Raw genomic sequence first — 57,671 nt, 5'->3', positions numbered from 1 at the left:
ATCGTACCTGTTTCCAAAACGACATCTGTCACTATTGATTGAAGACGGCGATCCAACTCTTTTACAATGTGAGGATTAATAATATCTTCTATATATACTAGGGTTACTTCTTTCTGCGATCGCTTCCCCATAATATAAGATTGGAACCTCAACTTTGGATCACGTAAACTACGTCGGATTAACATTTTATTCACATTAATATCTTCATTTAATCCGATCCTCGGTCCACGTATTAAATCTTCAGTTACTGGTGGTTCTAAACTTCTTTTTTCCCAAGCTCTACTATTAATCACGATAGCCGTTTGAATATTATCAATTAATATAACCGTATCTCCCGCTAAAATCGCATTCATAATGTCTGGAAACTTCGTCTTTACACCCACTTCTGCGATAGAAATAAAACGATCCAATAACGTTTGAACAACGGCTTCCTCACTTGGAATTTCTTCGTATTGCAGCGTACGAACGACATATTTATAAACATTATCCTTGTCTGTTAATCCACATAAAAACACAACCGCACAACGTGTAAAACTCCCAGCAAGAGCAACTTCTCTAATTGTTAAATCATTAGGTGAACCTAACTCATCCCTAATTTCTTTCATAACTTCAAATAAGTTACCTTCAAGCTCTAACAATTTCCCCACCTAACTTCCTTTTCAACAAGTTTTTAGTTAGATTCCGCTAATAGAAGAAAATATATACAAAAAAGAGCTATCTCTTTTCAAAGATAGCTCTAATAAACGAATTACTTTTCTACTATTATGCTGTTTTTCTTTATAGATACACTTTTTGTAAATCCACTAACTACAAACATCACAATCATATTAATTAACAATGCGACTATACCTACATTTAAATCTTTTATAGACTGCGGAAAACTCGGAAACATCGTAGCTATATTAGAGCCCGATAAAGTGATATATGCAACAACTAATAACCCCATTCCCATTCCTGCAATCGCTCCTTGCTTTGTAATAACCTGACGTGGAAACAAGCTACATACAAGTGCAGGGAAAAGTTGTGTAACAATACTGTACCCCATTAATAGAAGGGCTCCTATTGTTTCTCCTCCTTTAAATGTAAATAAAACTGCTACGAGCGTTACTACAGGTACAAATAACTTTGCAGCTTTAGCAACTTGTCTATCTGAAGCAGATGGAACCATCGTTCGATAAATATTTTTCGCTAACAGTGTAGAAGCCGCCATAACAAGCATAGAGCCTGGAACTAACGCCGTTAATACTCCCGCACTACCAATAATTCCAATAAACCAAGGATCAAAAGTTTGTAAAGCAAGACGGAATAACGAAAGATCCACATCCGCTCCCTTTAACCCAGGAACTTGCAATATAGCAGCAAACCCTGCAAAAAATACGAAAAGTAACACTAAAGAATACAATGGCATAATTGCTGCATTTTTACGAAATACTTTTTCATTTTTTGCAGAAAAAGCAGAAGCAAATGTATGAGGCCACATATAAAAACCTAGGGCCGTTAATATAATAGTAGAAACAAACCAAGAAATACTCATTCCTTCTTCAGGTAAAGATAAAAATCCCGGCTTTGCTGCTTCTACAGCCTCAAACATAGGCTGAAATCCTCCATAATAATGATACGGTAAATATATACCTAAAAACATAACGATAAACAGTATCATAATATCCTTCAAAGCAGCCGTCCAAGCCGAACCGTGTATACCTGAAACCATTACATATATAGTTATAACAATAGCACCAATCCATACTGCAACAACAGGTGACACCCTTCCGTAAGAAGCTTCTGAAACGATAATCCCCAGTCCCTTTAACTGTAAAACAAGATATGGGATGATGGAAACAACACCAACAACTGAAACAATAAGTCCAAGCGCTTTACTTCTATATTTCTTCGCAAAAAAATCCGACTGCGAAACAAGGTTATGCTCTTTCGCATACTTCCAAATTGGTGGTAATAAAAAATACGATAAAAGATAAGCTAAAGCACCATATCCCAAAATATAAAAGGTAGGTGCTCCTTTACTATACGCCCAGCCGCTTCCCCCTAAAAATGTAAACGTCGTATAAATCTCACCTGCCATCAGGAGAAAAACAAAAATAGTGCCAAATCCTCTTCCCCCAACTGACCATTGCTCTAAATTCATATCTTTTCCATGTTGTGCCCGAATCCCTAAAAATAGTGCGAGAAACAAAAATAAAATAATGATAAGTAATGCAGTCATTTTACATCCTCCTTATTAGCGGGATCAAACACGTACACAAGCCCCATACAAAGAGATGTAATAAACACTGATAATAATACCCAAAATAATAAAAATGGCATCCCTAATACGTAAGGAGTAACTGAATTCGCAAATATTGGCCCAACTACTAAACAAAGAACTGGAATAAGCGCTAGGATGTATATTTTCTTCATCTCATTCTCCTTTACTTATAAAATTCATAATGGCTGATACAAAGACTTCCACTCCAATCGGTAATGCATCTTCATCAATTGTAAAACGAGGATGATGATGAGGATATATAATACCTTTCTCTTTATTTCCCGCTCCGATAAAAAAGAATGTCCCTGGTACCTTTTGTAAAAACGCCGAAAAATCTTCTCCAGCCATCGTCGGCTGCAAACGAACAACTCTATCTCTTCCATAAAGTTGTAATGCCGTTTGTTCAATAAGCTCTGTAACTTCATAATTATTTACAACTGGTCGATATCCATATTCATAAGAAAACGTATATTTCGCTCCGTAAGATTCCGTAATATGCTTCACAATCCGCTCAATCTTCTTCTCTGTTTCACCTCGTAACTCATGTCTTAAACTTCGCACTGTCCCTTCAATCTCCGCTTGCTCTGGTATTACATTATGAGTTGTCCCCGCATGAAATTGAGTAACGGATATTACGAGAGAATCTAATGGATTCGTGAGGCGAGATACAATTTGCTGAAGTTGCGAAACGACTTGTGTACCGATTGCGATACTATCCACCGTTTCATGAGGGATTCCAGCATGTCCACCTTTTCCCTCTATCCTAATTTTAAAAACATCCGGTGCAGCCATTGCAGGACCATAAATAACGCCTATTTTCCCAACCTCTAACGACGCCCAAAGGTGAGCACCAATGATATAATCCACACCTTCCATTACACCTGCCGCAATCATCTCCTCTGCACCACCAGGAAAATTTTCTTCAGCATGTTGGAATAGAAAACGAATCTCCCCTTTAATCTTCTCTCTTGCTTCTACTAACTTATATACAACCCCAAGTAATATCGCTATATGTCCATCATGACCACACGCATGCATCACACCTTTATATGTAGAAATAAAATCAAACTCATTTTCTTCATGAATAGGAAGAGCATCCATATCGGCTCGAACCGCAACTGTTTTGCCCGGCTGTTTACCTACTAACTTTGCCATCACACTATATTTAGTCGGCCGTGACACTTCTAAATATGGGCATTTCCGAAGTATATCGAACACAAACTGCGATGTTTTTTCTTCTTGAAAAGATAACTCTGGATACTTATGAAAATGCCTTCTCCACTCAACTAACTGATTTTTTGACAAAACAAGTTCCTTTGCAACATCCATACCCCTTCACTCCTTCTTCACCAAGTTAAATGTTATTATAACGCGAATTGTTAACTTTTAAAAGAATCTTCTGAATTTTCAATTATGATAAACCAAAAAGAAAAAGCCATCCAAAAGATGACTTTTTCTTTATTATAAAATAGTAATCGCTTGTTTTCCCATTTGCTCCCAAGCTTTCTCAAATTCTGCTCGTGGAACAGCCAAACGTGGATTATTTTTCAGAGGATCATTTACATATACAAAGTTTTGATCATATCCAATTACTACTGCACTATGCTCATAATATGTAATTTTCACTTCGCCTGAACTCGTATTCCATGTTTCAAAACTACTTTCAGCTAGCGGCTTAAACGTCGTATTAATAATGACCCATACCGGGGAGCCAGAACTAATTACTTTATATATATCTTGCATGTCTCTACCTGTTAAATTAATTACTTTTTCAGGAACATATTTTTCTGCTAAATCAAAGATTGGTTTATTGTATACACCATATCCAGGCTTTGCCTTTGTATAAATATTTCCTACAAACCCCTCGTAAGGATTTCCACGCAAACCATTTTGTTCAAATGGAACACGATAAATTTCGCTAGCAAGTTGCATCTTATCTACTTGTACACCTTTATATTGCAGCAACATAGCTAAACTTGTCACTTCACATCCTCGAGGTAATTCTGGTAATTGTTTAATAAACGGAACATCTTCAATCATAGCTGCTTCTTTCATTTCAGATAGAAACTCTAAGCGTAAAACTTGCGCCTTTTGCATGATTTTATCTTTCCCTATAAAAAATGCAGCAGCAAGTATAATACCAAAAACAAAAAGATATTTTAACTTTTTCATTATAAACAAAACTCCATTAATTATTATTTTACAGACACAACTCTTATCATTGTACCCTTCTTCTTACTAGTTTGCTAGAAAGATCATGTGAATTATCGCTCATAGAATTAATTATAAAAATTCTAATTATTTTTAATAAAAAGAAAAATAAATATACATTTCCAGAATATTTTGCTAAAATCAAAATTGTTAACATGGTGAAGATATCACCATGTTAACAAACATTCTTAGAGTATTTAGTCATAGTTCATTTTTTACATACTCCATTCATTTCATAGCAAATAAACCGAGTGTGTGTTGCATCCCCCACTAATGATTAAAAACTCAGAATAAAATGAAGTTCACACATTCAAGAAAATACGGGGTGAGGGGCATATGAATCAACAAATTGAACAAACAAATTTAAAACGAACAATGAAAAGTAGACACCTATTTATGATTGCACTCGGTGGTGTTATCGGAACCGGGCTATTTATGGGATCTGGTCAAATCGTCCATAATGCCGGACCTGGTGGCGCTATTCTTGCATTTTTAGTCGGTGGATTTGTTATGTATTTAACGATGTTATGTCTTGGTGAATTATCTGTTGCTATGCCAGAAGCAGGTTCATTCCAAAGCTATGCAAGCAAATTCATTTCACCTGGTTTTGGATTTGTTGTCGGTTGGATGTATTGGTTAAATTGGGCTGTTACAGTTGGCGTAGAGTTAACAACTGTAAGTATTTTAATGAAACGCTGGTTTCCAGACGTTTCTTCATGGATTTGGTGCGTTACATTTGCAGCAGCGCTCTTCCTCGTAAACGCTTTATCAGCAAAAGCATATGCAGAAGCAGAGTTTTGGTTCGCAAGTGTAAAAGTTGCAACAATCGTTATTTTCATCGTACTTGGTGGCGCTGTTATGTTCGGTTTACTAGACTTTAATGGAAAGCCAGCTCCGATGCTTCATAATTTCACTGAAAATGGCGGGCTATTTCCAAACGGTGCATTAGCTGTTCTTCTTACGATGATTACAGTAAATTACTCCTTCCAAGGAACAGAATTAATCGGAATCGCTTCAGGAGAAAGTGAAAATCCTGAAAAAACAATTCCAAAAGCGATCAAAAATACAATTTGGCGAACTCTCTTCTTCTTCGTCTTAGCGATATCAGTTGTTGTAGGTTTACTCCCATGGCAAGAGGCTAATCTAGTCGAAAGTCCGTTTGTACTTGTTTTTGATGTAGCCGGGGTCCCATATGCAGCAGACATTATGAACTTTGTTATTATTACAGCTGTATTATCCGTTGCTAACTCTGGTCTATACGCAAATTCTCGTATGCTGTGGGCGATGGCAAAACAAGGAATGGCAAGCCCAGCATTTACGAAATTAACTAAAAAAGGTGTACCGCTAAATGCATTAATTTTCAGTCTGATTTTTGCTAGCCTTTCCTTATTAACAAGTGTATTTGCGGCAGATACTGTCTTTCTAGTTTTAACATCTATTGCAGCAATGGCTGCCGTTGTCGTTTGGATGTCAATTGCCGCTTCACAGTTTTTCTTCCGTAGAAATTTCGTGAAAAATGGTGGCGACATAAATGATTTAAAATATCGTACACCGCTCTATCCGCTAGTTCCAATCGTGGCGTTCTTACTCAATTTCATTACATTTGTTAGTTTGGCTTTCATTCCAGATCAAAGAATTGCTCTTTATTGTGGCATTCCATTTATGATTATTTGTTACATTTTATACCAAGTTAAATATAAAAAAATTGTCACACTTGAACAGCCACGAACTATCACACAAAAAATAAACTAAATATACAAAATATTCAGCTATCTTTCTTATGATAAGATAGCTTTTTTCTATTTCTTGGATATCCTGGTATAACTTTATTTATCTTAAAATTTTCACAATCACGTTTTTCTCTGGAAAATAGTTTACAATGTAATCAAGTTACAAATGATATTCACCTTAAAAAGTGTGCATTTGTGTCTATTTTTTAACAATATATCAAAAACTATTGCCTTCTATAAATTAATAGGTTTATATTGTTTTATTGGCATAGTTTCAATCCAAGGAGAAAGGAGATTTTCAATCGTGCAACTAAAGAAAGCGTTTTGGAAGTTGGCTTCGCTTCTTCCGTTATCATTACTTCTGTTCCTCGGTGGCTGTGATAAAAAACTCGCAGTATTAAATCCGCAAGGACCTGTTGCAAAAGCACAGTATGATTTAATTGTTTGGTCATTCTTGCTTATGTCATTAATTATCGCAATTGTATTCATTCTGTTTACAGTCATCTTGATTCGTTATCGTGAAAAACCAGAGAATATGGACTATGAGCCACCTGAACAACACGGTAACACATTACTAGAAATTATTTGGACGCTTGTTCCTGTTATTATCGTTATCGCATTATCGATTCCAACAGTAAAAGCAACTTATGCTTCGGAAGAGGTTCCGAAAGAGTCCAAACATATTAAACCAGTTGAAATTTATGTTACATCTGCAAACTGGAAATGGTTATTCAGTTACCCAGAGGAAAAAATTGAAACCGTTAACTATTTAAATATCCCAGCTGGTGTACCAATTCAATTCAAACTGACTTCTGTCGGCCCAATGAATGCTTTCTGGGTACCAGAACTTGGTGGTATGAAGTACACAATGGATGGCATGATTATGGATCTTTATTTACAAGCTGATAAGCCAGGTTCTTACCTAGGCCGTAGTGCGAACTTCTCTGGTGAAGGATTCACACACATGGAGTTCGAAGTTGAAGCAAAAACTAAAGAGAAATATGACAAGTGGGTTAAAGAAGTACAAGAAAAGGCTGATAAGTTAACCGAAGAGAAGTACAACGAAATTATTAAACCTGGTGTAGTTGGACGCATGACGTTCTCTAGTCACCACTTAAGTTATGTAGATCCAAAATCACTTGAATATTGTGATTACAACTACTACAAAAACAAAAAATAATAGCTATTATTCCAACAGATTGGAGTGAACACAGTGAAGCTTGATGAATTCTTTGTCACAGGTGACCCGATTATTTACGGTGCAGACGCTTCTATCGTTCTTGTGACATTAGCAATCATTTTCGTACTAACAAAGTATAAAAAATGGAAATGGCTTTGGGACGAATGGTTGACAACTGTTGACCATAAAAAAATCGGAGCCATGTATATTATTTCTGCGGTTATCATGTTATTCCGTGGTGGTATGGATGGTTTAATGATCCGTGCACAGTTAACATTCCCAGAAACAACTTATTTAAACGCTGAACACTATAACGGAATCTTTACAACGCATGGTACAGTAATGATTCTTTTCATGGCAATGCCATTCGTTATGGGATTAATGAACCTTGTAGTACCATTACAAATTGGTGCTCGTGACGTTGCATATCCGTTCTTAAATGCTTTAAGTTTCTGGTTATTCTTTGTCGGAGCAATGTTATTCAACATCGCTTTCGTAATCGGTGGTTCTCCAGACGCTGGGTGGACTTCTTACTTCCCAATGGCAGGTACAGAGTTTACTTCAGGCGTAGGAAATAACTACTACGCAATTGCATTACAGATTTCAGGTCTCGGTACGCTAATGACCGGTATTAACTTCCTTGTTACTATCTTAAAAATGCGTACACCTGGTATGACTTTAATGAGAATGCCAATGTTTACTTGGTCAATCTTAATTACAACAATTATCATTATTTTCGCTTTCCCAGTATTAACAGTTGCTCTTGCATTAATGACATTTGACCGTCTATTCGATGCTCACTTCTTTACGATGGCGAGCGGCGGTATGCCGATGTTATGGGCCAACCTGTTCTGGGTATGGGGTCACCCTGAAGTATATATCGTTATTTTACCGGCATTCGGTATTTTCTCTGAAATCATTAGTACATTCTCACGTAAGCGTCTATTCGGTTACAGTGCGATGGTATACTCAATGGTTGCAATTTCTTTACTAAGTTTCGTCGTATGGCTTCACCACTTCTTCACGATGGGTGCAGGTCCAGCGGTTAACTCATTCTTCTCGATTTCGACAATGGCGATTTCGATTCCAACCGGGGTTAAGATCTTTAACTGGTTGTTTACACTGTATAAAGGACGTATTCGTTTTACAGTTCCAATGCTTTGGTCATTGGCATTTATTCCAAACTTCGTAGTCGGTGGGGTTACAGGGGTTATGCTTGGAATGGCAGCAGCTGATTATCAATACCATAACAGCTACTTCCTAATTGCTCACTTCCACTACGTATTAATCGCAGGTACAGTATTCGCTATGCTTGCTGGATTCACATTCTGGTATCCAAAAATGACTGGTCATATGTTAAATGAACGCCTAGGTAAATGGACATTCTGGATCTTTATGAGCGGATTTAACATCTGTTTCTTCCCAATGTACTTCTTAGGTTTAGACGGTATGACTCGTCGTATGTACACTTACTCTGAAAGTCTTGGATGGGGATGGCTAAACCAAATCGCATCTGTTGGTGCGGTAATGATGGGTATTGGCTTCCTACTTCTTTGCTACAACGTAATTTGGAGTGCACGTCACGGTGAACGTGACACAACTGGAGATCCATGGGATGGTCGTACACTTGAATGGGCAACTCAATCTCCTGTACAACATTACAACTTCGCAAAGCTTCCTGAAATTAAAGAAGCTGATGCTTTCTGGTACATGAAAAAACGCGGAGAAACAGTTACACCAGCAGCAGAAGATATCAAACCAATTCACATGCCAAGTAACTCTGGTGTGCCTATTATTGCGTCTTTATTCTTCGGTCTTGCAGGTTTCGCATTAGTATTTAGCTGGTTCTGGCTTGCAGCAATCGGTGGTATTGGTATTTTAGCTTGCTTAATCTATCGTTCATTCGATTATGACGATGGTTACTACGTAAGTGTTGATGAAATTAAAGAAACAGAACATATAGCATGAGAGGTGAAATGACATGGCGGCTTTAGATAAAAGCTTACCTTTGGAATATCAATCCGAACAAAGCAGATTGAATATCCTAGGATTCTGGATTTTTCTTGGGGCTGAAATTATGCTGTTCGCAACACTTTTCGCCTCTTATCTAGTCCTTGCTGGTCGTACGGCAGATGGCCCAACTCCAGCGCAACTGTTTGAACTTAAAACGCTTTTAATTCAAACATTACTACTTTTAACAAGTAGTTTCACATGTGGTATCGTAATTCACGAAATGCGTAAGCACAACCAAAAAGCGATGCTTGGATGGTTCGTCCTTACATTACTTTTAGGTGCAGGTTTCCTATTCTTCGAGATTGAAGAGTTCATTATGTATATTGGTGAAGGCGCAACAATTCAAACAAGTGCTTTCCTATCTGCATTCTTCGTTCTTCTTGGAACGCATGGAGCCCACGTAACAGGCGGTATCATTTGGGCAATTTGTGTTATTATCCAAATTTTAAAACGAGGTCTAACACCAGTTACAGCTCGTAAAGTATTCATTATCAGCTTATACTGGCATTTCCTTGACCTTGTTTGGGTCTTCATTTACACACTAGTTTACTTGAACGGGATGGTGGCGTAAATGGCTCAAAACAACAATCAAGCAAATGGGCATGCGCATAGCGGATTCCCTTGGTCACACGTTTTCGGATTTATTTTATCGCTTGCATTAACGTTTCTAGCGTTATACGTGGCACTTTACACAACATTGCCACTTTCAACAGTCTTAACAACTATTATCATCATGGCTGTTGCGCAAGCATTGTTACAATTAATTATGTTCATGCATTTAAAAGAAGGAGAAGGAAGAGTTCAAATTCTTACAATGATATACAGTTTCTTCGTTGCAACTGCAACAGTTGGTTTAACTGTATGGATCTTCTTCTCAATGTAATGTACATGAAAAAGACTGCTGAGATTCCTCAGCAGTCTTTTTTTATCCCCTCCCCTATTACATCCACATTACGGAATTAACAACAGAATCATGAAAAATATACTTATTATGACAAATGTTAAGAAAAGTCTTTCTTTATGAAATCGAATCCATATGCGTTGCTTTTCTACCTATTATATGGCTAAATAGGTACTATATTTATTTGAAGGGAGAGAACGCAATGGAACATCATACTTCTGTTCTATCACTTATGGTTATCGTTGCAATCGCGTTTTTCGTTCCCCTTTTGTTACAACGCTTTAAATTAAAAGCACTTCCTGTTGTCGTTGCAGAAATTATTGCAGGAATCTTTGTAGGTAAAAGTGGGTTTAATATTATTGAGCCAGATATATGGCTTCAAGTTTTATCAACATTAGGATTTATCTTCCTCATGTTCTTAAGCGGTTTAGAAATTGATTTTTCTATCTTTAAACAAAAAGGGAAAAAAAATACGACAAACGAGCCAAATACATTTCAAGCAGCAAGCATTATCTTCTTATTTATTTTCATCTTATCTTATGCCCTATCATTACTATTCGTATGGCTAGGATTCGTAGATAATGCAATGTTCATGACTTTAATTATTTCAACTATTTCTTTAGGTGTTGTTGTACCAACATTAAAAGAGAACAACCTAGGAAAAACTGCAATCGGACAAATCATTTTATTAGTTGCTGTTATTGCAGACTTAGTTACAATGATTTTACTCGCTGTTTTCGTCGGATTAAATTCCGAAAGCGGCCAAAGTATGTGGCTCTTACTTCTTCTATTCGGTGCCGGTATTGTCATTTACTTTATTGCAAAACGCTTTAAAAACATTCCATACTTAGATAGTTTAAAAGCTGGTAGTGTACAAATTGATACACGGGCTGTTTTTGCACTCATTTTAATCTTAGTTGGTTTATCAGAATCTGTTGGAGCAGAAAATATTTTAGGTGCCTTCTTAGCAGGCGTACTTGTATCGTTATTATCACCAAATGAAGATATGGTTGAAAAACTTGATTCCATCGGCTATGGTTTCTTCATCCCTATTTTCTTCGTAATGGTTGGTGTAAATCTAGAGGTATGGTCTATTTTCAAAGAACCTTCTAGCATGCTAATGATCCCAATCTTAATTGTAGGACTCTTTATTTCAAAACTCTTACCATCACTCGTCTTACGAAAATGGTATCCACGTAATATCGTACTTGGAAGTGCAATTTTATTAACATCGACACTTTCTTTAGTTATTGCGGCTGCACAAATTGGTGAAAAACTGGGGATTATCAGTCCAAGTTTATCTGCCTCTCTTATTTTAAGCGCAGTTATTACTTGTATTTTTGCACCTATATTATTTAAAAAAATGTTCCCAAAAGTAGAAACACCAAAACCAAAAGTAGCTATTATTGGCGCGAGCAGAATTACCCTTCCGTTATCACTAGATTTAAAACGAGAAGATTATGACGTAACGCTATATATGATGCGTCAAAACAAAATAAATGATGAAGAAGCGAAATCACATGACTTTCCTATCGTGAAATTAGATGACATCACAATTGCATCATTAACTGAACAAACAGCATTTGATGCAGATCGCGTCGTTGTTGCAACAAGCGATGATGAACAAAACTTATTATTGGCAGAACATGCAAAAGAGCTAGGTGTTGAACATGTTATTGCAAGTGTAGAAGATCCACTTCTACAAGAAAAAGCAACGCAAGAACATATCGCTGTATTCTCAACAATTAACTCTACACGTATTTTATTACGTGCACTTATTGATAAACCTAGTCTCGTTCGCTTAATTACAACAGCAAACGAAACAGTACGCGAAGTTGAACTGCGCAGCAATAAATATAACGGCATTGCGCTTCGCCGCCTCCCGTTTTTAGGTGATGTACTTGTCATTCAAATCTACCGCGGTAATAAAGCATTAATACCACATGGTGATACAAGACTACAACACGGTGATACATTACTTGTAACAGGTTCGAAAGAGCATATCGATACACTAAAAAACATATTAGAGTAAAAAAAATGCCCCCCACATAATTGAGGGGCATTTTTTAATTTTCATATGGTAAAATGTTACTATCACATATTATGAGGATGGATTACATTATGTCTATTGTAACTTTAGCTCTCTTATTATTAGCAGAAGTACTCGTCGCCATTATTCTCATCGGTGTTAGCATTGAAATTTGCAGCTATGGTTGGAAAAAATCAAATGGAGTTAAATACTCATGCCTTTTTCTTTCACTCCTTCTAGGAACCGCTAGTATACTCGGCCTTCTCGCTGCACCTGCATACTTCTTTATACAACTTATAGAAAAAGGTTTATAAGAAAGGATGATAATATGATTACTGTGCAGTATATTGATGCATCCGAGACACACTTATTACGCCAAGCGGTGTTGCGTCCCAATCAGTCCCTAGCAGACTGTAAATACTCTTCTGACTACGAAAAAGACACATTCCACTTAGGTGCCTTTATAAACGATGAGTTAATTAGCATCGCTTCCTTCTCAAAAGAAATATATCCTGATTTGCAAAATGGTATCCATTATAGACTACGAGGAATGGCAACATTACCTAACTTTCGGAACAAAAGAGCTGGAAGCTCCTTAATTCAGAAGGCAGAACAAATTTTAAAAGAACGGAAAGCAAACATTCTATGGTGTAATGGCCGTATTACTGTAACTGACTATTACAAGCGATTAGACTTTCAGGAGCATGGTGAAATCTTTGAAATTGAACCGATTGGCCTTCATAAAGTTTTGTATAAAAAGATATAAGAAAAGCTTTCCTCAATACGGGAAAGCTTTTCTTATATTTCAATCTTCACTTTTTATCTTTTTCATATATATGTAGATAAATAAACTAGGAACTAAAAAACAAGCAAACATAATAAGTGCTGTTATACTTATTTCTTTTATCGAGATATCTGGTGTTACAATGATACAAACAACTAATATCCCAATAATAATACCTACTGGAATTAATAATAATTTCATGAAATAGCTACGTGACACTCCGCCTGTGTGCTCATATACCTCTACAGAATGTTTTAAATTTAAGAAGTTAATAACTACGATCCCGCCAATAAATATCATTAATAAATCCGAAACACTTTCATATCCTGCCTCTTGCAAGACATAGCGGTAAAAGATGATAGCTAGTATGACGATATTTTGTAAGATGAAAGCCAATCTAATATGTTTTAACCCTTCAATCATTAAACGTTCATCTTTCACGATTTTCATCCTATCACTCCTTTTCCTCCCAAAACAACTCATTCAACGTTTTATCTACTGCATAACAAATTTTCAAACATAAATCTAAAGATGGATTGTATTTCCCCTTCTCAATTAAACTAATCGTTTGCCTTGTAACGCCTACTTTTTCTGCTAATTGTTGCTGTGTTAAATCTAACTGAACACGCGCGACTTTTATTTTACTTACAGCCATTCATGTTCCTCCTCCACCTTTATTGTAACATATATATTCCTTTAAGTAATTTATATTTTACAAAACCAATTAAGTTTTCACCTTATTCCAATTAGTGCGGGCTAATACACAGTGGGGATCCTCCCTACTGCCTATAGTCTCACTTTATTATACACAAAAAAGGAGCCTCTCATAAGAAGCTCCCTCTCCTATATCTATATTATAAGAATAAATGACATCCAAATAAAATTGTAAATAAGTATAGTAATGGATGTACTTCCTTTCCTTTACCCTTCACAATTTTCAAAACTGGATATACTAAAAATCCAATTGCGATTCCATTTGCAATACTAGATGTTAACGGAATACCTATAAAAATCAAAAATGCTGGTAACGCATCTTCAAATTCATTCCAATTAATATCTCGAATGCTTTGTGCCATTAAACTACCTACTATAATTAATGAAGGAGCTGTAATAGCGGCCACACTTGATAAAGAAGCAATAACAGGACTGAAAAATGCCGTTATAATTGTTAGACCAACAACTACAATCCCTGTTAATCCAGTTTTCCCACCTGCAGCAATACCTGCTGACGATTCAATCGTCGCTGCTGTTGGGCTTGTTCCAAAGATAGAACCTGTAGTCCCTCCAATTGCATCTGCAATAAACGCTTTACCAAAACGCTTCTCTGTATTGTCTGTAATTAAACCTGCTTGTTTAATTAAACCAAGTAATGCACCTGTTGTATCGAATAAAAGTACAAGTAAAAATGAAAATACAACACCATATAATCCGTATTCAATTACATCTGAAAATGCATTGGTTGGGTTTGAAACGATAATACCCTCTGGCAAATGAGGCATCGCCACAATTTTATCAGCAAACTTCAATTGCCCTGTAAAGAAAGCGATAATTCCTGTCACAATCATACTAATAAATAATGCACCACTCACACGTAATGCCATTAATACCGCCGCTAATATTAAACCAATTAAAGTTAAAATAACAGCTGGAGAATGAAAATCACCAATCGTAACTAAATTAGACGGATGATCTACGATAATTCCAGAAAGGCGCAATCCAATAAAAGCAATAAATAGTCCAATTCCACCTGCAATTGCATGCTTTAAACTATCAGGAATTGCTAAAATTAACTTTTGCCTAAACGAAGTAAAAGATAATAAAAGAAAAATAATCCCCGTTACAAATACAGCTGAAAAGGCAACTACATATGTAATCCCTTCTGCCTTCTGTACAACAGAATAAGCAAAATATGCATTCATTCCCATAGCTGGAGCAATAACAATCGGGTAATTCGCGAAAATTGCCATACCTACTGTTCCAACAACGGTGGCAATAATTGTTGCTGTAAACGCTTGGTCAAATGGTACACCTGCATCAGATAATATTTTTGGATTGATGACAAGAATATACGCAAATGTAAAAAAAGTTGTGATGCCAGCTAAAAACTCTTGCTTCACAGAAGTGTTATATTTTTGTAATTGAAACATGCTTATGTACCCTTCCTACACCTGAATTATTATCACACATTCTTTTCTTACTAGTATGTGAGAAAATATAATACTTAATCTTAACAATCAATAAAAAGAAGAGTCAATATATTCCCTAATAGTTCGAATTTTAAGTTTAAGTCTGACAAGTACAGATGTAGTACAGTTCATTATGATTATTTTTGTAGCATAACAGATAGAAATGTTTTATAATTTGAAATAGTTAAATATTTAGCAAACGCATTCAAATATCGTTCACTCTACAAGGGGGATTCTTCTTATGCAGCACACAAACAAATCTGGAACTTTAAATCGTGGTTTAAAAGAACGACATATTACTTTAATGTCACTTGGCTCAGCTATTGGTGTTGGGCTATTTTTAGGATCCGCTTCCGCTATTAAACTAGCCGGTCCTTCTATTTTACTAGGCTATATGATTGCCGGACTCGTTATTTTTTTCATTATGCGAGCTCTCGGGGAAATGGCAATTGAACAACCTGTTGCCGGTTCTTTTAGTAAATATGCATATGATTATATCAGCCCACTCGCTGGTTATATTACTGGTTGGAATTACTGGTTCTTATGGGTTGTTACTTGTATGGCTGAAATTACAGCAGCTGGTATTTACATGCAGTACTGGTTCCCAGATATCCCGCGCTGGACTTGGGCATTACTTGCTCTATTGTTAATGAGCGCTTTTAACTTCTTATCGGTAAAAGTATTTGGAGAACTTGAGTTTTGGTTTGCTCTCATTAAAATTGTCACAATTATCTGTATGATAGTAGTCGGAGCTGGTATTATTTTATTCGGATTCGGAAACGGTGGTATCGCTACTGGTATTTCAAACCTTTGGTCACATGGCGGCTGGTTCCCAAATGGTTTTTCTGGGTTACTACTCTCCATGCAGATGGTACTATTCGCTTATTTAGGCGTTGAATTAATCGGTGTTACAGCTGGTGAAGCTCAAAATCCGAAGAAAACACTCGCAAAAGCAATTGATAACGTGTTTTGGAGAATATTACTGTTCTACGTAGGAGCTCTATTCGTTATGATGGCAATTTATCCATGGAACGAACTTGGTGAGAAAGGAAGCCCATTCGTATTAACATTCCAGCAAATTGGTATCGCAAAAGCAGCAGGTATTATTAATTTTGTCGTATTAACAGCAGCTCTTTCTTCTTGTAACGGTGGTTTATTTAGTACAGGCCGTATGCTATTTACATTAGCTCAGCAGAAAAAAGCTCCTGAAAGATTTGGTCGTTTAAATAAAAACGGCATTCCAAGCCAAGGAATTGTAGCAACTGCTATCGTTTTACTCATTGGTGTTATATTAAACTATCTCGTACCTGCAAAGGTATTTACATGGCTTACTAGCATTTCAACTTTCGGCGCAATTTGGACTTGGGGAATTATATTAGTTGCTCAAATTAAATTCCGTAAAAGCTTACCTACTCAAAATAAACAAAAGTTATCATATAAAATGCCTTTATACCCATTAAGCTCATATTTCTCACTCGTTTTCCTTGTATTAGTACTAGGTATAATGGCGTATTCAGAAGATACACGAATTGCATTGATTGTCGGCCCAATTTGGCTTATCGGCTTAGCAATCGTATATTACATGAAAGGGTTTCATAAGATTGATGAAACACCTAACTCAAAAATTAGTTAAGCAAAACACCCCTTCCTTATTACTTGGAAGGGGTGTTTTTATATCTATATAAATATTTCTCAACAAAATTCACGGTATTTTTACAATCTTTTAATATTTTTTATGTTTTCCGTCTTTATTTTTACAGAAAAATAAATTACATTATTAAAGCACATATATTTATTATTAGGGGGATTCTTCTATGAAGAATAAAAAATGGATTACATTTTCTTTAGCAACAGCAATTACACTAAGTATAGGGACCTCGTTCATACCGTCTACTTATGCCGAAAGCTCTGTAGACCCAGCTCCTGAAATTGCTGCAAAAGTTGTAAATCAAAACAATGGGAAGAAAGTATTATTCGATAATACACACGGTCAAACTGCTGGGACAGCTGACTGGGTTATTGACGGCGGCTTTTCTGACTTCGGAAACGGCATTGCAAAAAACGGATATCACGTAAAAGAACTTCGTAAATCAACACCTATTACGTACGAAGACTTAAATGGTTACAATGTATTTATCGTTCCAGAAGCTAATATTCCTTACAAAAAATCTGAGCAGGACGCTATGTTACAATATGTAAAAAATGGTGGTAGTATCTTCTTTATTGCCGATCATTACAATGCGGATCGTAATAAAAATCGCTGGGACTCTTCTGAAGTATTTAATGGATATAGACGCGGTGCTTGGGATAATCCAGCAAAAGGAATGTCTAATGAAGAAGCAAATTCACAAGCTATGCAAGGAGTAGAAAGCTCTGATTGGCTATCTGACAACTTCGGTATTCGCTTCCGCTACAATGCACTTGGTGATGTTTCAGCGAAAACAATTGTATCGCCTGAACAATCTTTCGGAATTACAAAAGGTGTTTCTTCTGTAGCAATGCATGCTGGTTCTACTCTAGCAATTACAAACCCAAAACTAGCAAAAGGACTTGTTTACCTTCCAGAAAATCCATCAAAATGGAATAACGCTGTTGATAGTGGCGTTTATAATGGCGGTGGTATTGCAGAAGGCCCATATGCTGCAATTGCAAAAATAGGACTTGGAAAAGCTGCCTTTATTGGTGACTCTTCTCCTGTTGAAGATGCAACGCCAAAGTACGTTCGTGAAGATTCTGGCCAAACAAAGAAAACTTACGATGGTTATAAAGAAGAAAACGATGCGATTTTATTAGAAAACATCGTAAATTGGTTATCGAATAAAGAGACATTTACAAGTTTAGATCAAGTAAATGGTTTACAACTTGATTCACCTACAGCTCTACAAACATTTGAACAGCCAAGCTTATCAACAGAACCACAACCTGAACCTTGGAGTGCACCAAATGCAGGTTATCAATGGTTTAATACAAATACTTTTAAACCAGGTTCATACGGTTATAACGGTGCGGTAACAACAAGCGACTACGTCGTTACACACCCTAGCATTCTACCAAACAATGAAATTTTCCAAATGAAGATTCAAGTAAACAACTTACTACCTAATACAACTTATAACAACTATTCTTTAGGTATATTCACTACTGGTGGAACACAAGTAGCAAAAGTTCAAAATACAAACGGCACTTGGCCATCTGCTTTCGGATATAGTAGTGCATTCTCTTTCACAACAAACAGCTTAGGCTCTGCTGAAAAAGTTGTAAATGTACAGATTGATTCAAATACAACTGGACAAGCAACGCTTCGTCTACGTCAAAATACAACAGCGAAATATAATGAAACTGTAACGATTAATAAAAAATAATGAAAAAGGCAATCCATACATGGATTGCCTTCTTTTCACTTCTCTTCTTTTGAGAAAAACATTCTTGAAATAACGATACCTATACTACCGACGATTAGGAATAACACTGCCCTAATCATCATCGAAACCTCCGGTAAGTCAAGTAGGAATAACTTCCCTACCGTTACTACTAATACGATTAATCCAGCATATAATATTTCATTCATCTGTCTATAACGGCCAAACCAAACTGCAAATAACGCATATATCATCCATAATAACGATACAGATACGCTAATTATACTTCCATCTGTAGAAAGAACTTCACCAATTCTAGTAATTGTAATAAATACAATGACCATTAACCAGTAGAGCGCTATAGAGTACACATACTTACCAAAACTCGCTAACACTTCTTTCGCTTGTCTCATGCAATAATAGAATGTTCCTATTAAAATAATATGAGCAACAAAGCCTGCCGAAATAAATTGATCAAACGGACTAAAAATCGTTTGTATCATTCCAATCGCGTAAATCGTTGCACTAACATACAATTTTATCTGTTGTTTTCCTTTAATAGAAGTAACCATTCCAAGGAAACCTTGTAATAATAGTACGATCGCTGCATTTACTAAACTATACTCGTATAAAATCGCTAAACTAAATGCTCCCATTGTGAAACCAAATAAAAGATTTGTAAATGTAGAATGTCTATTCTTCCTATACTCAAGCACAAACATAGCAGCGTGCACAATTGCACTAATAATTAATCCCCATGTTGTAAAATCAGGTATTTTTGAAATAGCTAGTATAAAGAACACTGCATTCGCACTAAATATCGCCAAACGCGGTTCTGGTATAAAACTTCTCTCCGTAAACATATGCCAAAATAATAGTAAATGAATCAAACCATATACAATCGTTAACTGTATTTGCAAGTTCTCTACTAATATTGACATAACAGCAAAGAAGACAAAAAGAACAATGGCCGCAACAGCGTAAGAAATCATATATAAATATTTATAACGATTTTTCAATCCATACCATAATAAACTAAGTGTTAACACTGTCTCATATCCAAAGAAAATATAAGGATTAGGAGTCGTACTATTTAACAAGAATGGCACGAAGAACGCTCCTACCGCTACGAAGATAGTAAGGTATTCCGAGTTATATCTTTTCGCTAAATAAATCCCTAAAATAACCCATGTAATATTAAAGAGAAACGCGATACTTGCCGGAATAAATGCATACAAATAATGTGCCGCAAACGTCGTTAAAACAATCCCCGAAATACTTCCTCCAACCAATACTAATCCTAACGCCTGCCGCTCTCTTTTAATTTGAATATCTCCTATATAATACAAACCGATAGATAATGCGATACCAAACACAATTCGTATTGCTGGTGTTAATAAACCAGCATCTACCCCTGCTTTAAATAACCAGATCACTCCAAGCAACATAATACCGACAAATACACGCGGTAACCACGTTTGACAAAACTTAATAATATTAAATGGCTCTGGTTTAAAAGCAGATATATCTACTTGTTTTACCTCACATTCTTGCAAAGGCTCTTTTATCTTAACTATTTCTTCTTTTGGCTTTTCCTCCATTACCGTTTCAATATATTCTTTCTTATCCTTACTAACATGTTGCTGAGCGTTTTCTACTTCTATTTCCCTTTGCTTCACCTTTAATTCAGCAAGTGCTTCTTGAATCGTTTCAATTGCCGTTTCGAGTGCTTCTATTTTCTTATCCAAATCCTTCTTCATATGCTACCCCCTTATTCGTAACTCTCATTAAACCTATATATTACCAATTACCTTTATCATACTCTTAGTCTATTCATTTTCAATAGTATTTTTCCAAAAAAAGAAAGGTGTCTTCCCAAAATAGGAAAACACCTTTTTACTCATTTATTCTTATTTAAAGCAATGCTAACGATGAAACCAAGACACATGCCTACAATAGCTGGAACAATCCATCCAACACCTTCTGTATAAAACGGAATGTATTTTAATACTGACGTCCACTGATTCATCATTACATTTTTATTTAAAATATCAATTGCACTAAATATTGCTACAATCCAAACAGTTACTGTATATACGTATGCATACTTCCCAATATACTTATGGAATAACCCTAGAATAATAAGCGTTAATGCAATTGGATAAATAAATCCAAGAATTGGTACTGATACTTTTAAAATTTGCGTTAATCCTAAATTAGCTAAGATCATACTAACAACGCTTACTATAAATGCCCACACTTTATAAGATACTTTCGGAAATGCACTCGAAAAAAATTGACTACAAGACGTAACAAGTCCAATTGAAACACATAAACATGAGATAGTAAAAATAAGACCTAATAAAACGACTCCGCCCTGTCCAAATAATGTAGTCATAACTTGTGCTAACACTTTGGCACCGTTATCAAATGTTCCTAATGAGCCACTAATTGCCCCCACATATCCAAGGATGACATAAATAATCGATAATAATAGTCCTGCCCCGATTCCAGCAATACTCATATATTTCGCTAAACCTTTATCATCTTCAATACCCTTTGCACGTAATGCATTTGCAATAACAATTCCAAAGATTAAAGCAGCTAACGCATCCATTGTTAAATATCCATCTAAAAACCCTTGAAACATAGGAGCTTGGCCATAGTTCCCTATTGGTTCTTTCATATCTCCTACTGTTGTAAACATACTCTTTATAAAAATAAGTGCAATCATACATAATAATAACGGCGTCAAGACTTTTCCAAACAACCCCATTAGTTTAGATGGTGATAAACTTAACCAGTAAACAATACTAAAGAAAATAACTGTGTAAAACAATAATACTCCGCTTCCTGCTTCAGGGAATAACTGACCTGGCCCCATTTCAAAGGCTAAACTTCCCGCACGTGGTATACCAAGCCCAGGTCCAATAAATATATACACGATACATGGAAAAATAATTGCAAATGAAGAATGAACTCTACCCGCTAACGTTTGAAAACTTCCTGCTTTTGCAATAGAAATAACACCTAATATAGGAAGACCTGTTGCTGATATAATAAATCCTACTAACGAAATCCACACATGTTCTCCTGCTTCATATCCAAGAAAAGGTGGGAATATAAGATTCCCTGCTCCAAAGAACATCGAGAATAACATAAGACTAATAAGTAAAATTTCTTTTTTCTGTAACAATTTCATTTCTTTCTCCTTCTTTAATTTCATCTTTTATGAAATCAATTCCACATATAAAAAAAGTACAATAACCCGCTTCCTTACAAAGAAAACATAGTCCATAGTCTATCACAAAAGAAACACCCCTTCTATAGCTATTCCCTTTTTCCAATCTCTTCTGAAAAATCAACCTTTATTGACTTATAATAGTTAATAAAGTAAAATATTAAATGTACAAAATTATTAACTTTGTTTTTGTTTGTGTCAGGAGGAAAATAACATGGAATCAGCGATACAACTAGAAAGAGAACAACAAAGAAAAAAGAAACATCCTCCAGGTTTATACTTACTCTTCTTTACAGAAATGTGGGAAAGATTTAGTTACTATGGATTACGAGGATTATTAACATTATATTTAACGACAGCTTTAGTAAGCGGTGGTCTTGGGTTTAGTCCCGCATGGGCACTCTCTATTTACGGATTTTATACTGGAGCCTGTTATTTCACACCAATGATTGGTGGATACTTAACAGACCGTTTTCTAGGTAGACGAAAAGCAATCACAATTGGTGGTATAACAATGGCAATCGGTAACCTTACACTATTTGCCTTGCAAAACCAATTAGGCCTATACCTCGGATTAGCGCTTATTATTATCGGTAACGGATTCTTCAAACCGAACATCTCTACACTGGTTGGAGAATTATACGAAGAGAACGATCCAAAACGTGATAGTGCATTTACCATTTTCTATATGGGTATTAACGTCGGGTCATTTTTAGCTCCACTCGTTTGCGGGTTTTTATCAGAAAATTTATTCAAAACAACAGTTGATGGCGTTGTACATTACGGATTCCGTTACGGTTTCTTAGCCGCTTCAATCGGAATGATTATTGGACAAATTTTATTTACAACATTATCAAATCGCTTCCTTGGTGATATCGGTAAAAAACCAACTCGCGATTTACAAACAACAGATGGACAACCATCAGTAGGAGATACACCGTTAACAAAAAAAGAAAAACAACGTACCGCAGTTATCGTCATTTTAACATGCTTCGTTGTCTTCTTCTGGGCTGGCTTTGAACAAGCTGGTAGCTCGTTAACATTATATACAAACAAATTTGTAGACCGCTCTGTGTTCGGATGGGAAGTTCCAACATCTTGGTTCCAATCGGTCAATCCATTATTTATTATTTTACTTGCTCCAGTCATTTCTGCATTATGGGCAAAACTTGCAACTCGCAAGCGCGGTGATTTAAAAATCCCAACTAAAATGGGACTTGGTATGATCTTGCTTGGTATCGGTTATATCATTCTCGTTATCGCTACATTAAAAACAGGTAGTGATGAACATAACATTACAGAAAAAGCAAACTTACTATTTATCGTCTTTACGTATCTTTTCCATACGTTAGGTGAGCTATTCTTATCACCTGTCGGACTATCAATGGTTAGTGCGCTTGCTCCGGTAAAATTAGCATCTTTACTAATGGGTGTATGGCTAGCAAGTTCAGGTATCGCCAACATTTTAGGCGGACAACTTGCAAGCTTCACAACCTCACTTGGATACGCTGAAGTATTCACGGTTATTGGCGCTGTGGCAATTGTATTAGGTTGTGTTTTATTATTAATTTCTAAGAAATTAGTGAAATGGATGGATTAAAAAAGATGAGGAATTTCTCCTCATCTTTTTTTATGCCGTTTTACCTTTTTCTATTGCTTGTTCGTACAGCTCTTTATGTTCTTTATATTCACTTGGTACGAAACTCTTATAGAAGAATGAGAACCAGCTGTCTCCCTTTTTATACCCTTCTTCTCGAATTTCTGCTGCTTTTTTATTCAATTTAAACCCTTCAGTAAACCATTTCTTTAACAATTCATTTCTTTCATACTTAGCAGGAACTTTTAAATTATAGTTTTCAAATGCATACTTATAGCCAGCCTTTTCTACTGCCTTTTTTGTAGACTTATAGCCTTTTTCATACGCTGTTTCATATGCCTTCACGTATACTTCTTTCTCTCTATTTCCAGGATTCTTTTCAGCTAGTTCTTTCCCTGTCTTTTCTCCTAATTCAGCTTGTTCTTTTTCAATTTTTTCTGTTCTTTCTTTATTCCCTACTTTGAACCCGTCTACAAAGTTTACCTTAAACTCTGGAGCAACTTGACTATCGTCCATCGTCTCTTGTGCTAAACCTTGTTCTTTTCCTTTTTCAAAATGCGTTTTCTTCTGCTCTTCTAAAGACCATGCGGCTGCATAAGTCGCTTTAAACGCTTGTTTATATGCATCAGATTTTCCAGCTACATGCACTTCTGCATCATTTTTTCCTGCTTTAAAATCAGTTTCTCCATTCTTTTGACCTTCAAGTTGACCTTTTTCCATATCAGCTTGGCGCTGCGCTTCCTCTTGCTTACGTGCCTCTTCAGCTTTTCTTTGTTCTTCGGCTACACGTTGTCTCTCTTCTTCAGCTTTACGCTGTGCTTCTGCTTGTCTCTCAGCTTCTACAGCACTATTATTATTCTGGCTAGGAGCTGGGCTCGTTGCACCACTACTAGAAGCTGGTTTATTGTGATAATGATATTCCCCGTACTGTAATCCCCATTTCTCACAATTTGTACGACACGTATGTCCGCCATTAGCATCTGTACGCCCTGGATGCGCATAAGCTGAAATTGGAGCTACCAATAACGCTATACTCGTTGTTAAAAGAAGTTTCTTCACCTGTTGTCTCACTCTTGTTCCTCCCAAAATATAGAATTATAACTTTATTATACATAAATAGAAGAATACTTAAATACAAACCAAAACATTCTATTTTTTCTCAACATTAGTAAAAAAGAAGGTGAACTCTTTAAAGAGTTCACCTTCTTTTTTACTTCTTCGCCTTCGTTCCTACTAAATCACCAGCAACAACATAACGCTTAGAATTATCCTTTACAGATACACATGTAATAAGCGTTATCTCATCTTTCCCATGATCCTCCACAACTTCCCACTTATCAGGAGTTACTTCAGATACACCAGTAACCGCATACTCATATTCATTTTCATTGTCATACAAATAAATTTTATCGCCTTTTTTCAAAGAAGCTATATCACTAAATAAAACACCTTTTTTAGACATGTTATGTCCTGCTAGTGCGTAATTTCCTTTTCCCATAACTTGATTCTCTTTTACTGTCGCTGCACCTGTTAATAAGTTTTTTTCAGTAGAAGCTTTCAAAACAGGCAGTTCTACTGAAACACTTGGAATCGAAATACGACCAATTACTTGTTTCTTATCTAATGATGCATTCGCTACTTCCGCCAAGTCTGGTTGATTAATTTTGGAAGCATCTACAAATTCCGTCTCATGCTTTTCATAATCCATCTTTTGAACAGCCTGCACATTTTCAGTCTGTTTCTTTTCAGCCTGATATCCATCATAAAATGGCTTTCCAATTAACACCCCACCTACAACAAATAGCAGGATTGCTACTATACTATAAATTCTTTGCTTATTCATATACAATTCCTTTCCCTTACAAAATCTTACTCTATATAAAATGATAAAATAATATCGCCATATGTACAAGTATTAGCTGAAAAGAAACCTTCTTGCCGGTGCAAGAAGGTTTCTTTTTAAGCTAATTTATTTCTGTATAATGATACGTGAAATACTGTCATTTGAATAAAGAAAATAGAAAATAGAATATATAATGGGTATCCAGGAAGATATTCATTAATAATAGGCGAAAAAGTTAAAAATCCAACTGCACAAGGTAACACAAACCATAACGATACAAATGTTGTTCGACAAGCTTTATCCGTAATCGCTTTTTCACGTTCATCTTCTAGTGGAAATAATAATGGATACATCCAAAAAGATAAATTCTTATATTTTTTCTTTTGAATTCTATAAAAAATTGTAACTATAATAGCTCCAATAAATAATAAAATAAATGGTACTCCATTAACCGCTACTTCAAACGGGAATTTCTCGTTTTTAAATATGTCTGCTAACTCTGTAATAACACTATAAAATTCAACAAATGTCCAGCATGCTAGTGCAGTATAGAGTACATTTATAATATAAGAAAAACCAATTCTACTCATCCTCTTCCCCCTCCTTATTTAAAACAAACACGTCTTCCATCTTTAACTGGAATACATCACAAATCATCAATGCTAGTAACAATGAAGGAACGTAATCCCCTTTTTCAATTGCAGCAACTGTTTGTCTCGTCACTCCAACCTTTTCTGCTAATACACTTTGTGAAAAATTAAAACGAGCTCTTAATTCTTTTACTCTGTTTAAAATGGTCAAATTTACCACCTCTCACCATTATTGTATGCTATCCTTAACAAAATGTAAACTTAACTTAACATTAATATTGTAAAAAATCCAACTCTACGTATTGTAAAGTTGGATTACGTTTTAGTTTAAAATTGTAACTTTAACGATTTTTCTTCCCCATTGACTAGAAGACCCTTTATCAGGCATTAACACATCAATTCTGTTACCTTTAATCGCTCCACCAGTATCTGCTGCAATTGCGACTCCATAACCTTCAACATTTACAGTTTTGCCTAATGGAATAACACTTGGATCTACAGCAATTAATTTCATTCCTGGGTTTGCAGTTAGATTATAACCTTTACCACCTGGTCCCCATGCAGAAAATACTTGTTGACCTGACGCATAACCATTTTCCGCTGGATCAGCTGTATAAGCTGTAGCTTCTACATAAATTTCTTTCCCACCAGCAGTTGGCTTAGAAGGTTGTGCAGGTTCTACCTTCGAATTATTATTAGCAACTGGTTCTGCCGGTTTACTAGCTTTTTCTTGCTTTTGCTTTTCAGCAATTTCTGCTTGTGCTTTCGCTAAAGCTTCTTGCTCAGCCTTTGCAGCCGCTTCTGCTTTTGCACGCTCTTCCGCTGCGATTCTTGCTGCTTCTTGTTCACGAGCAATTGTTTCTTGTACTGCCTTCATATTTGATTCAATTTTAGCTTTCTCTTCCGCTGCTAAATTAAGCTGACTTGCAACCTCATTATATTTAGCTTGAACTGTTTGTAAGTTATCTTGACGTTTTTTCAAGTTATCTTGCAGTTCAGCTTGCGCTTTTGCTAATTTTTGTTTGTCTACTACTAAAGATGCTTCTTTTTCGTCAATTGTTTTCTTATCTTCTTCAATTTGACGAAGATCTTGTTCTTGTAGACGTAAAATTTCTTTATCAGCTTCTAGAATAGTAGAAACTGCGTTCATACGTTGTAAGAAGTCTGCAAAGTTTTTTGACTCTACTACAACTTCTACTACTAAACTTGTATTTGAACTGTTTTGAACAGAAACCATACGTTTTCTCATAATGTCTTTACGAGCAAGGACTTTATCCTCTAAAACGACAATTTCTTCCTTTTTTTGTTCAATCTGCTTATGTGTTTCATCGATTTTACGTTGAATAGCAGCTTGATCCTCTTTATTTTTTGCAATTGTATTATTTAAATTATGTAGTTCGTTTTCAATACCTTTAATTTCTTTACTAACAGCTTGCTTCTCTTGCTCTTTCTTTTGCATTTCTGCATCGTTTTGTTGCAATTGCTGTTGCATGTTGTTAAGTTTCTCGTCGTTTGACTCTGCTTTAACAGCGACTGTACTAGAAAGACCGATAATTCCTGCTAATACTAGACAGCTGATTCGCTTAAAATAGTTCATAATCCGACTCCCTTCTTATACAGTTATACATGATTTATTTTACAGTTTGTTTACAAAACGATTAAATACAGTTTATTTTTCGTGACAAAAAAAAGAGAATTATGAATAAAATGTAATAGATTCTTAAATATTTAACAATTCCTATATTTAAAAAATACAAAAGATGCTAAAATCCAAATATAGAGAAAATATAACTTTCGAAGGCGGTTGAAATAAATACATGTTTACTCAAAAGAAATCACTCCAACATACAATTGCTCAATTAGAAGAGCGTATACAAGAATTAGAAGCAGAATTGAAACAAAAAGATATTGAAAAACAAGAGACTATTTCGACTATCCACGATCGTGTACAAAGCGTTGTACACGAGCATCAACTTGTAAATAACCAACACAATACACTCCAAAATTTAGTTCAACAATTAAGTTCATGTTTCGAAAATGTTTCAACACGCACGACACATTCCAATGAGTTAAATAATGAAATGTTGCAAAAGGAACAAAGCTTAATTCAGTCTATTGCAGAAATTATTGACTGCTCTAATGAAGGAAAAGAATCCGTTCACCGCTTACTTATTGTAATTAATAAATTAGGTGAACAATCTCAACGCACGTCTAATAGTATGAATCATCTAAGCGAACGCTCAAAGGAAATCGAGCAAATTGTAGAAGTCATTCAAAACATTGCAGCACAAACAAATTTACTTGCCTTAAATGCGAGTATTGAAGCCGCACGTGCTGGAGAGCACGGTAAAGGATTCGCTGTCGTTGCCAATGAAGTAAGAAAACTAGCGGAAAGTACAGCAGAAAGCACAAAAAACATCGGCAACTTAACGAAAAAAATTCAAGAAGAAATTGAAAAAGCATACGATAATACAAAAGATAATTTACATTTAGTCGATGAAGGTGTAGAAATGAGCGCCGATACAAACGCTAGAATTGAAAATATTTTAGTTATGATTCAAACGTTACAAAATGGCGCTACAAATGTTATTAAGGCTATTGAAAACCAAAAGTCTTGTAATGATGACATATTACGAGAATTCGCTAATACACAACAAATGTTCCAAAAATTAAATACTACTATTATGAATCATATTCATGATGCTGAAAAAGTCGATGTTCAATTGTCTAAAAGTCTTCAAGGAACAGTAACTTCTTAATTAAAAATAAAAATCCCTTATACTGCTATAAGGGATTTTTATTTTATTTCGAATATTTATTTCTTTTCAATATTCATCCATATCTTTGTTATAATGGAAAAGTTGTTTCTTTCAACTAATAAACAAGGAGGTTATTATGGAACAATTTTACTACGTTTTAAAATATTTAATTCTCGGTCTGTTCCAAGGACTAACAGAACCAATTCCGATTTCTTCAAGTGGTCACCTCGTTTTAGCACAACATTTGCTAGGACTAAAAATAGAAGGATTTAGCTTCGAACTACTTGTTAATTCAGCTTCATTATTAGCTGTATTACTTATTTATAGAAATGATTTAATTCGTCTGACGAAGAATGGTCTCTCTTATATATTTACAAGAGCAGAAGACGCGAAATCAGATTTCTTCTTTATTATTTATCTTGTTATTGCAACCATTCCAGCAGGTGTTATTGGTGTTTTATTTAAAGATTACATCGATCAGTACTTAAAAGGTGTGAAGATGGTTGGGATTTCCCTTCTTATTACTGCTGTCGGCCTTTGGATTATTAGAAATTTACGCGGTCGTAAAAATGATGGCGACCTTTCTATGAAAGATGCAATCATCGTCGGATTAGCACAAGCTTGCGCACTGATTCCTGGAATAAGCCGATCTGGTGCCACAATCGTAGCAGCAATGTTACTTGGTATGAAGCAAGAAACAGCTCTTCGCTTCTCATTCTTACTATACATTCCTGTTAGCTTAGGTGGCTTATTGTTAAGCATTACAGACATTGCAAATGATCCAAATCTAGACACATTATTCGTACCATATGTCGTTGCATTCATCGCAACATTTATCATGACGTATATTTCACTAAAATGGTTTATGAACATTATGGCAAAAGGAAATTTAAAGTATTTCTCTTTCTATTGTATTATCGTAGGTGTACTTACTCTTATTTTCTTATAAAGTGAAACTTACAAATCGAAAGCGAGTCATTCTATTACACTAGATGACTCGCTTTTTTATACCTTTATTAAGTTAAAACCTATCATTCACTTCGAATTTTCAGAATATTATAATAATTATTAAGTTCACTATTATAGTAAAGCTATCTTTCCTACTATTATCGTAAAAGAGGTGTTTATATACTTATAGTTACTAAACTCATTCACATTAAGTACGGATATGAAAGTGAGCTACTTTGTGAGCTTAAACAATATTATCCTTCCCCTGGAACGAACGGTTTTATTAACATAGAGTTTTCACATGTTCATCGTACAAATGATAAGACAGAATATATGTTTCGTATGTTATGGAAAACACAACAAGATTACCATACATGGCTTTCTCAAAGAAAAGGCCATGAAACTTTGAAGTACAAAATACAAGGCTATATCCTTTCTTCCAAATCAAATGCTACCTATGTGCATTAACTCTTCTCTTTTTATTCCTTGCGAGGAGAAAAATGATAAAGTGAAACTTTAATCCTCACCAATCGTGCTTCCCACAAATAGCGGGATAAAGAGCCCTCTTACTTTTCATACTGTAAGAGGGCTTCTCTTATGCATACACTTTCTTTTCTTGACAATACAAACGAATAACATGTTTATTTTGTTGAAATACATCATGCGTCAGACGAATAATAATAAAGTTTCGTTTTGTTTGATCATCATGAACAAAAATCTGTTCTCCCTCCTGAAAACGCCATGCACTTTCAAAAGTCGTAATATGATCCCCACTTACAGAAAAAAGTTCATATCGCATCTCTTGTACCCTCTCTCAACTTATATAATCATAATATCCTCATATTAAATTTATTATAACTTAATTCCTATAAAATTAGTAATTATTTCTATTTCGAAATATTTTAACTTTGTATTTAAATATTTTTAGCGCTATAATGATAAACGAATTTTTATTGAAAGGAGTTTCACTTTGACTGCATATTTATTTCCAGTAAAAACAGCATTTATTTTATTTCCTTTTTTAGCAATGTTTCTTTTAATCCCTTTTCTAATATTTAATTATCGAAAATACGGTTATTTAAATAAATGGCGCTCATTTATTTTATACTCATTATTACTTTACTTATTAAATGCCTATTTTCTTGTTATTTTGCCGTTGCCACAAACGTTTGATACTTGTAGCCTACAATCGGCTAATACACAACACATGCAACTCTCACCATTTTATTTCATACAAGAGATTAGTAGTCATACATCGGCAGTTTTAACGAAACCGGCTACTTATTTCTACTTATTAAAAGAGTCTGCTTTTTTACAAGTTGCATTTAATGTTCTATTAACTGTTCCATTCGGTATTTACTTACGTTATTATTTCCGACGTAGTTTCCTACAAACAATTTACATTTCCTTTTTCCTTTCACTATTTTTCGAGCTAACACAAGTGACTGGATTATACGGTATATACAATTGTGCATACCGATTATTTGATATCGATGATTTGTTTTTAAATACATTAGGTGGCGTAATTGGTTTTATCATTGCACCAATATTTACGTACTTCCTTCCAAAAACAAACGAGTTAGATAGTCATATTAATTTAGAAACGAAACCAGTCGGATTCATTCGTCGCCTTATCGCGATGCAAATTGATTGGATTTTCTTATCTATCGTTGTACCTGTCATTAAAAACAAAGGAAATTCTTTCTTCGTTTCTAATATGCAATCTTACACCAATATGTATGAACTCATTTTCATTACGTGTTCAATCCTTATTTACTTTATTATTATTCCATACTTTACGAATGGAAAAACAATTGGGAAAGCATTGCTTCGCATTCACCTGAAAGGAAAATCAGATCGTATTACATTAAAAGAACTATTTATTCGATACGGTATATTTTATTTTGCGTTAGGCGGAATCAATTATATTCTTTCTAGTAGTTCTATGTTAAATCATACAGAACCTTTAGTATTACTCGTTACATTGTTATTCCTATTCATCATTAACGGCCTGTTTATTATTCATGTTTTACTGCATGTATTTAGCCGTGATAAACTACTATTTTATGAGCATATTAGTCATACAAGAAATGCAATTACACTAAAAAAAGCTGACAAATAATTATTTGTCAGCTTTTTCATATACATAATGTGAAACTTTAATCAACCCTCCCAAAACGAGCGGTTATCTCCCACCGAATTTTGAGATGGGAGTATTACTGCCCGTTAATGCGGGATAAATAACTTTTCTGCATAAGGATTAAAAAACATTCCAAGTTCATCTAGAGACTTCCTCGCCTGTAAAAACGAATGAAACTCTGGATATATATCTTGTAATTGCTCATACGATAATGTATGCATTTTCCCCCAATGCGGACGCCCTTCATACTTCAGAAAAATTTTTTCCACTTCGCCAAAGTAAGCAGCATATTTCATACCTTTATACATATGAACAGCGATATACGCTGAATCTCTTCCATAGGCTGGACTAAGCCATATATCATCACCTTTCACATAGCGGCATTCGATCGGGAAGTGCACCTTATACTTTTTCTTTTCAATAAGATTTGAGATTTCTTCTACCACAGTCCTCATATACTTTGAAGGAATGCTATACTCCATTTCATAAAATGGTACCGTACGTGATGTAGCAAATACTTCATAGCTCGGGCCAATTATTTTTGTGTTTGGTACAGCCTTAGCTGATAATCGACTCACTCCTTTACTTATAGAAGGAAACCATTTACACCCTTTAGATAGTAAAGAGAACATCCTATTTTCAAGTAACTCCACCTTTAGTTTATGCCATTTCAAATCACTGCCTGTATTCGTTGTTTCGTTCGTAAGTTTTACTTGTACTTCATCAGAATAAGGAAAAACGAAAAATTCAAAGTGACGATGCTTCTTATACTCTTCTAGTTTGTTCATTACAGTAGATAATGACTGTTTTTCACTTTCATAAACGAGTGAATACGCTGGAATAACCTTCAATTTTATCTTTACAATGATACCTAACATTCCAAGTGACAACTGAAACGCTCTCCAATATTCTACGTTCTCAGCTTCCGAACAAACTATACTCTCACCATTAGATAAAACTGCCGTAATCTCTATAACTTGTGTTGATAAGCTCCCAAAGGTAATACCCGTTCCATGAGTCCCCGTACTAATCGCTCCTGCAATAGATTGCGAATCAATATCTCCTAAATTTTCTTGCGCATAACCTTTTTCCTCAAGTAACTTCCCTAAATCATATAACTTTGTTCCTGCCCACACTTCAGCGACCATCTTCTCTTCATCAATATTCACAATGCCCTTCAATTCATCTAAAGAAACTAAAACTTCTTCCGTTTGCACAAGGGGTGTAAACGAGTGTCCTGAACCAACAACACGAATTTTCTGCCCCTTTTTTCGTGCAACCCCCACTACTTCTACTACATCTTGTATACTTTCTGGATACATCGTATAATGCGGCGTCCCTTCTACATTCCCTGTCCAATTCCTCCACCTTTGTCCCTTTATAGAAAGCATTGGCCATCCCCCCGATATGTTGAATACTCCCCAACAATCTCTCCTTGTTTAACACGATACAAAAAAGGAAAGCGTTCACATAATTCACCAGCCTTACTATGACGAAACAAAATGGACTCTCCTATGTCCACTCTTTCCTCGCCGTTATAAAATATTGGCGTTTGTACCTCGCCAGCACCTTCTAAAGCTAATAGTTTTGCACCCTTTGGTCTCCAAACTTCAGGCTCTTTATCTTTTCCAACTGCTCCTGAAGCAATATATCCACCACCTAGGCAAGTGTAAATAAACGGGACTGGTTTACGCACAACTGGTAAGGCAAATCCGACCGCTGGATGAAATTTCACCTCTTTATAATAATCAAACAGCTTCGGAGAATAAAAAGCAGAACCTATTGTAATCTCTGAAACTGAATTATCTTTCTCAGTTGTTTTTATGCTTCCTGTTCCGCCTCCATTTACAAACCTTAGCTCAATACCAAGTTTTTGTATTGCTTTTACAATATATTCTCTTCTTTCTTTAACTTCTAGCACTGATTTCTGCTTTAAATACGAAATCACTTTACTTTTCAGCCATTGATTCGGTATATGGTCTCCCACCCCAGCAATTTGAGCTTCATAACCCATCACACCATCTAACATTAAATATGATGACCTTCTCACCTTTTCTACTACTTTCAACGCATCCTGCACATTTTTTACTGGGGATCTTTGTACACCAAAATGAAATTGAAAGAAACGACTACTCATATCAATATCCAAACAAACACGAAAACATCCTTTAGATTCCTCAGCAATTTTTTCTAAATACACAATATGCTCTTCACAATCCACCATACAAGTTATAATGAAACCTTTCTTTGTTAGCAAACTAATTTCATACAAAGCTCTTTCATCATAAGCAGGATATCCAAGCAATAAATCATTAAATCCTTGTTCTATTAAAAATAAAGTCTCTCTAGGTGAAAAGCACATAATACCTTGAAATCGATCATTTGCAGCTAAAATCTTTTGCATAATCGGAACAGAACGTAACGATTTACTCGCTATACGAATCTTCTTATTTCCACTTAACTCTATAATTGATTGAATATTTCTATCTAAAGCCACTTCATCCAAAAATGCACACGGTAATGGAACTTCTTTAAAAATTCCTCGATCCACATTTTTCTCTCCTCTTCTCAATATGTCTTATACATATTGGAAAGAAAGTGTGATTTTCCTGTTTGCAAATAAAAAAAGTTTCTTCTTTACGAAGAAACTTTTTGAAACTACTTCATAGAAATAGTCGCCTCTACTGGATAATGATCAGAGTAATCATTATACGTATATTTTTGGAACCATGATGTAACAGTCCATTGTGGAGATTTCGGCTGTAACACCTTATTCTCTATATACGATGGGTTCGCATGGTCTTTGCTTGCAATAATATAATCTAAATACTCGGCAGGACTATCAGGGAAATTATATTTTGCAATACTGTTTGTCGTTGCATCCCAAGTCGCTGTATGTCCAGTATAAGATGGTACAGAAGCGTTCAATGTTTTAAACATAGATGTATACTCTGAATCATTCTTGTTCTCTGCATTTATTTTATTTACGTTCATATCACCACCAATTAACACATACTCATTATTTGGTATATTTTTATTTTTAATAAAATCTTGAATTTCTTTTAATTGGTTCGTACGTACAGATGCAGGTGAAGTTTTTCCGCACATACTATCTTCAGCCTGCAAATGCGTCCCAATTACGTGAATGAAACGATCATTTTTCTTAATTTTCGTATATACAAATCCTTTATTCGATAAATTATCTGGCCCGCATCCTTTTGCAAATACATATTGAATCTTTTCAGCGATTGGCCATTTGCTGACAATCGCAACGCCACCATCTTCAGGAGTTGAAGATGAATAGTTCCCTAACGTTTTATCCCATTCGCTTCCACTACTACGACCTAATACTGCTGTTTGATTTGGATATTCTTTCTTCAAATTACCTAATAAACGATCTGATGCGCTATTATCAAACACTTCATTTAATATAACAACATCTTGATTCTTTATATAATCTGCCGCCCCAATTAAATCAGCACGCTCAGTTTGTCCCCAGTTTGGATATAAGTTTGTTGATAGCATATATACATTATGCGTCATCACTTTTAATGTATCATTTTGATTTGTAGATGCTTCTGCTTGAGCTGACGTTCCGCTATATAAAGCTCCTAAACCAACACCTAAGCTAAGTACACCTTTTAGCAATTTACCTTTCACGTTTCATACCTCCATGTATTGTATAGTGATAAAAAGGCCAAATACTCTATTCTGAGATTTGACCTTCTTCAAATACTTAACGATTTCCGTACGTATCAAACCAAAGCTGAATATATCCAGCAGTAACACGTTGTGCATCCATTAAACGCTTACCTGTCATTGGTGTAACTTCAGCGCGCCATTTATCTGCATATTCTTGTGATACAGCTGCTCTTACGAACCAATCTTTCGTATTATCATTTACAATGCCAGCATAATCTTGCTTCGCAACTACTGCCGCTCCATGAATCCAATCTTCTGGATTCGTACCTTTCCAGTTCCAATACCCATTTCCATCCGTTACTTTATAATTATCTTTTATCGTATCTACAAAGTTTTCATATTTAGAATGGAATCCTTGTGGATACGAAAGATTCGTAAAGTTTGCCGCATGCATCGGTTGGTTTACATCACCTAAATAATGAAGAGATAATCCTAAATAGAAGAATGCTTGTTTCATATCTTTATTTTTGTAAGACTCACCAGCTAATTTAAAATATTTAGCTCCAGTTTCCTTTGCCTGCTTTGCATACGGAATATAAGTTTTCCCATTGTCAGGGTCATAGAAATGTGAAGCAAATGTGCTATTATCATAATAAGGATTTTCATAGTCAGCAGCATAAATACCGTTCTCTAACTCAGTACGCCATTCATTTAATAGTGCAACTCGATCTTGTTTTACAAGTGTTGTATTACGAGACATAATATCAATTGCACGATTTACAATCCATAAATGAGAATTCACGCCTTCTTTATGTTTATCTTCAGCAGACCAGCGCGGAATAACTCCAAATCTCTGTCCCCCATCATTTTCATGAGCAAATGCAACACTTTGTAATGGAGCAACTAATGTAATAGCTGCCGCTAAAGCAAGTACTTTCTTTTTCATATAAAATCCTCCATTTTATAATTGAATTATTGTAAACATTTTGTTAGGATCCTATGATGTCATCCGGTTAACCTATGACTAGAATATCCCACCTTTCATGAAAATTCTATCACTAAATCAAAATATGCAAATGTTCATATCATTATAACTTTATACACAGTGAATATAATGAATGAATACACTTTCATTTTAATAAACTATTATTAAGGCTTGTCTAAACTAATGTAAAAAAAGAGTAAAGCACCCACATGCTTTACTCTTTTTTTCTATTCGATAATATACTTGGCAATTGTACATTAACTGCCAACTTATGTATAAATCCAAACACTAATCCGATCCCTATAAATATGTATAATATCGTAAATATCTTTCCGAAGTCAGTTTGGGGACTAAATTGCCCATCACCGACAGTAGTCAGCGTCACAACGCTAAAATATAAAGCATCCAGAGGACGTAACCCCTCCACTGTACTATAAAAGATTGTACCAGATATTAATGTCAAAATTGTTAATACGAATAACACTTGAAATTCTTTATCTTTCCATGCTCGCAAACAAGCTTTTAGCATCCGTTTCAATGTCAATATAAATGAAAGCATTAGACTTCCCCTTCCAAACAAAATACCTTTAGTTACAGGAAAGTCTATCACCTTTCAGTATAGAAAAAAAGTAGCCCTCTTCTATTTCTAGAAAAGGGCTACTCTTTTCGATTCTATCTTATTTAGGTGAAACAAGAATTTTCACTTGTGTTTTATCTTTTACAAGTGCTTCAAATCCTTCTTCAACAACTTGATCCACTGTAATTTTTTTCGTAATTAATTTCTCTGCTTGAATTTGACCAGAGCTAATTAATTTAATAACAGCTGGGAAGATGTGACGGTATCCTAAAATACCAATAACTTCTTTTTCTTTTAATACTAAATTATTCGGAGTAATTGTTGCGTCTTTTTCCCATACACTAACAATTACAGTTTGTCCTTCGAAGCTTGTACTTTCAATCGCTTGGCGTAATACAACTTCAACACCTGTTACTTCAAAGCTAACATTTACACCTAAACCATTTGTTAAGTTACGAATTTCAGCTAGCACATCTTGAGTTGCTGGATTTAATACATAATCTGCACCTGCTAATTTCGCTAACTCTTGACGTTCTTTAGAAAGCTCAACTGCAATAACAGGAGTTGCTCCTGCTGCTTTAGCTGCTTGGATAACAAGAAGTCCAATTGGACCGCAACCAAATACTGCTACAGCTTCCCCTTCTTTTAATTTACTTTGACGTACTGCATGAACTGCTACTGCTGCTGGTTCTACAAGCGCACCTTGTTCATACGTCATTTCATCTGGAATGTGATGAACCATATCTTCTGGTACTACTGTATATTCAGAGAAACCGCCGCCTTCTCCGCCAAGACCGTGGAAAACAAGTTGTTCACAAACATTGTAATGTCCATGTTTACAAGCTTCACATTTACCACAAGAATAAATTGGTTCTACAACAACACGGTCTCCCACTTTATGAGATGTAACTCCTTCACCAATCTCTATTACCTCACCACTAAACTCATGACCTAAAATAACAGGTGCTTTCACATGTGTTAATGGATGTTCTTCTGTTGGAATAAAAATAGGCCCTGCTAAATATTCATGCAAGTCTGTCCCACAAATACCACACCATTTAACTTTGATTTTCACTGTTCCTGGTTTTACTGTTGGTTCTGGTACTTCTTCTACTCGTACATCACGTTGATTATGCCAAAGTAGTGCTTTCATTTTATACATCCCTCTCTATGTATATACTTAACCTGGTGAAGTTTACAAATCTATTATAATACTTCTATCCATATATTTCAAAAAAACAATCACATCCCTACTAATTTTTTACAAATAACGTTCAATATTTTGTCACTTTGTACTTTTTTCCACATCTGTTAATTCAATTTCATTGCAGGTGAAATTAGCATTGTGCCATAATAGCATTGGAGAGGTGAATATCGCTTGAAATATTTTATTTACTTTATCGTTATCGTGGCATTTTTAGATACATTTTCACAATTACCTATTATGAGTACTTTCGCTCAAAGCCTTGGAGGAACTCCTCTTATTATCGGGCTAGTTGTCGGTATGTACTCATTCGCTAATATGATTGGTAATATTATTGCTGGAGCCGCTGTCGATAAATTTGGTGCAAAAAAAATCCTTTATATAAGCATGGGAATTACGAGTTTCATAGTCTTGTTATACACCGTTGTTCAAAGTGGTGAACAACTATTAGTTGTGCGCTTTATGCATGGATTTAGTGATGGCTTTTTAATTCCTGCTGCCTTTACATTTTTATCAAAACAAACAAATGCAAAAAGACAAGGAAAAGCAATGGCTCTATCTGGTGCTGCTGTTGGAACAGCGGCAATCGTAGGACCTGCTTTCAGCGGTATTATGAAAGCAACAGCTGGCGTAGAATGGGTCTTCATTACTATTTCTATTTTAATGGCTCTTGGTACAATCGTATCTCTATTCTTCTTACCAAATAACGTATCAAGAAAAGATACATCAAGAACGCAAATGATGAACAAAGAAGATATGATTGAACTGTTAAAATCAGAACCGTTATTACAAGCATATATTGGTGCTTTCACATTAATGTTTTCACAAGGAATTGTCACTTATATGTTACCAGTAAAAGTTGAGGCATTAGCGCTTAAAGCATCTACAACAGGCATGATGTTAAGTGTATTTGGTATTACTGCTATCCTCTTCTTCTTGCTTCCAACAAATCGTATTTACGATCGATTTAATCGTTCGAAACTAATGCTAATCGGAATTGCAGTTATGGCATTCGCATTATCTTTACTCGGATTATTTGCTACAAAAGGTATGCTCTTTATTGTAATGATGATTTATGGAATTGGATTCGCAATCCTCTTTCCGTCTATTAACGCTTTACTCGTTGAAAATACTACAGACGATAATCGCGGAAAGGCATTCGGATTATTTTATGCCTTCTTCTCATTAGGAGTTGTTGCTGGCTCCTTTACAGTCGGCGCAATCGGAGCATCACCTAGCATCAGCTTCATTATCGGGACAGCATTTTTATTAACATTTGCTGGGATGATTTATGTAAGAAGCAAAGTAAAAAAGACAATGATGGGATAATCCATCGTTGTCTTTTTTAAAATGCATATTGATATAATCCGTAATATAATGGAAGCGTTGGAATAATTCCAATTAATTTAAATATAAAAGGTAATGGCTCATCTCGCTCTTCATATAAACGAAAAACAAAAACTGCAGTTAAAGTCCAAATGACGCTAAACAAGAAGATACATTTCCAAACAATCGAGGTTAATATTTGTATATCAAATACAAAACCAAAGAGCCCTATCCACGTAATAATAGATACTACAAAGTCAAACTTTTGAATTGGTGTTTGAAACATACCCCTTACTAACGAAATAATAGCTAACATTGCTACAATAACTAAATATATTTTCCAAAGCATAATGATAATCTCCTATTCAATTCAACTTTTAACTTTCAGCAAACCATATTTAATAAACAATATAGCATTATATTTTTCATAGAAATAATACAATGGATAACAAAATAAAAAGAAAATAAGTACAGTTGGTACATTGTCTACAATAGAAAAATATTTTACTAGTAATTCCTTAATACTCTCTCCAATAATAATAAACAATGGAATTATACAAATCATCGCTAATATTAAACATGACGTTACCCTTATTTCTTTCAACTTCACCTTACAATGTGGACACCTTAATGAAAAAGGATGTGGGAGATCAATAATATGTTGTACAGTAATATCCCCTTCACACTGTGGACATCCAATAACTTCTTTCATTTATCGCTTACTCCTTTCTATCTATAAAAAGAGCCATATTGAATAGAACTCTTTTTTGCCCAATATATTACTTTTGTGTATAACCAAATAACAATGTAAATAAATTGAGCCGTAAAGGCAATAATACATTACTTCTTTTAAAAAGAAAGTTTATAAATAACGACGATACTTCGACAATTTCCTCGGAAATATTTCCTTTCTCCACATAATTTGATACACTACACATGAATAAACATTTGTATTACATAAACTAAAATAATAACTTACTGTACAAATTAAAAAGCACACTCTTCATATGAAGAATGTGCTTTTATGTTATTAACGTTTAATCCAAACAGCGCCTGCCGATTTATCTTCTGCCTGTCCAACAACTTGGAATTTAAGTCCAAGGTTTGGAACTTTTCTTCCTGCATCTACAATTTGCTTGTTACTATATACTTTTGAATCATCAAAAGTTGTAACACCTTGTAATCCAGAATAGTTAAACTGGCCACGTGTTAATGAATTTACACTCCATGCTGGTGTTTTATCAAATGAAAATGCAGCGTCTGCAATTTGCATGCCCGTATTACCGTACGCTGGTTTCCCGTTCAGATTACCAACAAGTGCTTCTGGATGAGAATCTACAACCCCAAGGAATCCTTCACCTGGATGCACCCCAACCCAGTTATCTTTAAAGCTATCATCTGCATACCAAACGACAAGACCTGTATTATACACTGGACCTTTTCCTGCTTTTAATCCATTATCTGATCCCGCATAGTTTCTCCATTCTAAGTAGTAATAATGAGCTTTCTTCTCTGTCCCATCAGAAACAACAAAACCATTTAAATTCATTTTAGACTGTCCTTCTGCATCATCAGAAAATACAACTTGTCCATCAACAGTTACATTTACATCGTCCATCGCAAAACCTTTATATGTTACAGCCGGATCTGTAATATAGTCGAATTGTAGTTTCACTTTTTTGCCTTTAAATTGACTTAAATCATATGATTTATCAATCCATTTCCCATCTGTTGTATCTTTATCTCCTTGGACTACTTTTTCTCCAAGTCTATCAATTAACGTCTTCGTTCCATCTTCTGTTACTGCATGTACTTCGACGAAATCGCACTCTGCTTCTAACTCATAATTTGCTTTATAATCGAATTTTGCATTTGTTCCTTTTGTTAAATCAAAGAAAGGTGTCTCTAACGTTGTATGCATATCATCGCCTCTTGTACTATAATATGCATGCTTTCCAAACTCCGGTTTAATCGTTTCAACACTTTTACCTGGTAAGTTAACACGTACAACGCCTGGACGATTTGATTTCGTAACACTTTGATCAATATAGGTAGGAACTCCCACACCACTCTTAATTTTATCGTAATCTACTTCTAATATTTTTGCCCAGTTGCCACCCATATTCTTTTGTAAGAAGTCTTTATTTTGTGGTGAAAAACTTGTCGGCTCCGTTCCTGCGATTTTTCCTGTCCAACTACCTCCACTCATTAATGACCAAGCTTCGACAGGTGAACCATTTCCAGTATATTTCGTGTCATATTCATCTGGTAATCCAAGATCATGTCCAAATTCATGCGCAAACACACCTACAGCTCCATCTTCTGGTTCAATTGTGTAATCATGTGCTGCTACTTTTCCACCAAAGTAATCTACCTTTGATTTTGTACCTTCAATCGCTACTGGATCTACTGCTAATTTTGAACGATGTGACCAGATCGCATCATCACCTAATTTACCGCCACCAGCTTCTTGACCAACACCAGCATGGATTACCATTAAATGATCAATTACACCGTCAGGTTCGTTTTCATTCCCATCCCCGTTTGTATCATATCTATCAAACTGATCAAACTGAGATAAATCTAGTCCTTTCTCAGCAGCTGCATGCAAAGCTTCTTTCACTAAATCACGTGCACCTTTCGGACCTTTATTATCGTGACCACTGCTACCATCAGCTCCATAATCAGATGCTTTTCCTGGAACTGTTAGCCACTCCGTTACATATCCGTCTGTCGTATAACTACCACCAGACTGCTCTTCATAGTATTGTTTAAATGTTTTTACTTTTGAACCATCAAATAATGTATAAGGCTCCTTACCAAACAACATCTTTTGATAATGTTCTCTACTGAAGTCTTTCGAATACATATAACCTGGTGTTTGATCAATATTATTATGTTTATAATCACTAAATTCAACGAGTAGCACTAATACTTTATCAGATCGAACAGATCCTTTATATGGAGCTTGCTTTGCTTTTGAAGTTGGAACTTGCCCATTCAATTGCTTTTTATTTGGTTCTGGCTTTTGCTCAAGATTAATATTTTTTTCAGTCTTTTTTACATTTTCCTTTTCTTCCATCTTTTTCTCTTTTACTTTTTTTGTGAAATCAGACGTTTCTTGTGAGTGAGCATCTGGAAGAATTTCTTTGTTCGCCTGATCTCCTTGTTTCTTTTCAATATATTGCTCGACAGCCTTTTTCGTCTCTTCTTTAGAAGATGCTGGATTAATTGTTCCTCTTTCTTTCAAAGCTTCCGCTAAACGATCTTCTTGAATTAAATTGTAATCAATTGGCGTTGTAGACACATTCTCTTTCTCTTTTTCTGGCGTTTCTGCATATGCTAACGGCGCACTCATTACAGATGTGCATCCGATAATTGCTGCAATTGCTAATGATGACAACACTTTAAATGGGGCTTTTCTTCTCATTCCATTTCTCTCCTTTTATAAAACTTAAAATTCAGATAAATCGGTGCATTTTTGTCGAAATCTCTGTTTACTACCCTCCCTATATAAAAAGACATAATTCTATAAACATTAAACTTTCTGTTATAGAATCATGCCCTCCAGTTTTCTGGTCAGACCCTCTATCTGTTTATCCCTTGGTTTAACTAATAATCAGTGTGGTGATGAACAAAGCCCCCACTGATTAAAGTTCCACTTTATATCGAAATATGAAAAATAAAGAGTTATGTGATATATATTAAATATCTTATATAACAAATTTAAAAGACAATATGCAAAATTGCATGAAAATTCTTTTAAATAAAAAAGAATCCTAGTCAATTAAACTAGGATTCTTGATTTTCTATTATTTCTCTTGTGTTTTTTCCCAATCAGCTAAGAATTTCTCAATTCCTTGATCTGTTAATGGGTGCTTCACTAATGAAGCAATTACGTTTGCTGGGATTGTTGCAATATGTGCACCGTTTAATGCTGCGTCAGTTACGTGAACGCTGTGACGTACAGATGCTGCAATGATTTCTGTTTCGATGCCATGAATTGCAAAGATTTCTGCGATTTGACGAATTAAATCCATACCGTTATGACCAATATCATCTAAACGACCTAAGAATGGTGAAACATATGTTGCACCAGCGCGAGCTGCAAGTAATGCTTGAACTGCTGAGAATACTAATGTAACGTTTGTACGAATTCCTAAATCTGAGAATGCTTTTACTGCTTTTAAACCTTCTGTTGTCATTGGAACTTTTACAACAACGTTTGGAGCAATCTTCGCTAATTCTTTTCCTTCTTCAATCATTTTATCAGCTTCTAAGCTAATTACTTCTGCACTTACAGGCCCTTCTATAAAGCTGCAAATTTCACGAATACGCTCATGGAAATCTACGCCTTCTTTTGCTACAAGTGATGGGTTTGTCGTTACTCCAGCTACTACGCCTAATGCATTTGCCTCTTTAATTTCGTTAATGTTTGCTGTATCAATAAAAAATTTCATTTGTTATTCTTCCTTCCTAATTTTCATTTTATATTTATTTATTTTTCTTAATAAGCTCTAATTCAATCGGAATAGATTTGTCCACTTTTTTACCTTGCGTGATCTCTTTTGCTGTTTGCATCGCCTTCTCTCCGATTAATTCCGGTTTTTGAGCGACTGTTGCAGCCATACGCCCATCATTAACCGCTTTCACAGCATCTTCTGTTGCATCAAATCCAACAACGACTACATCTGTTTTTCCAGCAGACTTCAATGCTTCAAGTGCACCTAATGCCATCTCGTCGTTATGCGCAAACACGGCTTTAATATCGCTATTTGCTTGCAAAATGTTTTCCATAACAGATAATCCTTTCGCTCTATCAAAATCAGCCGCTTGTTTGGCAACTACTTTTAAAGACTTATCGGCTACGTTATGGAATCCTTTCCCACGTTCACGAGCAGCAGACGATCCAGGGATTCCTTCTAACTCAGCAACGTTTGCTCCTTCGCCGACTAATTCACGAATGTAATCACTAGCCATTTGACCACCTTCGATATTATTAGATGCAATGTGAGAAACAACCTTACCTGAATTCGCAACGCGGTCTACTGTAATAACAGGAACATTTGCTGCATTTGCCGCACTTACCGCTGAAGCAACAGCATCTGAATCGGTCGGATTAATAACAACTACATCGACACCCTTTTGAATTAAATCTTCAACATCGTTCGTTTGCTTCGCTGCATCATTTTGCGCATCAACAGCAATCAATTCGATGCCGCTATCTTTCGCTTTCTTTTCTGCACCCTTTTTCAAAGTTACAAAGAAGGGATTATTTAAAGTTGAAACAGAGAATCCAACTTTAATAGTTTTATTTCGACCTTTATCGCTAGAATCCTTTGCCCATTCTGGTGGTTCCATTGAACAACCAGCAGTAATGACCATAATACATGCAACGAGTATAAGTAACCATTTCTTCATGAACTGTCCCTCCATTACGCTTCTTTTCGGCGATCAATTAATACAGCTAGTAAGATTACAAGTCCTTTTACAACTTGTTGGAAGAAAGAAGATACACCTAATAAATTTAAACCGTTATTTAGTACACCGATAATTAGTACACCGATGAATGTACCAACAATCCATCCTCTTCCCCCAGAAAGACTTGTTCCACCTAATACAACTGCTGCAATTGCATCTAATTCGTAAGAAGTACCTGCAGTCGGCTGTGCAGAATCTAGTCGTGATGTTAAGACAATACCTGCAAGCGCTGCCAAAATTCCGGAAAGACCGTAAATCATTACTTTAATTCTCGTAACATTAATACCTGATAGTGCTGCTGCTTCTTCATTTCCACCAATTGCAAATGTACGACGGCCAAATGTCGTTTTCTTCAAAATGAAGTACAGTACTGCGAAAGCGATCATCATTGTAACAGCTGGTACCGGAATACCAAGAAAATAACCGCGGCCAAACATTTGGAACATTAAATGATCACCAAGACCAGTGATCGGACGTCCGTCCATATAAACAAGCGTCAACCCACGAAAAATAGTCATTGTTGCTAAAGTTGCAATAAATGGAGCTACTTTTCCTTTCGCAATGATGATACCGTTTACAACCCCCATTACAAGACCTGCTAATAGTCCAACTGCCATTGCAAGGAACGGATCCATGCCACTTGCCATCATTCCAGCAACAAGTGCACTTGATAATGCTAAAATAGAACCTACCGATAAGTCAATACCCCCTGTTAAAATTACGAAGGTCATTCCGAATGCAATAAGCGCATTAATCGATACTTGACGCAGTATATTAAATAAATTTGGAATTTCAATGAACGCTGGATTTAAAACTGTAATTACGACGATAATTAATACTAAACCGATTAAAGAACCGAGTTGTTGTAATACATTCCCCTTCTTAGCCATCCTTACTCTCCCCCTGTAGCTAGTGCCATAATAGACTCTTGTGATGCCTCATCTTTCCCTAAAATGCCGCCGACTTTTCCTTCATGAATAACAAGAACTCGATCACTCATTCCTAAAACTTCCGGAAGCTCAGATGATACCATAATAACGGCATCGCCTTGCTCAGTAAGCTTATTCATGATAGAGTAAATTTCTTTTTTCGCTCCAACATCGACACCTCTTGTTGGCTCATCTAAAATGAGTAATTGCGGATGAATGCCTAGCCATTTTGCGATTACAATCTTTTGCTGATTTCCACCAGAAAGAGATTTCACTGCCTGCTCTCCGCTAGATGCTTTCACATTAAGAAGCTTCATCATATCCTCTGTAAACTGTTGTTCTAGCTCGTTGCTTAGAACACTTCCCTTTGAAAGACTTTCTAAATTCGGTAAAGCTAAATTTTCTCGAATTGAAAAATCTAACACTAATCCTTCAGACTTTCTATCTTCTGTAATGAAAGCAATTCTTTGTCTAATTGCATCTATCGGACTATCAATCTTTACTTCTTGTCCATTTATAAAAATTTGTCCAGAATCTAAAGGTTCATAACCAAATATCGCTTTCATAATATCAGTGCGACCAGCTCCCATTAAACCAGCTACACCAAGGATTTCACCTTTCCTTACTTGAAACGAAACATTTTCAAATTTCCCTTTCTTCGTTCCGTTACGCATTTCAAAAATGACATCACCAATTTGACTATTTCGCTCTGGGTAACGTTCACCAATGCTGCGCCCCACCATCATACTCACTACTTCATCAAATGATGTTTCTGGAATTAATCTCTTTCCAACGTATTCTCCATCACGCAAAATCGTAATGGCATCACATATCGAGAAAATCTCTTCCATACGATGCGAAATGTACACGAATGAAACACCTTCTTTACGTAACTTATTGATTACTATAAAGAGCGTTTCGATTTCACGATCCGTCAGTGCCGCAGTAGGTTCATCCATAATAATAACGCTCGCGTTTGTCATTAACGCTTTCGCAATTTCGATAATTTGCTGTTGTCCAACCGATAGTTCCTCTGCTAACATAGCACCTCTTACATGCAATCCTAGCTCTGCTAGTTGCTGCTGCGCAATCGCGTTCATTTGTCGAGTGCGTAAAATACCTGTTTTCCCATACATTAACTCTTTACCAAGAAACATATTTTCAGCTACTGTTAAATTCGGCAATATGTTTAGTTCTTGATGTATAAATGCGATGCCGTACTCTTCAGCTTCTTTCGCATTTTTAAAGGTGCGCTCTTGCCCATCAATCGTGATTGTCCCATCATCTTTTTTGTATACACCTGTTAAAATCTTCATGAGCGTTGATTTACCCGCTCCATTTTCCCCCATCAATGCATGGACTTCTCCTGTTTCAATCATAAACTGTGCATTCTTCAAAACAGGATTGCCATTGAACGCCTTTGAAATGTTTTTCATTTCAATATGCATTCCCATCACTTCCCTTTATTAAAAAATCACGCCTGCATGTAAAATTACATTTGCATAAGGCGTAGCCTCGCCTGTACGAATAATCGCCTTCGCTTTCTTTGTATGCTCTTTAAATTGTTCATGAGATACATACTCAAATGCTGGCTCTATTAATTTTTGCTCGATCTCTTTATTTACTTCCGCATTATTTATAATGACTTCTTCTGCTAACGTCACTTTTTCGATTGCCATATCATCAGCTACAACTTGTAACACCTCTAAAAAACTCGGTTTTCCAATCTCAACAGCTAAATCAATTCGTTTTACTCCATCCGGAATCGGTAACCCGCAATCAGCAATTACAACCGTATCTGTATGCCCAAGTGAAGCAAGGACTGCCGCGATTTCACTGTTTAATACACCATGCTTTTTCATCCAACAATCACCTGCACTTCACGTACTCGATCTCTCGTTGGCATACCGCCCTGTGCTCCAAGTTTCGTTACAGAAAGACCACCGGCAATATTCGCGAAACGAATTGCTTTTTGAAGTGTCTCTCCTTCAGAAAGTGCAACTGCTAACGCACCATTAAATGTATCACCAGCTCCAGTTGTATCCACTACATCAACAGCAATGCTAGGAACATGTACAATCTCTGTGCCATTATGGAAACGAACACCGTTAGAACCTTCTGTCATCAATAATTTATTTGGATACTTCGCCAATAAATCTTCAATTGGTGATGTAAAATCATCTAATACAATGCGGCACTCATGTTCATTTGGCGTAATATAAGTTGCTTTTTCTAAAATTTCTTCTGATAAAACTTGTGCTGGCGCTGGATTCAACATAACAGGAATATTATGTTCCTCACAAATAGCCAATACATATTTTACTGTTTCAAGTGGAATTTCTAGTTGAAGAACAACCATATCCGCTTTTACAAGAAGGTCTTTGGAGCGATCTACAACTGACTTATTTACAAGAGCATTTGCCCCTTGTACGACAACAATACTGTTATCTTCTTCTGCTAAAACGATATGAGCAATTCCTGTCGTTCTATCTGTAACCGGTACCACATAATCGATAAAAATGCGTTCGTTCTCTAAATTTTTTCTAACTACTGTTCCATAATCATCATTTCCTACCGCTCCAACCATCGCTACATTTGCTCCTAACCTAGCTGCAGCAACTGCTTGGTTTGCCCCTTTCCCTCCTGGGATTGTATGAAACGCTTCACCAATTACTGTTTCTCCTGCTTTCGGCCGTTTTTTTGAAACAGCCACTAAGTCCATTGAAATGCTTCCTACTACTGCAATATTTGGCATCTGTTTCATCTCCTTACTTCGTTGTATTTCGTTCTATAATTTCAATCGGCAAACGATAGTGTTTCTCTTCTAATGTATTTCCTTCCATTTGCTCTAACAACAACTCTGTTGCAATTTTCCCCATTTCATATATCGGTTGTGCAACTGTTGTAATAGATGGATACATCATTTCTGTTAAAGAAATTCCATCAAATCCAATAATTTGTAAATCATCTGGAATGGCAATCCCCTTTTGAAGTGCAGCCTTTACAATACCAATCGCAATTAAATCATTCCCAGCAACAATACCATCAATATGCGGGTATTCTTCTAATAATTCCATCGCTACACGCTCACTATTTGCTGGATCAAACGTACTCTCTGCAATCATATACGAAAGATTATTTTGCGTAATAACGTCTACAAAACCTTCAAAACGTTCATTTGCAGTACTCACATCACGTGGACCGCGAATATGTGCAATATGTTTACATCCTTTATCTAGTAACAACTTTGTCGCAGCCTGACTTCCTGCATAGTTATCTGCATATACAGTAGGAATACGCTCATTAAACATACGGTCAATCGCAACAACCGGGACAGATAAATTCATGTAATTAACACTATTTTGTGGATTCGTTGCTACAATAAATCCATCTACATTATTTTGTCTAAGTACATCAATGTATTGTTTCTCTTTTTCTAAACTTTCATCAGAGTTACAAAGGACAACTGTGTAACCTTGTTTATGTGCTACATCTTCTACGGCACGTGCAACTTCTGGAAAGAACGGATTCACGATATTTGGAACAACTAAGCCAATTAAACGAGACTTTTTATTATACAGTGAACGCGCTACTGTACTAGGCTTATAATCTAACATCTCAATTGCACGCTCTACCTTTTTTAATGTATCTTCGTGAACATATCCATTTTTATTTAAAACTCTGGAAACGGTCGCAACAGATACTCCCGCTAATTTCGCAACGTCTTTAATCGTACTCATTCTCTTTTCTCCTCATTTCATGTAACCGTTTACAGAAAATAATATAACGTATTTCTAAAAATACGTCAATCATTTCTCACTAAAAAGCTTTTAAGGTTATACTCAAAAAAGCACCGCCATAAGGCGATGCTTCTTCATTACGAGTATGATACAGTTTTTTCTTTTTCTTCTACAGCAGGCTCTTTAGCATCTTTTTTACGATCTGATAATTTAATTTTTTGTAAGAAAATCGTAAAGATGGCACCTACTACGATAAATACTAATCCTGTTAAGAATACAGTATGAAGCGAGTCTACTAAAGAGTTTTTCAAAATAGGTACAATGCTGTTAGCGAACGCTTCTGGCATTTGTTTTAATGCCTCTGGGCTAAATAGCATCGAATATAAACCTTGTGGATCTGTGTGAATCATATCTTTAAATTTCGTTACCATTTGTCCCGCTTCTTTCGGGAATGTATCTAATACAGGTACTAATTTATTTGTTAACGTTGTACCTGAAGTGTTATTCATAATTGATCCTAAAATTGTAATACCAAATGTTCCACCAATTTGACGGAAGAACTGACTTGATGACGTTACGACACCAAGGTCTTTTTTCGGGAAGCTTTCTTGTAACGCTAATGTTAATGTCGGCATTACAAGACCCATTCCTAAACCGATAACCATCATATAAGAAGTAGCTGTAAGCTTCGTTGTGTGCATATCCATCGTTGTTAATAACCAGAAACCACCCGCCATAATAAGCATACCTGCGATAATTTGTGGTTTTACACCAACTTTTAATACAAGTTGCCCACCGATAATACTCATTACAATCATTGTAATCATCATTGGAGTCATAATTGTTCCTGATTCAGCAGCACTTACTCCTACAATACCTTGCATGAAGAATGGTACGAACATAATCGCGCCGAACATTCCAATACTCATAAAGAATCCAATCGCATTCAGTATTGTAAATGTGCGATTTTTAAAGAAATGCATTGGTAAAATCGGCTCTTCAGCTTTCGTTTCAACAATAACAAAGCTAACGATACCAATTACAGCTAGTGCAAATAAACCGATAATTTGCCAAGAGTCCCATGCATAATCTTTTCCGCCAAACGTTAGCGCAAGTAATAAACTTACAACACCTAGAATCATCGTAAAGATTCCAGCGATATCAATTTTAATTGGTCCTGTTTGTTTATGTGATTTTAATCCCATTGCAATAAAGATTGTTGCTAAAATACCAACCGGTAAGTTAATGTAGAATACCCATCTCCAGTTCACTGCATCTACAATCCACCCACCAACTTGTGGTCCAATTACAGAAGCAAGACCGTATAACGCACCAAAAATACCTTGCCATTTCGCACGTTCTTTTCCCGTGAACATATCTCCAATAATAATCATAGCCATTGGCATCATAATACCGCCACCAAGACCTTGAATACCACGGAAAATAATTAATTCTGTCATACCATTTGCCATACCACATAACGCCGAACCAATCATGAAAATAACTAGCCCTGTTATATATACGTTACGACGACCAAGTAAATCCGCTAACTTACCTGCAATTGGTACAACTGTCGTTGATGTTAACATATATGCTGTTGTTAACCATGTCATTAAACTTAATCCGCCTAGGTCACCGACGATACGTGGCATTGCTGTACCAACAATTGTTCCATCTAATGCAGCAAATAGCATCGCGATTACTAAACCGATTAACAACAACTTTCTATTTTGATTTTCTTGTTGTTCCATGTAATCTCCTCAATTCCTCTTAGTTATTCTCTTTTTTCTCTTGTGTCCCGCAAATAATGGTTTCTAACTTCTCAAAGAGACGTAATAAATCTTCTCTTTCTTGCAACTCTAAATGTGAAAAGTATTTTGCAATATGCTCGTTGCGAGCTGTCATTGCCTCTTCTACTCTAGATTTCCCCTTTTTCGTTAACTCGATGATGACAACACGACGGTCATCTTTGTCGTGATAGCGTTCTACAAGTTCTTGATCGATTAGACGATCAATCATCACTGTAATTGCGCTAGGCTTCACGTACATCTTTTTTGCTAATGTTGTCGCTCTTGAAGCCCCATAATGATCTAGAATCTTTAAAATATAAAACTGCGGTGGTGTAAGTCCTGTTGCTTGCATTTGTTCTAATAACTCCGTCTGCATTTTCTTTCCAATCGAAAAGGCTAGAGCTTGAATTTTATCGATATGCGTCATATCATTTGGCATGTTATCCACCTCTTATTTAAACAATAAAATATTTAACGTATTTAAATATTAATCCCACGAACAAAATCCGTCAATACTTTTATTCATAAAAACGTTTACATTTTTGTCACAAAGTTGTATAATTTTCGACGAAGTTAATATTGACAGTCACGGAGAAACGGAGTACACGGCTATGAATCATAAAAAAGGAAACTTTTTTATATTTCATGGCCTTTTTATATTCTCTGTCTTAAAACGCTTCGAATTAATTAGGGGAGGATTTTCATTTTATGTTTTTCACACAATTATTTAAACCTGCGCCCCACGCGGAACGCTTACCAGCTGATCGCGTTGATAGCGAATACCGTAAATTACGTTTACAAGTATTCTTAGGTATCTTCATTGGTTATGCAGGTTACTACTTTGTTCGAAAAAACTTTTCACTAGCAATGCCATACTTAATCGAGCAAGGATTTAGTAAAGGGGAACTTGGGGTTATCCTTTCAGCAGTATCTATCGCTTACGGATTAAGTAAATTTCTTATGGGTATCGTATCCGACCGTTGTAATCCTCGCTACTTTTTAGCAGCTGGGCTATTTTTATCAGGTATCATTAATATTATTTTCGGCTCATTTTCTTTCATTACAACGAGCATTATACTTATGTTTGTACTTCAGTTTTTAAATGGATGGGTACAAGGCATGGGATGGCCTCCTTGTGGTCGTACGATGGTTCACTGGTTCTCTATTAGCGAACGTGGTACAAAAATGTCTATTTGGAACGTCGCTCATAATGTCGGCGGCGCGCTGATGCCTTCTCTTGTAACATTAGGCTTATACTTCTTTGCAAATGACTGGCATAGTATTTTTTACTTCCCAGGTATTCTTTCAATTTTAGTTGGTATTTATGTACTAATTACAATGAAAGATACACCTCAATCTTGTGGACTACCTTCTATTGAAGAGCATACTGGAGAATATCCACCAGATGAGAAAATAAAAGATCGCGAACGCGAACTTTCGGCAAAGGAAATTTTATTTAAATACGTACTAAACAATAAATTTTTATGGTACATCGCTATTGCGAACGTTTTCGTGTATTTCGTACGTTACGGCGTTGTAGACTGGGCTCCTACTTATTTAGTAGAAGAAAAAAGCTTTACTCATAGTAGCTCACGTACTGCTTACGCTCTATATGAATGGGCTGGTATTCCAGGTACACTTCTTTGCGGATGGATGAGTGATAAACTATTTAAAGGACGTCGTGCACCTGCTGGTATTTTATTTATGATTGGTGTATTTATCGCAGTTCTTGTTTACTGGTTAAATCCTCCTGGTAATCCAATGGTTGATAGTATCGCTCTTGTCGCAATTGGATTTTTAATTTACGGACCGGTTATGTTAATTGGTCTACACGCTCTTGACTTAGCACCAAAGAAAGCTGCTGGAACTGCAGCAGGCTTAACTGGATTCTTCGGTTACTTAGGCGGAGCTGCTTTCGCTAGTGCCGCTATGGGCTTTATCGTAGATGCATTCGGGTGGGATGGCGGATTCATCTTATTACTTGCATCTTGCATACTTGCAATGTTCTTCCTTGCCCTTACTTTAAATACAGGGTCAGTAAAATCAAAACAAGCTTAAATAACATATAAAAATCATAAAAATAGCTCTTAGCATCTACATACATGCTAAGAGCTATTTTTTATTTTCATTGCTGTTCCTACTAATGATAACAACCAATTCCTTCCCTACTCTAATATTAAAAAATTTGATGAAACACCTTTATTAAAACAGCTAACGTAACAGATGCAGCAAATCCCCCTAGACAAATTAAGCTTACCCCTTGACTATATGACAAATTTTGAAATGATTTCATTGCTTCCATCCTCCCTATCTCCCCTGTGATACTTTTATTTTACCAATGGGAAAAATTTCATAACATCGATTTCTCTAACAACTAACTTACAAATTTGTAAGTTAACATCTTTTCAACTTATATATCTAGTATTTCCACAAATAAGAGTTATTTATACATAAAAAAGACCTCAGTTATACTAAGGTCTTCATTACATTCTATTTTATTTTATAATCATCACCGGACATTTCACTCGTTTTGCTATTTTATGACTGACACTACCAAGCACCATTTCTTGCAGTGTATTTAGCCCTCTGCTTCCAGCGATAACAAGATCTATATCTCCTGTATTTACATATTGAACAATTGTATCTCCAGGATCACCATGTAATATCGTAATTGTATAAGAAATGTTCTCTTTCTTTAATAGACCTTCAATCTCTTTTAATTTATCTTTTCGACTAGCTGATATTGTTTCTAAGTCTGTTTGACCTTGTATAATATCTGATTTTGCCGTTCTATTATCTACTACGTACACAACTTCAACATTTGTTTCTTCGCTACATTTCGCAATATATGTTGCATGTTCCGCTGCTCGAAGTGCATGTTCAGAACCGTCACATGCTAATATAATTTGTTTGTACATATGCTGAATCCCCTTTTCGTTATCCTACTCGTATTATATAATAAAGCCCCCTAAAAAGGAGGCTTTTAACTAGCAATTCTTTTATTATAAGTAGCCAAATTTGCAACAAGTTTTGAGCTACGTTCATTTAATCCTGTTATACTTACTTTCACACCACTTTGCTCATACTTCATGATAACTTTATCAATTGATGCCACTGCTGAATCATCCCATACGTGCGCATGAGTAAAATTCATTTCAATTTCTTTTACATCTTCATTAAATGAAAAATTATTTATGAAATCGGCTGTAGATGCAAAGAAAAGTTGACCGTGAATTTCGTATATTTTCTTATTTTCAATATATAAATGTTTCACGTGAATCTTTGCCATATTGAATGCAAATAACACCGCACTAATTACTGTTCCGATAATTACACCTAATGCTAAATTATGTGTAATTAAGACAATCACGACTGTTACAATCATAACAAATGCGTTTCCTTTTGGTACTTTATGAATCGTTGTTACAGAGTTCCAATCAAACGTTCCGATTGAAACCATAATCATAACCGCAACTAAAGCTGCCATCGGAATATGAACGACATAATTCCCTAAAACGAATAGTAATACGATTAAAAATCCGCCCGCTACAAATGTTGATAGGCGACCTCGTCCACCTGATTTAATATTAATAACAGATTGACCGATCATTGCACATCCTGCCATTCCTCCGAAAAATCCAGCAACGATGTTTGCGATCCCTTGTCCGCGTGCCTCTTTATGCTTATTACTTTCTGTATGCGTCATATCATCTAAAACTGAAGCTGTTAATAAAGACTCTAGTAAACCAATGATTGCAAGCATAACTGCATAAGGTAAAATAATCCCTAATGTTTCTAATGTAAATGGCACATCAGGAATACTAAAGAACGGTAATTCTTTCGGTAGGCTTCCCATATCCCCTACTGTTTTCAACTGTAATCCGCTCATAAGTGCAATACTCGTCACAATAATAATTGAAATAAGCGTAGAAGGTACAGCCGTTGTAATACGTGGAAATAAATATATAATTGCAAGTCCTAATACAACGAGTGCATACATTTGCCAAGTTGCATTTTTAAAATGCGGTAATTGCGCTGTAAAAACTAAAATTCCAAGTGAATTTAAAAAACCACTCATAACAGATTTCGGAACAAACTTCATAAATGAGCTCAGTTTGAACACGCCAAAAATAATTTGGACGATACCTGTTAATATTGTTGTAGCAAATAAATATTGCAAACCATGATCTTTAACAAGCGTTACCATTAATAATGCCATTGCACCTGTTGCAGCTGAAATCATTCCAGTTCTTCCGCCAACAAATGAAATGGTAACCGCAATACAAAAGGCTGCGTATAGTCCAACTGTCGGATCCACGCCTGCAATAACAGAGAAGGCTATCGCTTCAGGGATTAATGCTAAAGCAACGACAATTCCTGATAACACGTCCCCTCTCACATTAGAAAACCAGTCATTTTTTATCGTTTGAAACAAAATACCACTCCTCTACTCCTTTATAATTTGATTTTCTCCATAAGAAAATCTAGCCGACTGCACGAAAGCTATTATATAACGAGTAGAAGATTTTTTGCTATGTAAAAGTTTCCTAAAGAAAAAGACGCTACCTTAGCAGCGCCGCCTTTACTCACTTTATTAATGTCCACCGTGTCCTTGACCACTTTCCTGAACAATTTCTAACCTCTCATCTAGTATTCCTTGTGTTTCAAATGAAATATCACTCGTACTTCCTAATAAGAAGCCATGATTATATGGTCCAAGTGTTGGATCATCTTTAAACTTCGGCTGAATAGTAGCAAGGAAGTCATACACTGGTTGTGAAGCTTTCCCTTCTTCTAACAAGACAACAGGTGCGTGTTTACCCATATGTGAAAAAGGTGCTCCAGCAACTGCTAAATCTGGTGTTTTGCTTGAAACAAATGATAAACCGTGACCAGGTTTTGTGAATCCCCAGCCAAATTTTGTTTTTTCATCTTTAAATTTAGCGAACGCAATCGAGTTTTCTGTAGGGGTCTCTCCACTAATACGCGTTACTTTCCCGTATTTGCTTAACTCTTTTTCTACTTCTTTTGAAACAATTTTTTCTGGCCCTAATACATATATATTTGCTTTATCTTTTCTCATTTTTAATGCCTCTATTGTCGCTTCTGGCACTTTATTCTTTTCTGTATAGAGTAGTGGTTCCGGCATATGAGAAATCCAATTTACAGCGGGTGTTGTATATAAACGTCCTTCTTCTGCAGACGAACCGATAATAACACTATTTGGGTAGCTTCCTGTTATATCGGCATACTCCTTATCAACATCCTTCGCAAATATAGCTGGGTCCGTTTCTTTTATTTGTTTTACTTTATAACCTTTCAATTGTTCAAGCGCGCTAGTACCTACATCTCCCATCACCATAATTTGTGTTCCATCTTTCGTTCCGATTGGATTTAATCGTTTTATTTCTTTTAACGTCATTTCCGGTATCTTTTCTTTTTCTATAAATAAAATCGGCCCGTTATTCGGATGATGAATAAGGTCTGCACTCGCAATACCTAATTGCCACTCGCTTGCTGGTACTAAAATAACAGCACCTGGCTGGTTCTCTTTATGGGTTGCTGGCCATATCGTTTGCGAAGTTAACACTGCCATTTTTAGGGGGTCATTTGTATTTAACCTCGTTACATTTTTTAGACTTGTCGTTAATAAATCATTCGATGCCCCTTCGTTCATTTCTTTTGGCGCGGTTACTTCCTGATTCATTTTCATTTCCTTTTGCTCTGTTTTCTTCTCTTTTGTAGATTCATGATTTTTATGGTCTGTATTCGTTTGCCCACATGCAGCAAGACCAACTGCTGTAATTATTGTTATCCCAAAAATTCGGGTCATTTTTTTCACTATACCGCCTCCGTATTAATCATTTTTGAGCCAATATGATTACCTAAAATGTAATTTCAACTCCACAATAACAAGCAATTCTGAAGAAATTATGCAGACACATCATAATCTGCACCATTTCTTCATGATTTTGCATTACACTTTAAGTAACGATTATAAATATGGAGGGCTCTCTATGATTGATATACTGCTCGTAGACGATGAACCGAGAATGCTTGAATTATTAACGCTTTATCTTACTCCAATTGGATATAACTGCGTATGTGCGACTTCCGGAGAAGAAGCTATTTTACATATAGAAAATCGAAACTTTAAATTTGTTTTACTCGATATTATGATGCCAAAGATGGACGGATGGGAAACGTGCAAAAGAATCCGTTC

General features: G+C 35.7%; 55 protein-coding genes and 1 pseudogene (2 of these 56 running past the window's edge). 18 read left to right on the top strand and 38 right to left on the bottom strand.

Translation table 11 applies throughout. The features are described 5' to 3' along the window. The 5 genes from gerLA to DOS87_RS03655 form a co-directional block, all read right to left on the bottom strand. A protein-coding gene (gene gerLA / locus DOS87_RS03675) for a spore germination protein GerLA (protein WP_003309092.1) crosses the window boundary here: on the bottom strand, window positions 1–647 show its start. It extends 832 nt beyond the left edge of the window; 647 of the gene's 1,479 nt are visible here — the first part of the coding sequence; it begins with the start codon at window positions 645–647; the stop codon falls past the left edge of the window. A gap of 101 nt (window positions 648–748) precedes the next feature. Next, window positions 749–2,221 carry a sodium:solute symporter family protein gene (locus DOS87_RS03670; protein WP_000125940.1) on the bottom strand — a complete coding sequence of 491 codons (1,473 nt, stop codon included), beginning with the start codon at window positions 2,219–2,221 and terminating at the stop codon, window positions 749–751. Next, window positions 2,218–2,415 (bottom strand): DUF3311 domain-containing protein, encoded by a 198-nt coding sequence (locus DOS87_RS03665; RefSeq protein ID WP_000725525.1) that lies wholly within the window; start codon window positions 2,413–2,415, stop codon window positions 2,218–2,220. Before DOS87_RS03665 ends, DOS87_RS03670 begins: the two co-directional genes overlap by 4 nt. Window position 2,416: 1 nt before the next feature. Continuing rightward, window positions 2,417–3,592, bottom strand: coding sequence for an amidohydrolase (locus DOS87_RS03660; RefSeq protein WP_000382123.1), 1,176 nt, complete (start codon window positions 3,590–3,592; stop codon window positions 2,417–2,419). A 132-nt stretch (window positions 3,593–3,724) separates the two neighbouring features. Continuing rightward, window positions 3,725–4,435 carry a C39 family peptidase gene (locus DOS87_RS03655; RefSeq protein WP_000734492.1) on the bottom strand — a complete coding sequence of 237 codons (711 nt, stop codon included), beginning with the start codon at window positions 4,433–4,435 and terminating at the stop codon, window positions 3,725–3,727. Window positions 4,436–4,810: 375 nt separating this feature from the next. On the opposite strand from DOS87_RS03655, the gene DOS87_RS03650 reads away from it, so the two are divergent. The 8 genes from DOS87_RS03650 to DOS87_RS03615 all read left to right on the top strand — a co-directional run bounded on the left by DOS87_RS03650 (window position 4,811) and on the right by DOS87_RS03615 (window position 13,093). Further along, on the top strand, window positions 4,811–6,226 hold the full coding sequence (locus DOS87_RS03650) for an amino acid permease (protein ID WP_001075767.1): 1,416 nt from the start codon (window positions 4,811–4,813) through the stop codon (window positions 6,224–6,226). A 282-nt stretch (window positions 6,227–6,508) separates the two neighbouring features. Next, window positions 6,509–7,384 carry a cytochrome aa3 quinol oxidase subunit II gene (locus tag DOS87_RS03645; protein WP_001176164.1) on the top strand — a complete coding sequence of 292 codons (876 nt, stop codon included), beginning with the start codon at window positions 6,509–6,511 and terminating at the stop codon, window positions 7,382–7,384. Between the two features lie 33 nt (window positions 7,385–7,417). Further along, on the top strand, window positions 7,418–9,352 hold the full coding sequence (qoxB, locus tag DOS87_RS03640) for a cytochrome aa3 quinol oxidase subunit I (RefSeq protein WP_000762373.1): 1,935 nt from the start codon (window positions 7,418–7,420) through the stop codon (window positions 9,350–9,352). A 13-nt stretch (window positions 9,353–9,365) separates the two neighbouring features. Next, entirely contained in the window at window positions 9,366–9,968 is a 603-nt protein-coding gene (qoxC, locus tag DOS87_RS03635) for a cytochrome aa3 quinol oxidase subunit III (RefSeq protein ID WP_000729316.1), read from the top strand. Continuing rightward, window positions 9,969–10,280, top strand: a complete 312-nt coding sequence (gene qoxD, locus DOS87_RS03630; RefSeq protein ID WP_000068425.1) for a cytochrome aa3 quinol oxidase subunit IV — start codon at window positions 9,969–9,971, stop codon at window positions 10,278–10,280. Window positions 10,281–10,500: 220 nt separating this feature from the next. Then, window positions 10,501–12,330 (top strand): monovalent cation:proton antiporter family protein, encoded by a 1,830-nt coding sequence (locus DOS87_RS03625; RefSeq protein ID WP_000399955.1) that lies wholly within the window; start codon window positions 10,501–10,503, stop codon window positions 12,328–12,330. Between the two features lie 53 nt (window positions 12,331–12,383). Beyond that, window positions 12,384–12,641 (top strand): DUF4022 family protein, encoded by a 258-nt coding sequence (locus DOS87_RS03620; protein WP_003260542.1) that lies wholly within the window; start codon window positions 12,384–12,386, stop codon window positions 12,639–12,641. Window positions 12,642–12,655: 14 nt separating this feature from the next. Beyond that, window positions 12,656–13,093, top strand: coding sequence for a GNAT family N-acetyltransferase (locus DOS87_RS03615; RefSeq protein ID WP_000633847.1), 438 nt, complete (start codon window positions 12,656–12,658; stop codon window positions 13,091–13,093). A gap of 39 nt (window positions 13,094–13,132) precedes the next feature. Here DOS87_RS03615 and DOS87_RS03610 read toward each other — a convergent pair whose 3' ends face one another. From DOS87_RS03610 to DOS87_RS03600, 3 genes are all read right to left on the bottom strand, one after another. Continuing rightward, window positions 13,133–13,561, bottom strand: coding sequence for a hypothetical protein (locus DOS87_RS03610; protein ID WP_098578296.1), 429 nt, complete (start codon window positions 13,559–13,561; stop codon window positions 13,133–13,135). A 4-nt stretch (window positions 13,562–13,565) separates the two neighbouring features. After that, window positions 13,566–13,766 carry a helix-turn-helix transcriptional regulator gene (locus DOS87_RS03605; RefSeq protein ID WP_000301184.1) on the bottom strand — a complete coding sequence of 67 codons (201 nt, stop codon included), beginning with the start codon at window positions 13,764–13,766 and terminating at the stop codon, window positions 13,566–13,568. Window positions 13,767–13,965: 199 nt separating this feature from the next. Beyond that, complete coding sequence (locus DOS87_RS03600; protein ID WP_000487187.1) at window positions 13,966–15,258, bottom strand: NCS2 family permease; 1,293 nt, start codon at window positions 15,256–15,258, stop codon at window positions 13,966–13,968. A 280-nt stretch (window positions 15,259–15,538) separates the two neighbouring features. Here DOS87_RS03600 and DOS87_RS03595 point away from each other — a divergent pair, with 280 nt between their 5' ends. Both DOS87_RS03595 and DOS87_RS03590 read left to right on the top strand, forming a co-directional pair. Next, window positions 15,539–16,930, top strand: a complete 1,392-nt coding sequence (locus DOS87_RS03595) for an amino acid permease (RefSeq protein ID WP_001164901.1) — start codon at window positions 15,539–15,541, stop codon at window positions 16,928–16,930. Between the two features lie 181 nt (window positions 16,931–17,111). Next, on the top strand, window positions 17,112–18,659 hold the full coding sequence (locus DOS87_RS03590) for a DNA-binding protein (RefSeq protein WP_000791516.1): 1,548 nt from the start codon (window positions 17,112–17,114) through the stop codon (window positions 18,657–18,659). 35 nt (window positions 18,660–18,694) lie between these two features. Here the strand turns inward: DOS87_RS03590 and DOS87_RS03585 are convergent, their stop codons facing one another. Both DOS87_RS03585 and brnQ1 read right to left on the bottom strand, forming a co-directional pair. Beyond that, complete coding sequence (locus DOS87_RS03585; protein WP_000710904.1) at window positions 18,695–20,416, bottom strand: DUF2339 domain-containing protein; 1,722 nt, start codon at window positions 20,414–20,416, stop codon at window positions 18,695–18,697. Window positions 20,417–20,556: 140 nt separating this feature from the next. Beyond that, window positions 20,557–21,858, bottom strand: a complete 1,302-nt coding sequence (gene brnQ1 / locus DOS87_RS03580; RefSeq protein WP_098578295.1) for a branched-chain amino acid transport system II carrier protein BrnQ1 — start codon at window positions 21,856–21,858, stop codon at window positions 20,557–20,559. A 253-nt stretch (window positions 21,859–22,111) separates the two neighbouring features. Between brnQ1 and DOS87_RS03575 the strand changes: the two genes are divergently transcribed. Next, window positions 22,112–23,497, top strand: a complete 1,386-nt coding sequence (locus tag DOS87_RS03575) for a peptide MFS transporter (RefSeq protein ID WP_000443141.1) — start codon at window positions 22,112–22,114, stop codon at window positions 23,495–23,497. A gap of 30 nt (window positions 23,498–23,527) precedes the next feature. Here DOS87_RS03575 and DOS87_RS03570 read toward each other — a convergent pair whose 3' ends face one another. The 5 genes from DOS87_RS03570 to DOS87_RS03550 all read right to left on the bottom strand — a co-directional run bounded on the left by DOS87_RS03570 (window position 23,528) and on the right by DOS87_RS03550 (window position 27,524). Then, on the bottom strand, window positions 23,528–24,565 hold the full coding sequence (locus tag DOS87_RS03570) for a YHYH domain-containing protein (protein WP_001249807.1): 1,038 nt from the start codon (window positions 24,563–24,565) through the stop codon (window positions 23,528–23,530). A 139-nt stretch (window positions 24,566–24,704) separates the two neighbouring features. Further along, window positions 24,705–25,337, bottom strand: a complete 633-nt coding sequence (locus DOS87_RS03565) for a class A sortase (protein ID WP_001041729.1) — start codon at window positions 25,335–25,337, stop codon at window positions 24,705–24,707. Between the two features lie 116 nt (window positions 25,338–25,453). Then, window positions 25,454–25,927, bottom strand: a complete 474-nt coding sequence (locus DOS87_RS03560; protein ID WP_000086544.1) for a DUF2178 domain-containing protein — start codon at window positions 25,925–25,927, stop codon at window positions 25,454–25,456. Then, window positions 25,920–26,138 (bottom strand): helix-turn-helix transcriptional regulator, encoded by a 219-nt coding sequence (locus tag DOS87_RS03555; RefSeq protein WP_000154017.1) that lies wholly within the window; start codon window positions 26,136–26,138, stop codon window positions 25,920–25,922. The genes DOS87_RS03560 and DOS87_RS03555 overlap by 8 nt, the downstream gene beginning before the upstream one ends. Before the next feature lie 111 nt (window positions 26,139–26,249). Next, a complete protein-coding gene (locus tag DOS87_RS03550; RefSeq protein WP_001105781.1) occupies window positions 26,250–27,524 on the bottom strand; it encodes a 3D domain-containing protein in 1,275 nt (424 codons plus the stop codon). Window positions 27,525–28,155: 631 nt separating this feature from the next. Here DOS87_RS03550 and DOS87_RS30575 point away from each other — a divergent pair. The 3 genes and pseudogenes from DOS87_RS30575 to DOS87_RS03535 form a co-directional block, all read left to right on the top strand. Further along, a pseudogene (locus DOS87_RS30575) lies at window positions 28,156–28,686 on the top strand (methyl-accepting chemotaxis protein); the annotation flags it as partial. Window positions 28,687–28,822: 136 nt separating this feature from the next. Beyond that, window positions 28,823–29,635, top strand: a complete 813-nt coding sequence (locus DOS87_RS03540; protein WP_000434794.1) for an undecaprenyl-diphosphate phosphatase — start codon at window positions 28,823–28,825, stop codon at window positions 29,633–29,635. Between the two features lie 179 nt (window positions 29,636–29,814). Continuing rightward, entirely contained in the window at window positions 29,815–30,102 is a 288-nt protein-coding gene (locus DOS87_RS03535) for an antibiotic biosynthesis monooxygenase family protein (protein WP_043333453.1), read from the top strand. 127 nt (window positions 30,103–30,229) lie between these two features. Here the strand turns inward: DOS87_RS03535 and DOS87_RS03530 are convergent, their stop codons facing one another. Beyond that, window positions 30,230–30,433 carry a hypothetical protein gene (locus tag DOS87_RS03530; RefSeq protein ID WP_001268332.1) on the bottom strand — a complete coding sequence of 68 codons (204 nt, stop codon included), beginning with the start codon at window positions 30,431–30,433 and terminating at the stop codon, window positions 30,230–30,232. Between the two features lie 171 nt (window positions 30,434–30,604). Between DOS87_RS03530 and DOS87_RS03525 the strand changes: the two genes are divergently transcribed. Then, window positions 30,605–31,756 (top strand): VanZ family protein, encoded by a 1,152-nt coding sequence (locus DOS87_RS03525; protein ID WP_000128031.1) that lies wholly within the window; start codon window positions 30,605–30,607, stop codon window positions 31,754–31,756. A gap of 104 nt (window positions 31,757–31,860) precedes the next feature. Here the strand turns inward: DOS87_RS03525 and DOS87_RS03520 are convergent, their stop codons facing one another. The 6 genes from DOS87_RS03520 to bdhA all read right to left on the bottom strand — a co-directional run bounded on the left by DOS87_RS03520 (window position 31,861) and on the right by bdhA (window position 38,131). Then, entirely contained in the window at window positions 31,861–33,165 is a 1,305-nt protein-coding gene (locus DOS87_RS03520; protein ID WP_000948963.1) for a D-arabinono-1,4-lactone oxidase, read from the bottom strand. Further along, window positions 33,153–34,325 carry an amino acid deaminase/aldolase gene (locus DOS87_RS03515; RefSeq protein ID WP_000373748.1) on the bottom strand — a complete coding sequence of 391 codons (1,173 nt, stop codon included), beginning with the start codon at window positions 34,323–34,325 and terminating at the stop codon, window positions 33,153–33,155. Before DOS87_RS03515 ends, DOS87_RS03520 begins: the two co-directional genes overlap by 13 nt. A gap of 107 nt (window positions 34,326–34,432) precedes the next feature. Beyond that, the gene (gene sph / locus DOS87_RS03510) at window positions 34,433–35,434 is read right to left on the bottom strand and encodes a sphingomyelinase C (RefSeq protein WP_000676793.1); all 1,002 of its coding nucleotides are present in this window, start codon (window positions 35,432–35,434) and stop codon (window positions 34,433–34,435) included. Window positions 35,435–35,510: 76 nt separating this feature from the next. Further along, window positions 35,511–36,362: a phospholipase CerA gene (gene cerA, locus DOS87_RS03505; RefSeq protein WP_000730997.1), complete on the bottom strand. Its 852-nt coding sequence runs from the start codon at window positions 36,360–36,362 to the stop codon at window positions 35,511–35,513. A 253-nt stretch (window positions 36,363–36,615) separates the two neighbouring features. After that, window positions 36,616–36,960, bottom strand: coding sequence for a potassium channel family protein (locus tag DOS87_RS03500; RefSeq protein WP_000948035.1), 345 nt, complete (start codon window positions 36,958–36,960; stop codon window positions 36,616–36,618). Window positions 36,961–37,078: 118 nt separating this feature from the next. After that, window positions 37,079–38,131, bottom strand: coding sequence for a (R,R)-butanediol dehydrogenase (gene bdhA / locus DOS87_RS03495; protein WP_000645827.1), 1,053 nt, complete (start codon window positions 38,129–38,131; stop codon window positions 37,079–37,081). 225 nt (window positions 38,132–38,356) lie between these two features. On the opposite strand from bdhA, the gene DOS87_RS03490 reads away from it, so the two are divergent. Further along, window positions 38,357–39,511, top strand: coding sequence for an MFS transporter (locus DOS87_RS03490; RefSeq protein WP_000873268.1), 1,155 nt, complete (start codon window positions 38,357–38,359; stop codon window positions 39,509–39,511). Between the two features lie 16 nt (window positions 39,512–39,527). On the opposite strand, the gene DOS87_RS03485 is transcribed toward DOS87_RS03490, so the two are convergent. The 12 genes from DOS87_RS03485 to DOS87_RS03430 form a co-directional block, all read right to left on the bottom strand. Further along, window positions 39,528–39,857, bottom strand: coding sequence for a hypothetical protein (locus DOS87_RS03485; protein WP_000964465.1), 330 nt, complete (start codon window positions 39,855–39,857; stop codon window positions 39,528–39,530). A gap of 21 nt (window positions 39,858–39,878) precedes the next feature. Further along, the gene (locus DOS87_RS03480) at window positions 39,879–40,220 is read right to left on the bottom strand and encodes a hypothetical protein (protein ID WP_000665762.1); all 342 of its coding nucleotides are present in this window, start codon (window positions 40,218–40,220) and stop codon (window positions 39,879–39,881) included. 318 nt (window positions 40,221–40,538) lie between these two features. Continuing rightward, window positions 40,539–42,938 (bottom strand): M6 family metalloprotease immune inhibitor InhA2, encoded by a 2,400-nt coding sequence (gene inhA2 / locus DOS87_RS03475; RefSeq protein ID WP_098578294.1) that lies wholly within the window; start codon window positions 42,936–42,938, stop codon window positions 40,539–40,541. Window positions 42,939–43,320: 382 nt separating this feature from the next. Further along, window positions 43,321–43,968 carry a fructose-6-phosphate aldolase gene (gene fsa / locus DOS87_RS03470; protein WP_000667666.1) on the bottom strand — a complete coding sequence of 216 codons (648 nt, stop codon included), beginning with the start codon at window positions 43,966–43,968 and terminating at the stop codon, window positions 43,321–43,323. Window positions 43,969–44,002: 34 nt separating this feature from the next. After that, window positions 44,003–44,929 carry a ribose ABC transporter substrate-binding protein RbsB gene (gene rbsB / locus DOS87_RS03465; protein ID WP_000758976.1) on the bottom strand — a complete coding sequence of 309 codons (927 nt, stop codon included), beginning with the start codon at window positions 44,927–44,929 and terminating at the stop codon, window positions 44,003–44,005. A gap of 14 nt (window positions 44,930–44,943) precedes the next feature. Beyond that, on the bottom strand, window positions 44,944–45,879 hold the full coding sequence (gene rbsC, locus DOS87_RS03460; RefSeq protein ID WP_001074650.1) for an ABC transporter permease subunit: 936 nt from the start codon (window positions 45,877–45,879) through the stop codon (window positions 44,944–44,946). 2 nt (window positions 45,880–45,881) lie between these two features. Next, window positions 45,882–47,366, bottom strand: coding sequence for a ribose ABC transporter ATP-binding protein RbsA (gene rbsA / locus DOS87_RS03455; RefSeq protein ID WP_002162933.1), 1,485 nt, complete (start codon window positions 47,364–47,366; stop codon window positions 45,882–45,884). An 18-nt stretch (window positions 47,367–47,384) separates the two neighbouring features. Beyond that, window positions 47,385–47,780: a D-ribose pyranase gene (gene rbsD, locus DOS87_RS03450; protein ID WP_000716151.1), complete on the bottom strand. Its 396-nt coding sequence runs from the start codon at window positions 47,778–47,780 to the stop codon at window positions 47,385–47,387. Further along, window positions 47,777–48,673 (bottom strand): ribokinase, encoded by an 897-nt coding sequence (rbsK, locus tag DOS87_RS03445; RefSeq protein WP_001132865.1) that lies wholly within the window; start codon window positions 48,671–48,673, stop codon window positions 47,777–47,779. Before rbsK ends, rbsD begins: the two co-directional genes overlap by 4 nt. A gap of 13 nt (window positions 48,674–48,686) precedes the next feature. After that, window positions 48,687–49,658: a ribose operon transcriptional repressor RbsR gene (rbsR, locus tag DOS87_RS03440; protein ID WP_000104047.1), complete on the bottom strand. Its 972-nt coding sequence runs from the start codon at window positions 49,656–49,658 to the stop codon at window positions 48,687–48,689. 137 nt (window positions 49,659–49,795) lie between these two features. Continuing rightward, the gene (locus DOS87_RS03435) at window positions 49,796–51,409 is read right to left on the bottom strand and encodes an MDR family MFS transporter (protein WP_000437648.1); all 1,614 of its coding nucleotides are present in this window, start codon (window positions 51,407–51,409) and stop codon (window positions 49,796–49,798) included. A gap of 19 nt (window positions 51,410–51,428) precedes the next feature. After that, window positions 51,429–51,887: a MarR family winged helix-turn-helix transcriptional regulator gene (locus DOS87_RS03430; RefSeq protein ID WP_001132366.1), complete on the bottom strand. Its 459-nt coding sequence runs from the start codon at window positions 51,885–51,887 to the stop codon at window positions 51,429–51,431. 269 nt (window positions 51,888–52,156) lie between these two features. Here DOS87_RS03430 and glpT point away from each other — a divergent pair, with 269 nt between their 5' ends. Beyond that, window positions 52,157–53,506, top strand: coding sequence for a glycerol-3-phosphate transporter (gene glpT / locus DOS87_RS03425; RefSeq protein WP_000466386.1), 1,350 nt, complete (start codon window positions 52,157–52,159; stop codon window positions 53,504–53,506). Between the two features lie 118 nt (window positions 53,507–53,624). On the opposite strand, the gene DOS87_RS03420 is transcribed toward glpT, so the two are convergent. The 4 genes from DOS87_RS03420 to DOS87_RS03405 all read right to left on the bottom strand — a co-directional run bounded on the left by DOS87_RS03420 (window position 53,625) and on the right by DOS87_RS03405 (window position 57,290). Further along, entirely contained in the window at window positions 53,625–53,741 is a 117-nt protein-coding gene (locus DOS87_RS03420) for a DUF4027 family protein (RefSeq protein WP_000834733.1), read from the bottom strand. A gap of 202 nt (window positions 53,742–53,943) precedes the next feature. Next, entirely contained in the window at window positions 53,944–54,366 is a 423-nt protein-coding gene (locus DOS87_RS03415) for a universal stress protein (protein ID WP_000277998.1), read from the bottom strand. Window positions 54,367–54,431: 65 nt separating this feature from the next. After that, window positions 54,432–55,883 carry a SulP family inorganic anion transporter gene (locus tag DOS87_RS03410; RefSeq protein ID WP_000487912.1) on the bottom strand — a complete coding sequence of 484 codons (1,452 nt, stop codon included), beginning with the start codon at window positions 55,881–55,883 and terminating at the stop codon, window positions 54,432–54,434. 159 nt (window positions 55,884–56,042) lie between these two features. Continuing rightward, window positions 56,043–57,290, bottom strand: coding sequence for a hypothetical protein (locus DOS87_RS03405; RefSeq protein ID WP_000738865.1), 1,248 nt, complete (start codon window positions 57,288–57,290; stop codon window positions 56,043–56,045). A 175-nt stretch (window positions 57,291–57,465) separates the two neighbouring features. On the opposite strand from DOS87_RS03405, the gene DOS87_RS03400 reads away from it, so the two are divergent. Next, window positions 57,466–57,671: the 5' portion of a response regulator transcription factor gene (locus DOS87_RS03400; RefSeq protein ID WP_000565487.1), read on the top strand. It continues 472 nt past the right edge of the window; the window shows 206 of its 678 coding nt (coding positions 1–206); its start codon is at window positions 57,466–57,468; its stop codon lies beyond the right edge, outside the window.

Origin of the sequence: Bacillus sp. CR71, assembly GCF_003429245.1 — a bacterium.
GTDB classification, from domain to species: domain Bacteria; phylum Bacillota; class Bacilli; order Bacillales; family Bacillaceae_G; genus Bacillus_A; species Bacillus_A thuringiensis_S.
This window is presented reverse-complemented; position numbering and strand designations above follow the sequence as displayed.

Excerpts from the sequence above, each read along its gene's own strand:
- DOS87_RS03670 (WP_000125940.1), bottom strand. The coding sequence starts at position 2,221 with ATGACTGCATTACTTATCATTATTTTATTTTTGTTTCTCGCACTATTT.
- DOS87_RS03665 (WP_000725525.1), bottom strand. The coding sequence starts at position 2,415 with ATGAAGAAAATATACATCCTAGCGCTTATTCCAGTTCTTTGTTTAGTA.
- DOS87_RS03660 (WP_000382123.1), bottom strand. The coding sequence starts at position 3,592 with ATGGATGTTGCAAAGGAACTTGTTTTGTCAAAAAATCAGTTAGTTGAG.
- DOS87_RS03655 (WP_000734492.1), bottom strand. The coding sequence starts at position 4,435 with ATGAAAAAGTTAAAATATCTTTTTGTTTTTGGTATTATACTTGCTGCT.
- DOS87_RS03650 (WP_001075767.1), top strand. The coding sequence starts at position 4,811 with ATGAATCAACAAATTGAACAAACAAATTTAAAACGAACAATGAAAAGT.
- qoxC (WP_000729316.1), top strand. The coding sequence starts at position 9,366 with ATGGCGGCTTTAGATAAAAGCTTACCTTTGGAATATCAATCCGAACAA.
- qoxD (WP_000068425.1), top strand. The coding sequence starts at position 9,969 with ATGGCTCAAAACAACAATCAAGCAAATGGGCATGCGCATAGCGGATTC.
- DOS87_RS03625 (WP_000399955.1), top strand. The coding sequence starts at position 10,501 with ATGGAACATCATACTTCTGTTCTATCACTTATGGTTATCGTTGCAATC.
- DOS87_RS03620 (WP_003260542.1), top strand. The coding sequence starts at position 12,384 with ATGTTACTATCACATATTATGAGGATGGATTACATTATGTCTATTGTA.
- DOS87_RS03615 (WP_000633847.1), top strand. The coding sequence starts at position 12,656 with ATGATTACTGTGCAGTATATTGATGCATCCGAGACACACTTATTACGC.
- DOS87_RS03610 (WP_098578296.1), bottom strand. The coding sequence starts at position 13,561 with ATGAAAATCGTGAAAGATGAACGTTTAATGATTGAAGGGTTAAAACAT.
- DOS87_RS03605 (WP_000301184.1), bottom strand. The coding sequence starts at position 13,766 with ATGGCTGTAAGTAAAATAAAAGTCGCGCGTGTTCAGTTAGATTTAACA.
- DOS87_RS03600 (WP_000487187.1), bottom strand. The coding sequence starts at position 15,258 with ATGTTTCAATTACAAAAATATAACACTTCTGTGAAGCAAGAGTTTTTA.
- DOS87_RS03595 (WP_001164901.1), top strand. The coding sequence starts at position 15,539 with ATGCAGCACACAAACAAATCTGGAACTTTAAATCGTGGTTTAAAAGAA.
- DOS87_RS03590 (WP_000791516.1), top strand. The coding sequence starts at position 17,112 with ATGAAGAATAAAAAATGGATTACATTTTCTTTAGCAACAGCAATTACA.
- DOS87_RS03585 (WP_000710904.1), bottom strand. The coding sequence starts at position 20,416 with ATGAAGAAGGATTTGGATAAGAAAATAGAAGCACTCGAAACGGCAATT.
- brnQ1 (WP_098578295.1), bottom strand. The coding sequence starts at position 21,858 with ATGAAATTGTTACAGAAAAAAGAAATTTTACTTATTAGTCTTATGTTA.
- DOS87_RS03575 (WP_000443141.1), top strand. The coding sequence starts at position 22,112 with ATGGAATCAGCGATACAACTAGAAAGAGAACAACAAAGAAAAAAGAAA.
- DOS87_RS03565 (WP_001041729.1), bottom strand. The coding sequence starts at position 25,337 with ATGAATAAGCAAAGAATTTATAGTATAGTAGCAATCCTGCTATTTGTT.
- DOS87_RS03560 (WP_000086544.1), bottom strand. The coding sequence starts at position 25,927 with ATGAGTAGAATTGGTTTTTCTTATATTATAAATGTACTCTATACTGCA.
- DOS87_RS03550 (WP_001105781.1), bottom strand. The coding sequence starts at position 27,524 with ATGAACTATTTTAAGCGAATCAGCTGTCTAGTATTAGCAGGAATTATC.
- DOS87_RS03540 (WP_000434794.1), top strand. The coding sequence starts at position 28,823 with ATGGAACAATTTTACTACGTTTTAAAATATTTAATTCTCGGTCTGTTC.
- DOS87_RS03530 (WP_001268332.1), bottom strand. The coding sequence starts at position 30,433 with ATGCGATATGAACTTTTTTCTGTAAGTGGGGATCATATTACGACTTTT.
- DOS87_RS03520 (WP_000948963.1), bottom strand. The coding sequence starts at position 33,165 with ATGCTTTCTATAAAGGGACAAAGGTGGAGGAATTGGACAGGGAATGTA.
- cerA (WP_000730997.1), bottom strand. The coding sequence starts at position 36,362 with ATGAAAAAGAAAGTACTTGCTTTAGCGGCAGCTATTACATTAGTTGCT.
- DOS87_RS03500 (WP_000948035.1), bottom strand. The coding sequence starts at position 36,960 with ATGCTTTCATTTATATTGACATTGAAACGGATGCTAAAAGCTTGTTTG.
- bdhA (WP_000645827.1), bottom strand. The coding sequence starts at position 38,131 with ATGAAAGCACTACTTTGGCATAATCAACGTGATGTACGAGTAGAAGAA.
- DOS87_RS03485 (WP_000964465.1), bottom strand. The coding sequence starts at position 39,857 with ATGCTTTGGAAAATATATTTAGTTATTGTAGCAATGTTAGCTATTATT.
- DOS87_RS03480 (WP_000665762.1), bottom strand. The coding sequence starts at position 40,220 with ATGAAAGAAGTTATTGGATGTCCACAGTGTGAAGGGGATATTACTGTA.
- inhA2 (WP_098578294.1), bottom strand. The coding sequence starts at position 42,938 with ATGAGAAGAAAAGCCCCATTTAAAGTGTTGTCATCATTAGCAATTGCA.
- fsa (WP_000667666.1), bottom strand. The coding sequence starts at position 43,968 with ATGAAATTTTTTATTGATACAGCAAACATTAACGAAATTAAAGAGGCA.
- rbsB (WP_000758976.1), bottom strand. The coding sequence starts at position 44,929 with ATGAAGAAATGGTTACTTATACTCGTTGCATGTATTATGGTCATTACT.
- rbsC (WP_001074650.1), bottom strand. The coding sequence starts at position 45,879 with ATGGCTAAGAAGGGGAATGTATTACAACAACTCGGTTCTTTAATCGGT.
- rbsA (WP_002162933.1), bottom strand. The coding sequence starts at position 47,366 with ATGCATATTGAAATGAAAAACATTTCAAAGGCGTTCAATGGCAATCCT.
- rbsD (WP_000716151.1), bottom strand. The coding sequence starts at position 47,780 with ATGAAAAAGCATGGTGTATTAAACAGTGAAATCGCGGCAGTCCTTGCT.
- rbsK (WP_001132865.1), bottom strand. The coding sequence starts at position 48,673 with ATGCCAAATATTGCAGTAGTAGGAAGCATTTCAATGGACTTAGTGGCT.
- rbsR (WP_000104047.1), bottom strand. The coding sequence starts at position 49,658 with ATGAGTACGATTAAAGACGTTGCGAAATTAGCGGGAGTATCTGTTGCG.
- DOS87_RS03435 (WP_000437648.1), bottom strand. The coding sequence starts at position 51,409 with ATGGAACAACAAGAAAATCAAAATAGAAAGTTGTTGTTAATCGGTTTA.
- DOS87_RS03430 (WP_001132366.1), bottom strand. The coding sequence starts at position 51,887 with ATGCCAAATGATATGACGCATATCGATAAAATTCAAGCTCTAGCCTTT.
- glpT (WP_000466386.1), top strand. The coding sequence starts at position 52,157 with ATGTTTTTCACACAATTATTTAAACCTGCGCCCCACGCGGAACGCTTA.
- DOS87_RS03420 (WP_000834733.1), bottom strand. The coding sequence starts at position 53,741 with ATGAAATCATTTCAAAATTTGTCATATAGTCAAGGGGTAAGCTTAATT.
- DOS87_RS03415 (WP_000277998.1), bottom strand. The coding sequence starts at position 54,366 with ATGTACAAACAAATTATATTAGCATGTGACGGTTCTGAACATGCACTT.